This is a genomic window from Kineococcus deserti (assembly GCF_050871945.1).
Classification (GTDB): domain Bacteria; phylum Actinomycetota; class Actinomycetes; order Actinomycetales; family Kineococcaceae; genus Kineococcus.
Genome location: NZ_JBJLSI010000001.1, coordinates 168,058 through 225,728, shown reverse-complemented (window position 1 = coordinate 225,728; position 57,671 = coordinate 168,058). Strand labels below are relative to the sequence as shown.

General features: G+C 73.5%; 58 protein-coding genes and 1 pseudogene (2 of these 59 only partly in view). 27 read left to right on the top strand and 32 right to left on the bottom strand.

What is annotated here, in order from left to right; genetic code table 11:
• From ACRYR2_RS01185 to ACRYR2_RS01140, 10 genes are all read left to right on the top strand, one after another.
• Positions 1–149 carry the final stretch of a LacI family DNA-binding transcriptional regulator gene (locus ACRYR2_RS01185; protein ID WP_432560979.1) on the top strand. The gene continues 904 nt to the left of window position 1, outside the view, so 149 of the gene's 1,053 nt are visible here — the last part of the coding sequence; its start codon lies off the left edge, out of view; its stop codon occupies positions 147–149.
• Between the two features lie 23 nt (positions 150–172).
• Positions 173–1,096 carry a nucleoside hydrolase gene (locus ACRYR2_RS01180; protein WP_432560978.1) on the top strand — a complete coding sequence of 308 codons (924 nt, stop codon included), beginning with the start codon at positions 173–175 and terminating at the stop codon, positions 1,094–1,096.
• 91 nt (positions 1,097–1,187) lie between these two features.
• Positions 1,188–1,751 (top strand): dihydrofolate reductase family protein, encoded by a 564-nt coding sequence (locus tag ACRYR2_RS01175; RefSeq protein WP_432560977.1) that lies wholly within the window; start codon positions 1,188–1,190, stop codon positions 1,749–1,751.
• A gap of 354 nt (positions 1,752–2,105) precedes the next feature.
• Positions 2,106–2,747, top strand: a complete 642-nt coding sequence (locus ACRYR2_RS01170; RefSeq protein WP_432560976.1) for a PIG-L deacetylase family protein — start codon at positions 2,106–2,108, stop codon at positions 2,745–2,747.
• Between the two features lie 104 nt (positions 2,748–2,851).
• Positions 2,852–3,562, top strand: coding sequence for a WbqC family protein (locus ACRYR2_RS01165; protein WP_432560975.1), 711 nt, complete (start codon positions 2,852–2,854; stop codon positions 3,560–3,562).
• Positions 3,559–4,803, top strand: a complete 1,245-nt coding sequence (locus tag ACRYR2_RS01160; RefSeq protein WP_432560974.1) for a nucleotide sugar dehydrogenase — start codon at positions 3,559–3,561, stop codon at positions 4,801–4,803. Before ACRYR2_RS01165 ends, ACRYR2_RS01160 begins: the two co-directional genes overlap by 4 nt.
• Positions 4,800–5,852 (top strand): polysaccharide deacetylase family protein, encoded by a 1,053-nt coding sequence (locus ACRYR2_RS01155; RefSeq protein WP_432560973.1) that lies wholly within the window; start codon positions 4,800–4,802, stop codon positions 5,850–5,852. The genes ACRYR2_RS01160 and ACRYR2_RS01155 overlap by 4 nt, the downstream gene beginning before the upstream one ends.
• Positions 5,833–7,248, top strand: coding sequence for a glycosyltransferase family 2 protein (locus ACRYR2_RS01150; RefSeq protein ID WP_432560972.1), 1,416 nt, complete (start codon positions 5,833–5,835; stop codon positions 7,246–7,248). The genes ACRYR2_RS01155 and ACRYR2_RS01150 overlap by 20 nt, the downstream gene beginning before the upstream one ends.
• Before the next feature lie 205 nt (positions 7,249–7,453).
• Positions 7,454–8,545 (top strand): LamG-like jellyroll fold domain-containing protein, encoded by a 1,092-nt coding sequence (locus ACRYR2_RS01145; protein ID WP_432560971.1) that lies wholly within the window; start codon positions 7,454–7,456, stop codon positions 8,543–8,545.
• Positions 8,546–8,591: 46 nt separating this feature from the next.
• Positions 8,592–9,497 (top strand): hypothetical protein, encoded by a 906-nt coding sequence (locus tag ACRYR2_RS01140; RefSeq protein WP_432560970.1) that lies wholly within the window; start codon positions 8,592–8,594, stop codon positions 9,495–9,497.
• Here ACRYR2_RS01140 and ACRYR2_RS01135 read toward each other — a convergent pair.
• The 4 genes from ACRYR2_RS01135 to ACRYR2_RS01120 are packed head-to-tail and all read right to left on the bottom strand — an operon-like array spanning position 9,475 to position 13,749.
• Entirely contained in the window at positions 9,475–9,831 is a 357-nt protein-coding gene (locus ACRYR2_RS01135) for a hypothetical protein (RefSeq protein ID WP_432560969.1), read from the bottom strand. The two genes, ACRYR2_RS01140 and ACRYR2_RS01135, sit on opposite strands and share 23 nt — an antisense overlap.
• Positions 9,828–10,886 carry a DUF4037 domain-containing protein gene (locus tag ACRYR2_RS01130; RefSeq protein WP_432560968.1) on the bottom strand — a complete coding sequence of 353 codons (1,059 nt, stop codon included), beginning with the start codon at positions 10,884–10,886 and terminating at the stop codon, positions 9,828–9,830. Before ACRYR2_RS01130 ends, ACRYR2_RS01135 begins: the two co-directional genes overlap by 4 nt.
• On the bottom strand, positions 10,883–13,135 hold the full coding sequence (locus ACRYR2_RS01125; RefSeq protein ID WP_432560967.1) for a SpoIIE family protein phosphatase: 2,253 nt from the start codon (positions 13,133–13,135) through the stop codon (positions 10,883–10,885). Before ACRYR2_RS01125 ends, ACRYR2_RS01130 begins: the two co-directional genes overlap by 4 nt.
• The gene (locus tag ACRYR2_RS01120) at positions 13,132–13,749 is read right to left on the bottom strand and encodes a biliverdin-producing heme oxygenase (protein ID WP_432560966.1); all 618 of its coding nucleotides are present in this window, start codon (positions 13,747–13,749) and stop codon (positions 13,132–13,134) included. Before ACRYR2_RS01120 ends, ACRYR2_RS01125 begins: the two co-directional genes overlap by 4 nt.
• A gap of 219 nt (positions 13,750–13,968) precedes the next feature.
• On the opposite strand from ACRYR2_RS01120, the gene ACRYR2_RS01115 reads away from it, so the two are divergent.
• Positions 13,969–14,226, top strand: a complete 258-nt coding sequence (locus ACRYR2_RS01115; RefSeq protein WP_432560965.1) for a hypothetical protein — start codon at positions 13,969–13,971, stop codon at positions 14,224–14,226.
• A gap of 63 nt (positions 14,227–14,289) precedes the next feature.
• Positions 14,290–15,045 (top strand): GAF and ANTAR domain-containing protein, encoded by a 756-nt coding sequence (locus ACRYR2_RS01110; protein ID WP_432560964.1) that lies wholly within the window; start codon positions 14,290–14,292, stop codon positions 15,043–15,045.
• Here the strand turns inward: ACRYR2_RS01110 and ACRYR2_RS01105 are convergent.
• Complete coding sequence (locus ACRYR2_RS01105; RefSeq protein ID WP_432560963.1) at positions 15,036–15,617, bottom strand: nucleotidyltransferase family protein; 582 nt, start codon at positions 15,615–15,617, stop codon at positions 15,036–15,038. The genes ACRYR2_RS01110 and ACRYR2_RS01105 overlap by 10 nt on opposite strands.
• A 36-nt stretch (positions 15,618–15,653) precedes the next feature.
• Between ACRYR2_RS01105 and ACRYR2_RS01100 the strand changes: the two genes are divergently transcribed.
• Positions 15,654–16,436, top strand: coding sequence for an endonuclease/exonuclease/phosphatase family protein (locus ACRYR2_RS01100; RefSeq protein ID WP_432560962.1), 783 nt, complete (start codon positions 15,654–15,656; stop codon positions 16,434–16,436).
• Between the two features lie 22 nt (positions 16,437–16,458).
• Here the strand turns inward: ACRYR2_RS01100 and ACRYR2_RS01095 are convergent, their stop codons facing one another.
• From ACRYR2_RS01095 to ACRYR2_RS01070, 6 genes are all read right to left on the bottom strand, one after another.
• Positions 16,459–16,782 (bottom strand): ANTAR domain-containing protein, encoded by a 324-nt coding sequence (locus tag ACRYR2_RS01095; protein ID WP_432560961.1) that lies wholly within the window; start codon positions 16,780–16,782, stop codon positions 16,459–16,461.
• A gap of 95 nt (positions 16,783–16,877) precedes the next feature.
• Positions 16,878–17,933 (bottom strand): aldo/keto reductase, encoded by a 1,056-nt coding sequence (locus tag ACRYR2_RS01090; protein ID WP_432560960.1) that lies wholly within the window; start codon positions 17,931–17,933, stop codon positions 16,878–16,880.
• Positions 17,934–18,042: 109 nt separating this feature from the next.
• Positions 18,043–19,452, bottom strand: a complete 1,410-nt coding sequence (locus ACRYR2_RS01085) for a CAP domain-containing protein (RefSeq protein WP_432560959.1) — start codon at positions 19,450–19,452, stop codon at positions 18,043–18,045.
• Positions 19,453–19,567: 115 nt separating this feature from the next.
• A complete protein-coding gene (locus tag ACRYR2_RS01080) occupies positions 19,568–20,491 on the bottom strand; it encodes a PfkB family carbohydrate kinase (protein ID WP_432560958.1) in 924 nt (307 codons plus the stop codon).
• Between the two features lie 21 nt (positions 20,492–20,512).
• Entirely contained in the window at positions 20,513–21,253 is a 741-nt protein-coding gene (locus tag ACRYR2_RS01075; RefSeq protein ID WP_432560957.1) for a protein kinase family protein, read from the bottom strand.
• A gap of 5 nt (positions 21,254–21,258) precedes the next feature.
• Complete coding sequence (locus ACRYR2_RS01070) at positions 21,259–23,052, bottom strand: glycoside hydrolase family 2 protein (RefSeq protein WP_432561135.1); 1,794 nt, start codon at positions 23,050–23,052, stop codon at positions 21,259–21,261.
• A gap of 262 nt (positions 23,053–23,314) precedes the next feature.
• On the opposite strand from ACRYR2_RS01070, the gene ACRYR2_RS01065 reads away from it, so the two are divergent.
• The 4 genes from ACRYR2_RS01065 to ACRYR2_RS01050 are packed head-to-tail and all read left to right on the top strand — an operon-like array spanning position 23,315 to position 28,117.
• Entirely contained in the window at positions 23,315–24,682 is a 1,368-nt protein-coding gene (locus ACRYR2_RS01065; RefSeq protein ID WP_432560956.1) for an extracellular solute-binding protein, read from the top strand.
• Positions 24,683–24,725: 43 nt separating this feature from the next.
• Positions 24,726–25,667 carry a carbohydrate ABC transporter permease gene (locus ACRYR2_RS01060; protein WP_432560955.1) on the top strand — a complete coding sequence of 314 codons (942 nt, stop codon included), beginning with the start codon at positions 24,726–24,728 and terminating at the stop codon, positions 25,665–25,667.
• A gap of 1 nt (position 25,668) precedes the next feature.
• A complete protein-coding gene (locus tag ACRYR2_RS01055) occupies positions 25,669–26,586 on the top strand; it encodes a carbohydrate ABC transporter permease (RefSeq protein ID WP_432560954.1) in 918 nt (305 codons plus the stop codon).
• Between the two features lie 4 nt (positions 26,587–26,590).
• Positions 26,591–28,117, top strand: a complete 1,527-nt coding sequence (locus ACRYR2_RS01050; RefSeq protein WP_432560953.1) for an alpha-N-arabinofuranosidase — start codon at positions 26,591–26,593, stop codon at positions 28,115–28,117.
• Here the strand turns inward: ACRYR2_RS01050 and ACRYR2_RS01045 are convergent.
• The 9 genes from ACRYR2_RS01045 to ACRYR2_RS01005 all read right to left on the bottom strand — a co-directional run bounded on the left by ACRYR2_RS01045 (position 28,104) and on the right by ACRYR2_RS01005 (position 33,600).
• Complete coding sequence (locus ACRYR2_RS01045; RefSeq protein ID WP_432560952.1) at positions 28,104–28,943, bottom strand: LLM class flavin-dependent oxidoreductase; 840 nt, start codon at positions 28,941–28,943, stop codon at positions 28,104–28,106. The two genes, ACRYR2_RS01050 and ACRYR2_RS01045, sit on opposite strands and share 14 nt — an antisense overlap.
• A gap of 10 nt (positions 28,944–28,953) precedes the next feature.
• Positions 28,954–29,328: a hypothetical protein gene (locus ACRYR2_RS01040; protein ID WP_432560951.1), complete on the bottom strand. Its 375-nt coding sequence runs from the start codon at positions 29,326–29,328 to the stop codon at positions 28,954–28,956.
• A 140-nt stretch (positions 29,329–29,468) separates the two neighbouring features.
• Positions 29,469–29,939 (bottom strand): DnaJ family domain-containing protein, encoded by a 471-nt coding sequence (locus tag ACRYR2_RS01035; protein ID WP_432560950.1) that lies wholly within the window; start codon positions 29,937–29,939, stop codon positions 29,469–29,471.
• Between the two features lie 9 nt (positions 29,940–29,948).
• Positions 29,949–30,203, bottom strand: a complete 255-nt coding sequence (locus ACRYR2_RS01030) for a ferredoxin (RefSeq protein ID WP_432560949.1) — start codon at positions 30,201–30,203, stop codon at positions 29,949–29,951.
• The gene (locus tag ACRYR2_RS01025; RefSeq protein ID WP_432560948.1) at positions 30,200–31,339 is read right to left on the bottom strand and encodes an NADH-ubiquinone oxidoreductase-F iron-sulfur binding region domain-containing protein; all 1,140 of its coding nucleotides are present in this window, start codon (positions 31,337–31,339) and stop codon (positions 30,200–30,202) included. Before ACRYR2_RS01025 ends, ACRYR2_RS01030 begins: the two co-directional genes overlap by 4 nt.
• Positions 31,336–31,923: a ferric reductase-like transmembrane domain-containing protein gene (locus tag ACRYR2_RS01020; RefSeq protein WP_432560947.1), complete on the bottom strand. Its 588-nt coding sequence runs from the start codon at positions 31,921–31,923 to the stop codon at positions 31,336–31,338. The genes ACRYR2_RS01025 and ACRYR2_RS01020 overlap by 4 nt, the downstream gene beginning before the upstream one ends.
• A complete protein-coding gene (locus ACRYR2_RS01015; RefSeq protein ID WP_432560946.1) occupies positions 31,911–32,822 on the bottom strand; it encodes an FAD:protein FMN transferase in 912 nt (303 codons plus the stop codon). The genes ACRYR2_RS01020 and ACRYR2_RS01015 overlap by 13 nt, the downstream gene beginning before the upstream one ends.
• Positions 32,822–33,064, bottom strand: a complete 243-nt coding sequence (locus ACRYR2_RS01010) for a hypothetical protein (RefSeq protein ID WP_432560945.1) — start codon at positions 33,062–33,064, stop codon at positions 32,822–32,824. Before ACRYR2_RS01010 ends, ACRYR2_RS01015 begins: the two co-directional genes overlap by 1 nt.
• Positions 33,065–33,117: 53 nt before the next feature.
• Positions 33,118–33,600 (bottom strand): VOC family protein, encoded by a 483-nt coding sequence (locus ACRYR2_RS01005; protein ID WP_432560944.1) that lies wholly within the window; start codon positions 33,598–33,600, stop codon positions 33,118–33,120.
• Positions 33,601–33,661: 61 nt separating this feature from the next.
• Between ACRYR2_RS01005 and ACRYR2_RS01000 the strand changes: the two genes are divergently transcribed.
• Positions 33,662–34,462 (top strand): helix-turn-helix domain-containing protein, encoded by an 801-nt coding sequence (locus ACRYR2_RS01000; protein WP_432560943.1) that lies wholly within the window; start codon positions 33,662–33,664, stop codon positions 34,460–34,462.
• On the opposite strand, the gene ACRYR2_RS00995 is transcribed toward ACRYR2_RS01000, so the two are convergent.
• The 4 genes from ACRYR2_RS00995 to ACRYR2_RS00980 all read right to left on the bottom strand — a co-directional run bounded on the left by ACRYR2_RS00995 (position 34,459) and on the right by ACRYR2_RS00980 (position 37,686).
• Complete coding sequence (locus tag ACRYR2_RS00995) at positions 34,459–35,553, bottom strand: hypothetical protein (RefSeq protein WP_432560942.1); 1,095 nt, start codon at positions 35,551–35,553, stop codon at positions 34,459–34,461. The genes ACRYR2_RS01000 and ACRYR2_RS00995 overlap by 4 nt on opposite strands.
• 9 nt (positions 35,554–35,562) lie before the next feature.
• Positions 35,563–36,285, bottom strand: coding sequence for a GNAT family N-acetyltransferase (locus ACRYR2_RS00990; protein ID WP_432560941.1), 723 nt, complete (start codon positions 36,283–36,285; stop codon positions 35,563–35,565).
• Between the two features lie 69 nt (positions 36,286–36,354).
• Positions 36,355–37,290 carry a universal stress protein gene (locus ACRYR2_RS00985; RefSeq protein ID WP_432560940.1) on the bottom strand — a complete coding sequence of 312 codons (936 nt, stop codon included), beginning with the start codon at positions 37,288–37,290 and terminating at the stop codon, positions 36,355–36,357.
• A gap of 63 nt (positions 37,291–37,353) precedes the next feature.
• Entirely contained in the window at positions 37,354–37,686 is a 333-nt protein-coding gene (locus tag ACRYR2_RS00980) for a hypothetical protein (RefSeq protein ID WP_432560939.1), read from the bottom strand.
• A gap of 16 nt (positions 37,687–37,702) precedes the next feature.
• Between ACRYR2_RS00980 and ACRYR2_RS00975 the strand changes: the two are divergent.
• Positions 37,703–39,862, top strand: a pseudogene (locus ACRYR2_RS00975) (putative bifunctional diguanylate cyclase/phosphodiesterase); the annotation flags it as partial.
• A 31-nt stretch (positions 39,863–39,893) separates the two neighbouring features.
• On the opposite strand, the gene murQ reads toward ACRYR2_RS00975, so the two are convergent.
• The 8 genes from murQ to ACRYR2_RS00935 all read right to left on the bottom strand — a co-directional run bounded on the left by murQ (position 39,894) and on the right by ACRYR2_RS00935 (position 48,944).
• Positions 39,894–40,793: an N-acetylmuramic acid 6-phosphate etherase gene (gene murQ, locus ACRYR2_RS00970; protein WP_432560938.1), complete on the bottom strand. Its 900-nt coding sequence runs from the start codon at positions 40,791–40,793 to the stop codon at positions 39,894–39,896.
• Between the two features lie 222 nt (positions 40,794–41,015).
• Complete coding sequence (locus ACRYR2_RS00965; protein ID WP_432560937.1) at positions 41,016–41,456, bottom strand: DUF421 domain-containing protein; 441 nt, start codon at positions 41,454–41,456, stop codon at positions 41,016–41,018.
• Between the two features lie 11 nt (positions 41,457–41,467).
• A complete protein-coding gene (locus tag ACRYR2_RS00960; RefSeq protein WP_432560936.1) occupies positions 41,468–41,977 on the bottom strand; it encodes a hypothetical protein in 510 nt (169 codons plus the stop codon).
• 4 nt (positions 41,978–41,981) lie between these two features.
• Entirely contained in the window at positions 41,982–42,893 is a 912-nt protein-coding gene (locus ACRYR2_RS00955) for a polysaccharide pyruvyl transferase family protein (protein WP_432560935.1), read from the bottom strand.
• Positions 42,890–44,038: an acetate/propionate family kinase gene (locus tag ACRYR2_RS00950; protein WP_432560934.1), complete on the bottom strand. Its 1,149-nt coding sequence runs from the start codon at positions 44,036–44,038 to the stop codon at positions 42,890–42,892. The genes ACRYR2_RS00955 and ACRYR2_RS00950 overlap by 4 nt, the downstream gene beginning before the upstream one ends.
• Entirely contained in the window at positions 44,035–46,395 is a 2,361-nt protein-coding gene (locus ACRYR2_RS00945; RefSeq protein ID WP_432560933.1) for a phosphoketolase family protein, read from the bottom strand. Before ACRYR2_RS00945 ends, ACRYR2_RS00950 begins: the two co-directional genes overlap by 4 nt.
• Before the next feature lie 9 nt (positions 46,396–46,404).
• On the bottom strand, positions 46,405–48,054 hold the full coding sequence (locus tag ACRYR2_RS00940; protein ID WP_432560932.1) for a RecQ family ATP-dependent DNA helicase: 1,650 nt from the start codon (positions 48,052–48,054) through the stop codon (positions 46,405–46,407).
• Positions 48,051–48,944, bottom strand: coding sequence for an SDR family oxidoreductase (locus ACRYR2_RS00935; RefSeq protein ID WP_432560931.1), 894 nt, complete (start codon positions 48,942–48,944; stop codon positions 48,051–48,053). The genes ACRYR2_RS00940 and ACRYR2_RS00935 overlap by 4 nt, the downstream gene beginning before the upstream one ends.
• A 49-nt stretch (positions 48,945–48,993) precedes the next feature.
• Between ACRYR2_RS00935 and ACRYR2_RS00930 the strand changes: the two genes are divergently transcribed.
• From ACRYR2_RS00930 to ACRYR2_RS00895, 8 genes are all read left to right on the top strand, one after another.
• Positions 48,994–50,061 (top strand): spore photoproduct lyase family protein, encoded by a 1,068-nt coding sequence (locus ACRYR2_RS00930; RefSeq protein ID WP_432560930.1) that lies wholly within the window; start codon positions 48,994–48,996, stop codon positions 50,059–50,061.
• A 17-nt stretch (positions 50,062–50,078) separates the two neighbouring features.
• Entirely contained in the window at positions 50,079–50,408 is a 330-nt protein-coding gene (locus tag ACRYR2_RS00925; protein ID WP_432560929.1) for a DUF3140 domain-containing protein, read from the top strand.
• Between the two features lie 37 nt (positions 50,409–50,445).
• Entirely contained in the window at positions 50,446–50,904 is a 459-nt protein-coding gene (locus ACRYR2_RS00920; RefSeq protein ID WP_432560928.1) for an SRPBCC family protein, read from the top strand.
• Between the two features lie 138 nt (positions 50,905–51,042).
• Entirely contained in the window at positions 51,043–52,710 is a 1,668-nt protein-coding gene (locus ACRYR2_RS00915) for a carbamoyltransferase family protein (RefSeq protein WP_432560927.1), read from the top strand.
• A complete protein-coding gene (locus ACRYR2_RS00910) occupies positions 52,710–54,206 on the top strand; it encodes an HAD-IIIA family hydrolase (RefSeq protein WP_432560926.1) in 1,497 nt (498 codons plus the stop codon). Before ACRYR2_RS00915 ends, ACRYR2_RS00910 begins: the two co-directional genes overlap by 1 nt.
• Positions 54,203–55,234: a glycosyltransferase family 9 protein gene (locus ACRYR2_RS00905; protein WP_432560925.1), complete on the top strand. Its 1,032-nt coding sequence runs from the start codon at positions 54,203–54,205 to the stop codon at positions 55,232–55,234. Before ACRYR2_RS00910 ends, ACRYR2_RS00905 begins: the two co-directional genes overlap by 4 nt.
• On the top strand, positions 55,231–56,202 hold the full coding sequence (locus tag ACRYR2_RS00900; protein WP_432560924.1) for a glycosyltransferase: 972 nt from the start codon (positions 55,231–55,233) through the stop codon (positions 56,200–56,202). The genes ACRYR2_RS00905 and ACRYR2_RS00900 overlap by 4 nt, the downstream gene beginning before the upstream one ends.
• Positions 56,202–57,671 carry the 5' portion of a glycosyltransferase gene (locus ACRYR2_RS00895; protein ID WP_432560923.1) on the top strand. It continues 390 nt past the right edge of the window, so the window shows 1,470 of its 1,860 coding nt (coding positions 1–1,470); it begins with the start codon at positions 56,202–56,204; the stop codon falls past the right edge of the window. Before ACRYR2_RS00900 ends, ACRYR2_RS00895 begins: the two co-directional genes overlap by 1 nt.

The window sequence follows — 57,671 nt, the reverse complement described above, 5'->3', positions numbered from 1 at the left end:
TGACGACCGTGCGCCAGCCGCTGCGCGAGATGGGCCGCGTGGCGCTGCGCACGGTCCTGCGGATGGCCGGCGGGGAGCAGCTCGACTCCCACCACGTCGAGCTCGCGACCGAACTGGTGGTCCGGGGGTCCACCGCCCCGCCCCGCTGAGCCGGCGGTGGCACGCTGGTCGCGTGGAACGCATCGTGCTGGACACCGACCTGGCGATGGGCGCGCCCGGCAGCGACATCGACGACGGCTTCGCCCTCGCGCTGGCCCTGGGCGATCCCGGCATCACCCTGGACCTGGTGACGACGGTGGCCGGGAACACCGACGTCGCCACCGCCACGACCCTGACCCTCGAACTGCTGCACCGCTGCGGCCACCCCGGCGTCCCCGTGCACCGCGGCGCCGCCCGGGCCCTGCTGCGCCCCCACGAACGACCCGGCACCGTGCCCGGCGACGTCCCGCACCGGGAGCCGGCCGGGACCCTGGCCGCGGCCGCGCTGGTCGAGCACGTCCGGGCGCACCCCGGGCAGGTGACGCTCGTGGCGATCGGGCCGCTCACCAACGTCGCCCTGGCGGTCCGGCTGGACCCCGGCTTCGCGCGTTCGCTGCGCCGGCTCGTCGTGATGGGCGGGGAGTTCCTCGGTGGCAGCCACGACGTGACGATGCCGGGTGAGTTCAACCTGTGGTCGGACCCGGAGGCGGCGCAGATCGTGCTCGCCTCCGGCGCGCTGGTCGAGCTCGTCGGTCTCGACGTCACCCGGCTGGTCCGGACCTCCCGCGCCGAGGCCGAGGAGATGGCCCGCAGCGAGCGTCCGTTCACCGCCTTCGCCGGCCGGTGCACCGCCGCCTGGATCGACCAGCTGGACCCGCGCCACGCCGTCCCGGCGGGAACCTGCGCGCTGCACGACCCGCTCGCCGTGGCTGCCGTCACCCGCCCCGACCTGCTGACCTGGCGCGAGGCGCGCGTGGAGGTCGAGACGGGTGACCGTCTGCGCGGTGTGGTGGTCACCGACTTCGAGGCGGTCCCACCCAACGCCCGCGTGGCGGTCGCCGTCGACGCCGAGGGTTTCCGTGACCACCTCCGGAAGGGTCTGGCCGCCCTCGGCTGAACGGGCGGCGATGATTCCGGCGCCCGGAACCGGTCCACCAGAACGACACGTCCTCCGACCACACGTCCGCACCCGGGAAGGAACCCCCACCATGCGCCAGCTCATCGTCACCGCCTTCGTCTCCCTCGACGGGGTCGTGGAGGCCCCGGGTGGCGAACCCGGGTACCGGAACTCCGGCTGGACGTTCAAGGACGTCGAGTTCGACGAGGCCGCCTACGAGATCAAGGACCGCGAACAGCACGAGACGACGGCCCTGCTGCTCGGCCGCACCAGCTACGAGGCCTTCGCCCCCGTCTGGCCCACGATGGAGGAGTTCGCCGAGTACAACGCGATGCCCCGCTACGTCGTGTCGACCACGCTGCAGCGGGCCGACGACCGGTGGCCGGCGACCATCCTGCGCTCGCTCGACGAGGTCGCCGCGCTCAAGGAGACCGACGGCGGCCCGATCGCGGTGCACGGCAGCGCAACGCTGGGCCGTTCGCTGGCCGACGCCGGTCTCGTCGACCGCTACCACCTGCTGGTGTTCCCGGTGCTGCTCGGCGCCGGGAAACGTTTGTGGAGCCAGACCGACAAGGACAGGCAGCCGCTGACGGTGGTGGAGTCCCAGACGTTCCCGAACGGCATCACGAAACTCGTCTACGACGTCCGGAAGTGATCGCGGGAACCTCCGCACCGCCGTCCGCGTCGGAGGGGTCGGTCGTCCACGGCCCCTCCGCCGGACGGCGGAGTCATGACGCCTTGGACCGGATCTGCCCGCGCAACAGGACGGGAACCTGACGCCTGCCCGTTTCCCGGCCGCCCCCGCCTGCCAGCAACCCCCCCGGGGGAGTGCTGCGGCGCTCCCCCAGTGGTAGCAAGTTCCCCGACGGGTCGACGTCGACCCGTCGCGAAGGACCGACGCGGGGGCGTTCATGAGCAACTTCCACCACGCAGCTGACACAGCTGACACACCCGACGAACCGGCGCACACCGGCAGTCCTGCCGGACCGGCGAACAGCGGGGGCGGGTCATGACGAAGGACCGGACGGGCCCAGTCCGCCGGCTCGTGGTCGCTCCCCACTGCGACGACGAGGTGCTGGGGTGCGGAGGCCTGCTGGCCAAGTACACCGGGGAGTGCGGGGTCGTGGTCCTCGCCGCACCCGACCGGGTGCGCAGCAAGGAGTTCGACGAGGCGCGCGAGGTCCTCGGCTACTCCGCGTCCTGGCTGCTGGACCTGCCCGACGGTTCGGTGGGCACCGACATGACGGCCCTGGTCGGGATGATCGACCACGTCGTCGACGAGTGCCGCCCGCAGGAGGTCTACCTGCCCTTCCCCTCGCTGCACCAGGACCACGTCGCCGCCTACGAGGCGGGGATGCGGGCGTCCAGGATGGCGATGGGAACACGTCACTGGTTCACACCCACGGTGCTCATCTACGACGTGGCGGCCTACGACCTCGTGCTGTACCCCAGCGACCTGCGCTGGAACCACTTCGAGTCGCTGACCGAGGCGCAGGTCGACCTGAAGGCCGAGGCGTTCAGCTGCTACCAGTCGCAGCTGGCCGCCGGACCGCACGCCGCCAACGAGATGAAGACCACCGCGCGGTCCCTCGGCAGCCAGCGGCAGATCGCCTTCGCCGAGCAGTACGCCCTCGTGCGGACGATCCGCTGACCGCACGAGAACCCGATCGTCGCACCACCCGCCGGGGTCCGAACCGGCCCGGTGCGACCTCGACAGGTTCCGAACAGCACCGAGGAAACGTTCCAGGGGGAACAGTGATCGTCGCGAGCCACCAAGCGGATCTCCTGCCCTACTCCGGCTTCTGGTACAAGATGGCCAAGGCCGACCTCTTCGACCTGAAGATCTTCGACCAGTTCGTCGACCGCGGGTACCAGCGCCGGGTGAAGATGCGCGGGACCTGGGCCTCGATCCCCGTGGTCGGCAACCCCAAGTACATCCCGATCTGCGACGTGCGGATCGATCCGGTCGAATCGCCCCGGGCCCTCGCCCGGCTCATCCGCGGTCGCTACCGAGGGTCCAGGCACTGGGACGAGTACGGCCCCATGCTCGAGGACGCCGTCCTGTCGATCCACACCGACCGGCTGTGGCACTTCAACGTGGAACTCATCCTGCTCGTGCGAGACGTCCTGTCCATCCGCACTCCCCTGTCGGTCAGCGTGCCGACGGAGGGGCGCGGCAGCGTCGGGCTGGTGAGCGTCCTGCGGACGTACGGCCGTCCGACGTACCTGTCGGGCAACGGGGCGCGTGCGTACATGGGTGACTGCCGCGAGTTCGACGAGGCGGGGATCCCGGTGGTCTGGTCCGCGCACGCACCGGCGACGGAGGACTCGATCCTGTCGGTGCTCATGGACCACGACGACCCGATGCAGGTCGTCCTGGCCGAACACCAGACCGAGCACCAGACCGGGCACCACGTCGAGCACCACGTCGAGCACCACGTCGAGCGCGAGGCGGTCACGGCATGAGCCGCGTGGTGGTGGTGGGGCTGGGTTACGTCGGGCTGCCCCTGGCCGTGCGGGCAGCGCAGGTCGGGCACCAGGTGCACGGCCTGGACCTGGACCGCACGAAGGTCGAGGCGCTGGTGGCCGGGCGCTCGTACGTGGAGGACGTCACCGGCGAAGAACTGCAGGAGGTCCTGGCGAGCGGGCACTTCCACGCCCGCTCCGCCCCCTCGCCGGAGGTGCTGCACTTCGACGTGGGCGTCATCGTGGTGCCCACGCCCCTGCGCGACGGCAGACCGGACCTCTCCCACGTCGAGGGGGCGGGGCGGACGCTGGGCCGTCTGCTGCGCCGGGGCGCCACCGTCGTCCTGGAGAGCACGACCTACCCGGGCACGACCGAGGGACTGCTGGCCCGGGCGCTGGAGGAGGAGAGCGGCCTGGTCGCCGGCCGCGACTTCCACCTGGGTTTCTCCCCCGAGCGCATCGACCCCGGGAACCGGGAGCACACGCTCGTCAACACGCCGAAGCTGGTCTCGGCGACGACCGCCGCCGGGCTCGTCACGGTGAAGGAGTTCTACGACTCCCTGGTCGAGCGCACCGTCCCGGTGAGCAACCCGCGGACGGCGGAGATCACCAAGCTCTACGAGAACATCCAGGCCAACACGAACATCGCCCTCGTCAACGAGGTGGCCGAACTGTGCCGGCTGCTGGACATCGACGTGTGGGAGGTCGTGGACGCCGCGATGACGAAGGGCCACTCGATGGGCCACTGGACCCCCGGCCCCGGGGTGGGCGGCCACTGCCTGCCCATCGACCCGATGTACCTGGCGTGGCTGGCGCGCGAGGAACTCGGCAGACCGTTCCGGTTCGCCGAGCTGGCGCAGCAGGTCAACGGGGAACGTCCCGTCCTCGTCGCCGAACGGGCCCGCGCCCTGCTGGGGGGGACCGGCGGCCGTGTCCTGGTGCTGGGCACCGCCTACAAGCCGAACGTCGGCGACGTCCGCGAGAGCCCGGCGGTCGACGTGGTCCGCGAGCTCCAGGGCCGGGGGCTCGACGTGACGGTGGTGGACCCGCACGTGGAGAGGTGGTCCATGACGCCGGTGCTGACCCTGGAGGAGATGCTCCCCTCGTTGCCCTCGTTCGACCTCGTGGTGCTGGTGACCGACCACGACGACTTCGACTACGACAAGATCGCCTCGGAGGCGCGGCTGGTGCTGGACTGCCGCCACGCCGTCCGGGGCTCGAGCAACGTCGTGCGGCTGTGAGGCGGCGCCCCGCCCCTCTCGCCGCCCCTCTCGCCGTTCTGCTCGCCGCTCTGTTCGCCGTCGTCGCCGTCGCCGGGCTGCCCGCGGCGGCGGCGGACCCGGGGGCGCCGAAGCCCCCGGTGCCGGACGCCGTGGTCGGGCCGGCCGCCCCCCGGCCTGGGGAGACCGTGGTGTCCCTGACCTTCGACGACGGTTTCAAGACCCAGGAGGCCGCGGCCGAGGTGCTCGCCGGCAGGGGCATGCCGGGGACCTTCTACGTCAACGCGGGCTCGCTGGGGTACCCGGCGTACCTCACGGTGGACCAGGTGCGCGGCATCGCCGCCATGGGGCACGAGATCGGCGGCCACGGCCTCGACCACGACCGGCTCACCGAGATGCCTCCCGCGGCCGTCCGGGCGCAGGTGTGCGTCGACCGGGCGACGCTCGCCGCGCTCGGTCTCGACGTGCGCAGCTTCGCCTACCCGTACGGCGCCGTCAGCGAGCAGGTGCGGCAGGTGGTGCAGGACTGCGGGTACAGCAGCGCCCGGGCGGCCTCGGGGCTGTGGGACTCCCCGACCGAGTGCGACTCCTGCCCACGCGCCGAGGACCCGGCGACCATGGACACCTGGAAGATCCGCACCAGCGGCACCGCGACGACGCCGGACCTGCTCCGGCAGCGCGTCGAGCAGGCGGAGCAGGCGGGCGGCGGCTGGGTGCCCCTGGTGTTCCACCACGTCTGCACGTGCCCGGAGAAGGCGGAGGCCGGGATCAGCCCCGGGGACTTCACGGCCTTCGTCGAGTGGCTGGCGGCGCGGCCGGCCGGCACCCGCGTCGCCACGGTGGCCCAGGTCGCCGGTGGCGATCCGCGGCCCGTGGTGGGCGCACCGCTCCAACGGATCGTCGCGGGGCCGGCCGCCCCGGCGTCCTCACGCCGGGTGGCCTTCTCGGTCGCCGGCGTCCAGATCAGCCAGTCGAACGTGATCGTCGCGGGGCTCGTGGTGGCCACCGGTGCACTGGTCGCGTACCGCTTCGGGACGAGGGGCAAGCGCTATGCAGGGCGCAAGGGGTAGGCACATCGACATCGCGCGGCCACTGCGCTTGCGGGTGCGGCCGGGCGGCGGGTACGCCCCCGAGCACGTCGCGCGGGCCCGCCCGGTGCGGGCCTCGCGCACCACTCGCCGGAGCAGACCGCTGCAGGGCCGCCGCCGGGCGCTGGCGCTGCTGGCTCCCGTGCTGTTCGTGGTGTACGTGGTGAGCAGCTACGTCCAGTGGGCCTCGGCGGACGTCGCCTTCCTCGTCACCTTCTTCGCCTGCAACGCGGTGCTGGTGACCTGCTTCCTCATGGCGGGGATCTTCTGGCGCAGCTTCACCCACCTGCCGCCCGCGCACGGCAGGGTGCTGTGCGTCGTGCCGGTCTACAACGAGGAGGACCACCTCGTGCACGCGGCGGTGCGGGCGCTGCTGCGGCAGACGATCCTGCCGGACGAGATCCACGTCGTCGACGACGGGTCGGTGACCCCGGTGGGGACCTTCGACGACCCGCTCGTGCACTGGCACCGGACCGCGAACGCGGGCAAGCGCCACGCGCAGGCCCACGTCCTGCGCATGTTCCCCGCCCACGAGTTCGACTTCGTGCTGACGGTCGACTCCGACTCGGTGCTCGACGAGGACGCCCTCGAGCGCATGCTCGAGGCGATGAGCGACGAACGGGTCCAGGCGTGCACCGGCATGATCCTGATGCGCAACTGGAACGTGAACTTCCTGACCCGCCTGACGGACATCAACGTGGTCACCAGCTGCCTGCTGTTCCGGACCGTCCGCTCCTGGCTCGGCATCGTCTCCCCGACGAGCGGGGCCATCGCCCTGTACCGGGCGGCCGTGGTCTACGACAACCTGGAGGACTACGTCACCTCGGGGACCGCCGGCGACGACCGGCGCCTGTCGTTCTACGCGCTGATGCGGGGTCAGGTCGTGGGCGTCAACGAGGCGGTCGTGGAGACCCAGCTGCCCACCACCTGGGACGGGGCCTTCCGCCAGCGCATGCGGTGGTCGAAGTCGGCCTGGCTGGGAACCGGGTTCGTGTGGACCAACCTGCGCTGGCTGGTGGTGCTCTTCTACACGTTCCCGCTGGTCTTCGCCCTCCTGTGGCCCCTGACGGTCACGGTGCTGACGACGCTGTCCGTGCGCTACGGCAGCCCGGCCCTGCTGTACGGGATCCTGTTCTGGGTGGTCTGCGCGGTGACGCAGACGGCGGTCTACGCCGTCTACCGGCCCGACCTGCCCCTGCGCCAGCGCCTGCTGCAGTGGGCCCTGTCGCCCGTGTACCCGGTCTTCGGGCTGGTGGTCCTGCGGCCGGCCGCCTACGCCGCGCTGACCAAGCTGCGCTCGACGAGCTGGCACACCCGCGACGTGCCACCACCGCCCGCGAAGGGCGCCGGGGTGATCGCCGCACGCTCCTCGTCGTGAGGCGCGAACCGGGTCCAGGGCCCGTTCCGGGGAGTGACGCAGGTCACGAAGAAATCTCTAAAGAATCACGAACGACCGCTCAGAACCCGGCGCTGACCCCCGATAGGGGGTCATGGCAACTTTCAGCACGCCTTCGCACGCTTCGCAGCTCTCCCGTCGCAGCCTCCTCGCCTTCCTCGGCTCGGGGGCCGCGGTGGCGGCGTCCGTGACGTGCCTCCCTCGCGCACAGGCTGCAGCAGCGGGCTTCCGCGAGGTCCTCACCAGCATCCCCGGACTGACCCACTACTACCCCCTCGACAGCGCGAACCAGGCCGAGGACGTGGTCGGCGGTGTCAACGGCACCGTGCACGGCAACGTCTCCTTCGACACCAACGCCCGCTTCGACGGCAAGAGCTACATCGAGCTCCCCGACCACGACGACTTCTCGGTGGCCAGCAAGGGCGCCCTGACGATTATCGCCTTCAACACCATCGACGACTGGAAGGGCGCCGGCGCGTCCGAGTACGTGCACTGGATGGGCAAGGGCGTCGGCGGTGCCCACGAGTGGGTGTTCCGGCACTACGTCCAGGGTGGTTCCGGCGAAGCCGGCAGCCGCCAGTACCGGACCAGCTTCTACCACTTCAACGCCTCCGGCGGCCTGGGCGCCGGGTCCTACTTCCAGGACCCCGACGCGGCCGGGACCGAGCGCATGGTGACCGGCATGGTCGACGGCAGCACGATCTCCATGTGGAAGAACGGCGAGCAGCGCGACTCCGACCCGCTGTCGGGCTACAGCATCAAGCCCAGCAACACCTCGACCCCGGTCCGCCTGGGCACCCGCGACATGTCCACCGGTTTCCTGGTGGGCCGGCTGCGCCGGGTGGCGTTCTTCAACCGCAAGCTGACCCAGGCCGAGCTGAAGAAGATCTACGACGCGCGGAACCTGCCCGAGGGCGGCGGATCCGGCGCGGCGGCGCCGGCCCCGGTGGCGACGGCGGCTCCCGTAGATCCGGCGCCGGCGAACTCCCAGGACTCCGCCGTCCACATCGGGGACGCCTCGTACCCCCTGACGGGTTCCGACGTCCGCCGCACCACGGACGCGCTCGTGGCCTACACGAAGGCGGGTTCGTCGACCGGGACGAACGAGTGGGGCACCGAGGTCGTCGTCAAGGACGGGCGCGTGGTCAGCGTCTCGACGCGCAAGCCGGGCATCCGCGTCCCCTCGGGCGCCGTCGTCCTCAGCGGTCACGGCAAGGCCCGCACCTGGCTGGACGCGCACGCCAAGGTCGGCGCATCCGTGACGGTTCCCCGGCAGTAGTCCGTCCCCACCCCGGGGCCACGCACGCGCGCAGTACCGTCGCCGCGTGCGTGGCTCCAGGGCAACGACCGTCGCTGCGTTCACCGCGCTCGTGCTGGCGGTCGCCGGGTGTTCCTCCGACGACGACAGGAACACCGACGACGAGAACACCGACGACCGGACCACCGAGGAAGTCGTCGAGGAGCTGTACCCGGACCGTCCCGGGGGCATGGGCTGGTCCGCCGCGTGGAACGATCCGCGGGGTTTCACCGAGGCCGACCCCAGCGATCCGTGGTTCGTCACCGAGGGGTCGGGAACCTACGAGGCCGCCGAGGGCCGGCTCGCCGTCAGCGGCGCCGCGCCCCGCATGTACGTCCGGGACCCGGCCCTGCGACGGCAGTGGCGGAACGTGGAGATCACCACGTACTTCATGCGCCGCGCGGACGCCGGGGTTCCCTACGCCGGGATGACCGCGGTCGCCCGCACGAACCACGGGATGACGGGAAGCGTGGAGGAGGACCTCTGCGACAGCCGGGGTTACGGCGCGCGCATGCGGTACGACGGGATGGTGGACTTCGAGAAGGAGACCGCCCACCCCGAGAACGAGGCGGCGGCCGGAACCGTCCTGTGGCCCGACGGGATGCCCGCGGACGTCTGGCTCGGCTACAAGTTCGTCGTCTACGACCTGCCCGACGGCGCCGTCAAGCTCGAGCTGTACCTGGACGACTCCCCCGGGGGCGGCGACTGGCGGCTGGTGAACGAACTGGTGGACGACGGCGACGTCTTCGGTGACGTGCCCTGCGCGGAGGGGATCGATCCGATGATGCCGCTGACCGGGTCCCCGGACCGGCCCGGTTCGGAGTCCGGCCTGCCCAACCTGAGCGTGTACTTCCGCAGCGACGGGGTGAGCGACCAGGGCCTGCTGTACCAGCGCGTCAGCGTCCGGGAGATCACGACTCCCGCCCAGGAGTGACCGCGGCCCGCAGGGTCCGCAGGAACTGCTCGACGTCGTCCGCGCCGGCCCGGGTCGAGAACTCCACGGTCCGCCCGGCCAGCTGCAGTTCCAGCACCGTCGCGCCGCGACGCCGCCGCGACGACCGCGACGACACCGCGCCGACGTCGGCCAACGGCACGCACGCCACGGCGGGCCCACCGATCAGCTGGGGCTGGGCCAGCCACAGGTTCCGCGATCCGACGGCCAGCGCCCCCGAACCCCCGAGGAACGCCGCGCTCAACGCGAGCGTGCCCAGCACCCGCTCCCCCGCCTGCGTCATCCGCCCCAGCAGGGTGGCCTCCACCTCGCTCACACGACCACATCCGTCCGCTCCGTCACGGCGCAGGTGGTTCCCCGCTGCGCAGCGCGGCGCAGTCCGGGTCGCACCAGCACGTCGACCGCGTCCACCCACTGCCCGACCGAGCCCACCCCCAGCGGCAGGTCGCGGACGGCGGGGTCACCCACCGCGGCCAGCACCCGGTCGGCGAGGTCCTCCACGACCCCGCGGAACTGCCGGTCGTGGAACCGCCAGGTCGCCGTCCCGCCGACCCCGAGGCCCACCTCGTGCTGGCGTTGCAGCAGACCCTCCAGGGCCGCGCACAGGCCGCTCTCGCGCTCGCGCCAGTCCGCCGCCGCCAGGGCGCGCGCCAGGTCGGGCAGGACGCGGCCGCTGGGTGCGGCGGCGAACACCGACCCCACCCACTTCGAGTACGGCGCCCAGGTCCGGTCCAGCAGCAGCCCCAGCTGGACGGCCACCCCGGCCAGCCGCGCGGCCACGATCCGCGACCCGAGCTCGTCCCCGACCGAACCGGTCCGGCCGACGAACGGCAGTTCCTGCTCCAGCTGCTTCCACGCGCAGGCGACGAGGTAGCGCCAGACGTCGTCGGGGTACCAGGCCAGCCGGTCGCGCAGCCGCTGCCAGCGGCCCTCGTCGTCGGCGAACACCGGCCCGGCCACCAGTTCGAGCACCGCCTGCCCCGTGAAGGACGACCAGTCGCGGACCGTCCAGCCCTGCTCCGCCCCGACCCCGAGCCGGGCGCGGACGAAGTCGTCCAGGACGGCGACCTCCACGCGGTGCCGCGGTGCGGGGTCGGAGGTCAGCGGGAACCGGACGGGGTACCCGGCGAACGACTCGGGCAGTTCCCGTTCCAGGACCTGCGACACCTCCACCGCCCGCGAGGGGACGAGCACGGTGACCCGCAGACCCCAGTCGTGGTCGGCCGAGACGTCGTCGTCGAACCCCAGGACGTCCGATCCCGTCCCGAACCGGCCCGCGACCAGCGGCAGGCCCGCGAACTCCCGGCGCAGCAGCGGGTCGACGACCTCGACGTGGAAACCGCGCGCCAGCGCCGCACCGGACACCGTCACGGCCGACGCCGCAGCAGGACCAGCGTCGTGTCGTCCCCTTCGGCGCCGGGCACGACGGTCATCAGCCGGTCCACGAAGGCCGCCGGGGCCGCCTCGTCCTCCCCGAGCGGGCCGTCGCAGGCGGCGGCCCGCAACTGCTCGATGGTCTCGTCGAGCGGCACCCCGCGCCGCTCGACCAGGCCGTCGCTGTACAGCAGCACGAACGCCCCGTCGGGGACCTCCACGTCGACGTCGGTGGCCTGCCCGGCGCCGATGCCCAGCAACGGACGCGGCGGCACGCGCAGCACCTCGCAGGTGTCCGCGGTGACCATCAGCGGCGGCGGGTGACCCGCGCTGGCGACCCGCACGGTGCGCCGGTCGGGGGAGGACACGACGATGACGGCCGTGGCCATGTGGTCGCTGAACAACGTCCCGACGAGGTGGTCGAGGCGGTCCAGGCAGGACGCGGGACTGTGACCCTCCAGCAGGTAGGCGCGCAGCGCCGTGCGCAGCTGGGCCATCGCCGCCGCGGCGTGCACCCCGTGCCCGGCGACGTCGCCCACGACGACGGCGACCCGGCCGTCGGGCAGTTCCAGCGCGTCCCACCAGTCCCCGCCGAGCTGGCTGCCCTCGGCGGGCCGGTAGCGCGCCAGCACCTGCAGGCCGCCGAACTCCGGCGCCTCGTCCAGGACGACGGCGCGCTGCAGCGACTCCGCGATGGCGATCTGGTCGCGGGCCCGGCCCAGCACGATCGACGTCAGCTGGTTGCGCAGCCGTTCGGCGGTCTCGGCGTGCCAGCGCTGCCACGGCATGCTGCGCCCGCGGACGACCTCGCGCCACTTCTCGAAGCTCTTGCGCGGGCTCAGCCGCACGTCGGGCCCCTCGGCCGCGGCGAGTTCCTTGTTGTGCGGGTCGCCGCCCCAGTCGACGACCTCCTCCTGCTCGGGACGCACCCACAGCAGCCAGCGGTCCGTCCCCAGCCCGACCCGCAGCGCACCGGCGGCCTCGCGTTCGAACTCGGCCAGCTGCGGCAGCAACGAGGCCAGGTGGTCGGTGAACGTGGGAGCTCCGTCGTCGCGCGCGAGCGTCGTGGCGATCCGTTGCAGCGCAACGCGTCCGGGAACCCGGCCGATGGTCTCCATCCGGGTGCCGTCCCACAGCGCGGCCCCACCGGCCCCCATCAGCTCCAGCAGGCGCGGATCGGTGACGAGACTGCTCAGCGGGTCGCGGCCCGAACTGGAGACGTCGGCGACCACGGCGGCGAGCAGTTCCTGCGCGCGCAGGGCGTCGTCGCGTTCGTCCGAGCGCTGGCGGCCGGCGATGAGCTGGGAGGCGGTCTGGCCGAGGAACTCCGCCGCCGACCGGGCGTCGTAGGAGGGCCGGTGCGCTCCGGAGTAGTGGTGGCAGGCGATGAGCCCCCACAGTTCCCCGTCCTGCACCAGCGAGACCGACATGGAGGCGGTGACGCCCATGTTCCGCAGGTACTCGACGTGGATCGGGGACACGCTGCGCAGCACCGAGAACGACAGGTCCAGCGGAGCCGACGTCACCGGGTCGACGAGGGGGTGCAACCGGGACGGGACGTAGGAGATGTCGGCGATGAGCCGGGTCCAGTTCACGGTGTACAGCCGGCGGGCCTGCGCCGGGATGTCACTGGCCGGGTAGTGCAGGCCGAGGAACGCGTTGAGGTCCTCGCGCCGGTCCTCGGCGACGACCTCGCCGTTCCACTGCGCGTCGAAGCGGTAGACCATGACGCGGTCGAAACCCGTCAGCTGCCGGATCTCCCGCGCCAGCTGCCGGCACAGTTCGTCGAGCGTCGACGTCTCGGACAGCCGGGACACGGCTGCGCGCGCGGAGCGGTAGGACACGGGCGAGACGCCGGTGGACGTCCCCGCGGGTTCCACCTCGACCACCAGCCGCTCCCCCGACAGGTGCAGCACCACGTCGACGTCGGTGCCCGCCCCCGACGGGAGGTCCAGCCGGGCGCGCAACGGCTCGGACAGCGCGTCGGAGACCTCGACGGCCAGCACCTCGGCCGCCAGCTGCTCCCCCAGCACCTCCCGCAGCGGCCGGCCCAGGACCTCCTGCACCGGCCGGCCCAGGTGGGTGGCCGTGGTCTCGGAGGCGATGACCACCTCGGAGGTGACGCGGTCGAGCGCCAGCAGGAAACCGTGCGGCTGGATCGCGCCGGGGATGTGGATGGGCTCACGGTCGCAGTTGGTGAGGTCGACCTCCCCGTACACCGGGACGTACGGGCTGACCTCGCTCACGAGGCCACCTCCACCACGAGGGGGGACAGCCACGAGCGGTAGGCCGCGAACGTCGCGACGGCCGCCGCCGTCATCCCCGGCACCGCCGCCTCGCCGGCCGCCTCGATCGCCGCCATCGTCTCGCGCCAGCGGCGGCCGGCGCCCTCGGCCCCCGTCAGCGACGTGGTCGCCTCGACGGGGACCCCGGCCGAGACGACGGCGCCGGCGATGAGCCCGCCGCCCAGGGTCGAGCCGTCCAGGACGTAGCTGATGCCGAGGGCCGCGGCCCGGTCGGTGGCCACCGGCACCGTCGGGCACTCGCGCAACGCGCCGATCTCGGCGTCGTCGGCGCCCAGCACGCGCAGGTCCGCCAGCGCGAGGTCGGCCCGGGCCCGCGAGACGAGGTCCAGCACGCCGGGTTCCCGCAGCGCGAACGCCGACAGGGTCCGTTCCAGCGGGGCGAGCAGCCCCCACGTCAGGCCCAGCCACCGACGGTGCCGGTCGGGGCCCCAGGGCCGGTCCAGGACGCCGAGGGAGGAGTCGAGGTCGTGGTGGGCCTGCGCCGTCGCCACCCGCAGCCGGGCGAGCGGGCCGTCTGGGTCGCGCCGGCGTGCCGGGACCCGCATCTGGGACAACTCTCTCCTCCACCTCGGTGCCGGCCGTCTCCGTGCGAGCGCTGTGCCGGGCGTCGTTCGACGCTAACGGTTGCGCCGCCCCTGCCACAGCCCCGGCCCCGCGACACGCGCGGTTTGCCGGGACCCGGCCCCGGTGCTGTGCTTGTCCGACAGGTGGTCCAGAGGCGAGCCACGCGGGTTCCGACGACTCCCCGACGACTCCCAGACGACGAGGTCACCGTGTTGCGCACGACCGCTCCCCCGACGCAGACCGTCCCTCCGACCGTGCTGGACCTGCGCGAACGGCCCCTGGAGGACCTGCGCGCCGCCTACGAGGAGCGCTGGCAGCTCATCGCCGACGCGACCGGCGCGCACCCCGCGGACGAGGCCCTGGCCCGCAACGCCGCCCGGATCACGGCGCTCGAGCAGCGCTGCCGCCCCGCGGCGCGCAGGTTGCCACGGCGCGCCGGTCCCGACCCCGCCACGTTCCTGGGCTGACCCGCGGGCGCCCGGTCCGGCTACGGCCTGGCAGGCTGCACGGGTCGACCGGAAGGGGTTGTCGTGGAGGTACGAGCTGATGCGGTGGCCGCCGCCGTGGCGGACGTCGCGCGGGTGCTGGCCGAGCGCGGGGAACCCCTGGACCTGGCCCACCGCCTGGTGCGCCACTGCGCCCGGGTGCTGACCGCGAGCGCCGTGGGGCTGCTGGTGGAGGACTCCCGCGGCGCCCTGCAGCTGCTGGCCGCGACCTCGGACGAGGTGCGCACCGTGGAGCTGTTCCAGCTGCAGGAGGAGGAGGGTCCCTGCCTGGACTGCTACCGCACCGGTGCGCCGACGGCCTCCCCCGACGCCGAGGACCTGCGCCGGCGGTGGCCGCGGTTCGCCGAGCTGGCGGCCGCTGCGGGCATCGTCGCGGTGCACACCGTGCCGGTGCACCTGGCGGGGCGGACCATCGGGGCGCTGAACCTGTTCCGCGACCGCGAGGGCGCCTTCTCCACCGCCGAGGCCGACGTCGCGCACGCCATGGCGGGTTTCGGCGCCGTCGGCATCAGCCAGCTGCTGCAGAGCGCCGAGGGGGACCGGGTCCGCGAGCAGCTGCAGGAGGCGCTGGACAGCCGCGTCGTCCTCGAGCAGGCCAAGGGGGTCCTGGCCGAACGGCACCGCATCCACCCCGACGACGCCTTCGACCGGCTGCGCGCGCAGGCCCGGGCCGAGCGCCGCCGGTTGCGCGACGTCGCCCTCGAGGTCGTGGGGACGCTGCACGAGGAACCCGGGAAGCACGGGGAACCGGCACGCCAGGAGCCCGCGGGTCAGCGCTGAGGAACGACGTCCAGCTGCTCCAGCAGGTAGACGAAGGCCCGTGCGAAGGGCCGATCGGCCGTCTGCTCGCGCACGGCGTCCCAGTCCACGGCCTCCCGGATGCTGCGGCAGACCCGCAGGGGCGGGGCGAAGTTGCAGGTGTGCTCGTCGAACGCGCACAGCTTGGCGACGACGACGTCGGTGGCCGACAGGACCGGCATCTCGACCGAGAGCACCTCGTGCCCCTCCGCGCGCGAGAGCAGGGTCCGGTCGACCGCCGCGCCGGCGCTGCGGTGCAGCAGGTCCACCAGGCAGCCGTCGGTGTCGACCTTGACCAGCCAGTCCTCGGGCGGCTGCTCGATCCGGAAGCCTGCGGTGCGCAGGTGGTCCAGGACCTGCTCGACGTCGTCGCGGGCCACCACGAAGTCCACGTCGTGCACGGGTTCGGGGGCACCGTGCACCCACGCGGCGTACCCGCCCGCCAGGGCGAACGGGGCGCCGGACTCCTTGAGGGCGACGGCGACGCGTTTGAGGGCGGTCCGTTGCTGCTCGGGGGTCGATGCGGTCACGTTGACGCCCGCGTCGACGCTCACCGCGCCTCCTTCGAGCCGAACGGGCAATCTTGATCTGTGCGGTTCGCCACGTTCAACATCCTGCACGGTCGGTCGCTGGACGACGACTCCGTGGACATCGGCCGGTTCGCCTCGGCCATCGCCTCCCTCGACGCCGACGTCATCGCCCTGCAGGAGGTGGACCGGGGCCAGGAGCGTTCGGCGCGGGCCGACCTGACCGCGGTGGCCGCCGCGGCACTGGGTGCGCCCGAGCACCGCTTCGTGGCGGCGCTGGCCGGGACCCCGGGGGCGACGTGGATGGCCGCCACCGGCACCGAGCACCCGGAGTCGGCCGCGTACGGCGTCTCCCTGCTCTCACGCGTGCCGGTCAGCGGCTGGGAGGTCGTGCGGCTGCCGACGGTGCCGTGGACGGTGCCGGTGGTCTTCCCCGGTCAGCGCCGCCCCAAGCTGGTGCGCGACGAACCGCGGGTGGCGGTCGTGGCCCGGCTGACCGATCCCGACAGCGGCGTGTGCGTCACGGTGGCCGGCACCCACCTGTCGTTCCTGCCGGGCTGGAACAGCTGGCAGCTGCGCCGGCTGTGCCGGTCCCTGGGCGAGGCACCCGGCCCGGTGGTGCTCATGGGCGACCTGAACCTGGAGACGGCCGCGGTGGCCCGCACCAGCCGGATGCGTCCGCTGGTGCAGGCCCCCACGTTCCCGATCGACGCACCGGACCGCCAGCTCGACCACGTCCTGGTCGGTGGCCACGGCGCGGACGCCGTCCGGGTGACGTCGGCGCAGGCCCGGCGGATGCCGCTGTCGGACCACCGGGCCCTGACCGTCGACGTGCGGTTCGCCTAGGGCGTGTCCGACGGGCCCTGGCTCACCGGCGCGTCCAGTTGCGCTGCACCAGGCGGTCGGCCGTGGAGGTGCCCGGTTCGTCGCGCTGCAGGTCGGCCAGCAGCGCGGTCGCCAGGTCGTAGAGCTTGACGTTGTGCGTCTGCGAGACCTCCGAGAGCTGGCGGAAGGCCGTGTCCTCGTCGCAGCGCGTCAACGCCATGATCGCCCCCTTGGCCATGTCGATGACGGGGCGGCGCGTCAGGGCCGTGCGCAGCTGGGCCAGCTCGGCACGCATGCCCTCGGTGTCCTCGTGCGCGCCGTCGACGGCGTCGATCCCGTCGACGTGCTGGCGGGTACCGTCCTGCATCCTCGTTGCGTCCTCCGGTGGGGGCCGATCTCCTACCGGTCGGCAGGTGACGGTTCGCGCAGCGAGGTCTGGGCGGAGCGAAACCGACGAAGATTCTACGACGGGAGGTGCGGAGCCAGCAGCGTGAGGTCGGCCGCCGACAGCCGGTCCTTCGCGGTGGCCGCCTGGTGCCAGTGCGGGTACCGCAACGGCACGGCGCTGACGGCGTCCAGCCGGGCACGTTCGTCGCCGGACAGGACGAGGTCGGCCGCGGCGAGGTTGTCGGCGAGCTGCTCCTCGGTGCGGGCGCCGACGACCAGCGACGTCACCCCGGGCCGCCCCAGCAGCCAGGCGAGGGCGACCTGGGCGGCGGAGACCCCGTGCGCCGCGCCGACCTCCACCAGGACGTCGACGACGTCGTAGAGCTTGCCCTCGTCGTGCACGGGCGGCTCGCTCCAGTCCCCCAGGTGCCGCGAACCCTCCGGCGCCGAGGCGTCGCGGCGGTACTTGCCGGACAGCAGGCCGCCGGCGAGCGGGCTCCAGACGAGGATGCCCAGGTCCTGGTCCAGGCTGAGCGGAACGAGTTCGTCCTCGGCGTCGCGGGCCTGCAGGGTGTAGTGGATCTGCTGGGACACGTACCGCTGGTAGCCGTGGGCGTCGGAGGTCGCCAGCGCCTTCATGAGCTGCCAGCCGGTGTAGTTGGAGACCCCGACGTAGCGGACCTTGCCGGAGCGGACGAGGGTGTCCAGGGCCTCGAGGGTCTCCTCCAACGGGGTCTGCCCGTCCCACTCGTGGATCTGGTAGAGGTCGATGTGGTCGGTGCGCAGGCGCTTCAGGCTGCGTTCGGCCGAGCGCACGAGGTGGTAGCGCGAGGCGCCGCCGTCGTTGGGCCCCGGGCCCACGACCATGCGGGCCTTCGTGGCGATGAGGACGTCGTCGTAGCGGCCCTGCAGGACCTCGCCGGTGATCTCCTCGCTCAGACCGTCCGAGTACATGTCGGCGGTGTCGATCAGGTTCACGCCGGCGTCCAGGGCCAGGTCGACCTGCCGTCGCGCCTGCGCGACGTCGGTGTTGCCGACGGCGGAGAAACCCCCCTTGCCGCCGAACGTCATCGTTCCCATGGTGATCGTCGAGACGCGCAGCCCCGACCGTCCGAGTCGTCGGTACTCCATGGTCCCGCAAGCTACCGCCTGTGCTGCTGCCGGTGCTCGACGAGTTCCGGCATCTCCCCGGGCGGCGGGCGGAGGAGCCGCTCACCTCGTCCTGGCCGGCACCGTGCGACTACCGGGACCGGGTGACCCGCACCACCTGGCGCAGCTCCACGTTCGCCTTCCCCTCGCGCACGGTGACGGTTCCGCCCTGGAAGTCCTGGACACCGTCGCGCAGGTCGGAGACGGGGTACCCCAGCGCCCCGTTCTCCCAGCCCTGCGCGGCCCAGGCGTCGCGGACGACGGTGGGCACGACGTGCGTGCCCGACGCGGGCGAGGAGTACACCGAACCGCCCGTGAAGTGCTGGCCCGACCCGCCCCCCGCGAGCCCGCCGAACTGCCGCGAACCGGGGTAGCCCAGAACCCCGTTCTCCCAGCCCTGCGCGGCCCAGGCCGTGCGGACCGCGCCGGCGACGACGTGCGTCCCGGCCGCGCTGGAGTAGACCGAACCGTTCTGGAAGTGCGCGTAGGACCCCGTGGCCAGACCGGTGACGCTGGTCGTCGGCAGGCCCAGGAGGCCGTTCTCCCAGCCGTTCTGACCGTAGACGTCGAGGACGGGACCGGTGACCGCCTGCGCGCCGGTCGCGGTGGACCAGTACACCGCCCCGCCCTGGAAGCGCTGCACCAGACCGCCGCGGATCCCGAACTCGGCGCCCGTGGGGTAACCCAGCGAGGAGTTCTCCCAGCCGGCGGCGGCCCAGCGGTCGCGGATCGCCCCGCGCACCACCTGCGCGCCGCTGGCCGCGCTCCAGTAGATCGAACCGCCGGCGAAGTGCTGGCCGTACCCCCCGCCGCGCAACGGCCCGAATTCCCGGCCCATCGGCAGGCCGAGGAACCCGGTGTTCGCACCGGCCGCACCGTAGGCCTGGCCGATCGCGCCCTTGACGGGGATCCCGGCGTAGCTCCTGGAGCCGTCGGCGTTCTGCGCGACCAGCGGGGTGCGGCGCGCGGTGCCGAAGTCGGCGACCCAGTACGAACGCCACACCGTGCGGTTCCCCGACCACAGCGTCGTGTAGACCAGCCCGATCCCGACGCTGGTGTACTTGCCGTCCTGCAGCACGGCGCGGTGCGGGTCGGAGTTCATCCAGGTCTGCACGGCGAGGTCGCCGTTCTCCAGGCCCTTGGTGTCGGGGTTGCCCATGTCGGCCGTGGCGACGATCTCGCCCCACTGCGGGAAGTCCGACAGCAGCGTCCCCAGGTTCGGGTTGTGCTTCATGCCGTCGCCCTGCCCCAGCACGTCGGCCCAGTCCTGGGCGACGACCTCGAGCGTGGGGTCGAGGGTGACCGGCGCGGCACCCACCTTCGCGCGCTCGCGGTTGAGCCCGTCGAGGATCTGCTGCTGCTGGACCGCGGCGGGCACCACCGGCTGCAGGACCTGGACCGCGGCCGCCGCCGGGGCGGCGGTCGCGAGCTGCGCGACCCCGGCGCAGGGCAGCACGACGGCGGCGGCCAGCAGGGGCGCGAGGAGACGGGTCCTGTTCACCCTGAGGGGATCGTCGCGGCAGCCGGGTGACGACAGAGCCCGGTCGGGTAACCCCCGACCGGGTGCTTCTAGATGACGCTGCGTGACGTCCGGCCGGCGGCGGTCCCGCCTGCGCTCAGGCCCGCCGGACCAGCTCCTCGACGGCTGCGTGGTCCAGAGCCGGCCGCCCGCCGAGGCGCTGCACGGTCAGCGCCGCCGCGGCCGAGGCCCACCGCACCGCCCGCTCCGGCTCGTCACCCCGCAACAGGGCCACCGTCAGAGCAGCCGTGAGGGTGTCGCCCCCACCGGTCGGGTCGGCCACCGGCACCGGCACCAGCGGCAGCACCGCCGATCCGCCCGGCCAGGCCACCACCTCCCCCTGCGCACCGGCGGCCAGCACGACCAGGCGCGGCCCGGCGGTCACCAGCTCGCGTGCCGCCCGCTCCACGGCCTGCACGCCGTCCAGCTCCCGGCCGACGAGCAGTTCGGCCTCGTGGGCGTCGGCGCGCACCACGGTGGCTCTCGCCAGGACCTCCTCGCGCACCGCCGGATCGTCGGGGGCGCCGTCCACGACCACGATCGCGGGCGCCTCCCGGCACAGCCGCAGGGCAGCACGCACGGCCGCGGCCGGCTGCTGCAGCTGCACGAGCACCGCGCGCGCCGAGGCGATCAGCCGCGCAGCACCGTCGAGGTCGGCCGGCCGCAGCAGGACGTCCTCGGCCACGTCCTCCAGGAGGCGCCGGGAACCCCCGTCGGTCACGAGGTCGACGAGCAGTGCGGTCACCGCACCCGGTCGCCGCACGACGCCACCGGTGTCCAGGCCGTCGGCCGCGGCCTGCTGCAGCACCGCGCGACCGGGCTCGTCGTCGCCGACCACGCCCACCAGCGCCACCCGGGCCCCCAGCTGGGCGGCGGCCACCGCCTGGTTGGCCCCCTTGCCGCCCAGTCCCTCCCACCGGTGCCGGACGGCGGTCGCACCGCCGGCGGCGGGCACCTCGTCGACGCCGACCACCAGGTCACGGGCCACCTGCCCCACGACGACGACGTCCACCGCAGCCACGCCTCCACCTTCCCAGGCGCCTCAGCCCGACGCGGCGCGCCAGGCCGCGACGAACTCCGCCACACCCGCGTACCGCGCTACCTGCTCCGGCCGTGTCGCCCGTTCCACGACTCCGTGCTGCGCCGCGGTACCGCGCCACCCGCCCGGGCCGTCCAGCAGGTGGAACGCCGCCCGCCCCAGGGCGAAGACACTGGTCCGCTGGTCGATGCGCGCCCCCGGGCGGAACTCCTCGGGCGCCATGTAGCGTTCCGAGCCCGGCAACCGTCCCGAGTTCAGCACGAACGGTCCCGGCCGGTACTCGTCGAGATCGACCAGGTGCATGCGCCCGGCGTCCGCGTCGTACAGGAAGCACCCGTCGTACAGGTCGCACGTGACCCAGCCGGCTGCGGCGACCGCGAGGTGGGCGTCGAGCACCTGGTCCAGCGCGGCCCGGACCTGCCCCACCGGCAACCGCTGGAAATCCGCCAGGGCCGCCCGGTCCGATCCCGAGGTGGTGGCGCGGTTCAGCACCTGCCCTTCGCACCACGGGTACACCAGCGTCGGGCCGTCCGTCCCGTCGAGCACGTGCGCCAGCGGCACGATCGCCGTGTGCCGCACGACGGCGTGGAGGGCTGCGACCCGCGCCAGCCCGGCCCGCGCCTCGGGCCGCACCGCGGTCTTGACGAACCACCGCTGCCCGGCGTGCTCCACACCCCAGGACGGACAGCCGGAGTCCTGGGCGCCGAACACGGTGAACGCGCGTTCGACGCCCAGGACGCCCACCCCGGTCAGCCCTTCTCGATCGCCGCCGGCCGTTGCTGCGCCGCCCGCACGCGCGCGACGTCGAGCTTGTCGGAGCGGTCGAAGGAGTAGACCCCGTTCTGCTCCTGGAACACGTCGGTCAGCTGCGTGTAGCAGTAGCCGAACATCAGCGGGTCGTTCAGCAGCACACCGGTCAGGCCCTCGAAGCGGTGGTGGAACTCCTCCTCGGTGCGCGGCGGTTCGCCGTAACCCCACGACGACGTGGCGCCCCGGTCGACCTCGGGGTTGCTGGCCGCGGTGTCCGGCCGCCACCAGATCCCGCCGAACTCGGAGCAGAACCACGGCTGCCCCTGGTACGGCAGCGACCAGGTCTCACCACGGGCGCCGTAGTTCGTGTCCGGACGCCCCTCGGCCAGGCCCGACATCTCCTGGGCGAACTGCGCCGGGTCCTGGGTGTAGTTGTGCGAGTCCCACACGTCCGTCTCCAGGACGCGGTGGGAGTACCCCGAGGCGTCCAGCACCGGCCGGGAGGTGTCCATGGCCTTGGCGGCCAGGAACATCGCGCGGGTCACGTCGTCGAGGACCTGCCCGCGGTCGGTGAGGTCCTGGCGGGTCTCGTTCAGCCCGCACCAGCCGACGATCGAGGGGTGGGAGTAGTCGCGTTCGAGTTCCTCGAGCCACTGCGAGACGAAGTTCGACGTCGGCTGCTGGTGCTCCCCGCGGTGCGCCGATCCCTCCTCGATCGCACCCCAGTCGCCGAACTCGCCCCACACGAGGTAGCCGAGCCGGTCGGCGTGGTGGAGGAACCGCTCCTCGAAGACCTTCTGGTGCAGCCGTGCGCCGTTGAAGCCGGCCGCCAGGGACAGCTCGATGTCGCGCCGCAGGGCCTCGTCGGTCGGCGCCGTCATCAGGCCGTCGGGGTAGTACCCCTGGTCCAGCACGAGCCGCTGGAACACCGGCCGGCCGTTGAGCAGGACGGCCTTGCCGTCGATGCTCACCGAGCGCAGCCCGGCGTACGTCTCCACGGTGTCGACGACGTTCCCCGCCGCGTCGGTCAGGGTGATCGTCACGTCGTACAGGTGCGGGTCCTGCGGCCCCCACAGCCGCACCCGGTCCTCCGGGACGGGCAGGGTCAGCCGCGGCGACAGGTCGAGGTCGGCGCGCACGGTGGCCGAGGCGACCTCACCGGCGGCGTCGCGCACCGAGGCGCTGAGGGTCCAGCCCGCCCGGTCGCCGACGGCTCCGGTGTGGCTGCGCCGCAGCGGCTGTTCGAGGTGGAACGTCGAGCCCGCCACGTCCGGGGTGATCCGCGGACGGCCCAGGCTGACGTCGGCCACGGGCTCGGCCCACACCGTCTGCCAGATCCCGGTGGTGCGCGTGTAGAGGCACTCGTAGTTGTCGTAGCGCGTGGACTGCTTGCCGCGGGCCTGCGGGCCGTAGCGGTCGTCGCGCGCGCGCACGACGACGGTGACGGTGCCCGTGCGGTGGCCGAGGTCGGCGGTGAAGGGGGTGAACCCGCCGCGGTGGCGGACGACCTCCTGCCCGTCGACCCAGACGGTGGCGTCGTGGTCGACGGCGCCGAAGTGCAGCAGCGTGCGGCGGCCGGCCCAGCCGGCGGGGATCTCGACCTCACGCCGGTACCAGACGGCGGGCATGAAGTCGGTGTTCGCGACGCCGGACAGCTCGGACTCCGGGGCGAACGGGACGGTGATGGTCCCGCCGAGGGCGCGGTCGCGCACCCCGCGCTCGAGGCCGGAGTCACCGGCGTCCACCTCGAACTCCCAGGTGCCGTTGAGGTTGACCCAGTCGGTGCGGACCATGGAAGGCCGCGGGTACTCCGGGCGGGGGGTGTCGGGCACGTGCTCCTCCTCGTCGACGGCGTGCGTGCGCGTCCACTCTGCCTGTCCCGGGCTCCCCGGGCAACAGCTGTGCATCGTTGCAAAGCGGCGCGGGCCGCGAGTCTATGCAGCGTTGCAAACGCGTGCTACTTTCCACCCCACTGACCGGGACAGAGCCGTTCCTGGTCAGCCGTGGCCACGACCAGTGGACATCGACCGCCAACGACGGCAGGGACGGACACGCGTGAAAAGTCATCCCCCGACACCCCGAGGGCCGGGTGCGTTCAGCCGGCGCAACCTCCTGCGCGGTGGCCTGGCCACCGGTGGTCTGGGCCTGGTGGCCGGCGCCGCCGGCTGCGGATCCCCCGTGGCCGCCGGGCTGGCGGGAACCCAGCTGAACCCCGGGACGGTCACCTTCTGGAACCTCTTCGGCGGCGGCGACGGGGCCCGCCTGCTGCTCATGCTCGACGAGTACCGCCGCCAGCAGGGCAGCGCCGACTCCCTGGTCGCGGCGACCTTCGCCTGGGGGAACCCCTACTACACCAAGGTGTCGCTGGCCACCCTCGGGAACAAGCCGCCGGACGTCGCCGTCGCCCACCTCACGCGGGCGACCAACCTGGCCGCGGCGGGCCTGCTCGAACCCATCACCGAGGAGATGCTGGGACTCGTCGGCCTGTCCTCGGCCGACTTCACCCAGACCGCCTGGGAGGCCGGGCAGTTCGAGGGACAGTCCTACGCCATCCCGATGGACACCCACCCGTGGGTGCTCTTCTACAACACCGACGTCTGCCAGCAGGCCGGCCTGCTCGGCCCCGACGGCAAGCTGCTGCCCATCGAGGGCCTGGAGGCCTGGGAGGCCGCGCTGACGGCCGCCAAGGAGACGACGGGTCGCTACGGCGCCGCCACGGCGTCGGTGGCCGACGACTCGAACAGCTGGCGGTTCGTCAACACCGTCTACAGCCAGCGCGAAGGCGCCACGCCGCTCATGAGCGACGAGGGCCAGGAGATCACCATGAACGACGAGCTCATGATCGACACGCTCGCGGCGATCCAGCGCTGGACCGAGACCGAGCTCATGCCCCGCGTCGTCGACACCCCCGGGGCCGAGACCCTGCTGTCGCAGGGCGAGTCCGCGTTCTTCATGAACGGCGAGTGGGAGATCACGACGCTGCAGAGCATCGAGGGCCTCAACTTCAGCATGGCGGCCTTCCCCCAGCTGTACGAGAACCCCGCGGCGCACGCCGACTCGCACGCGTTCATCCTGCCCCGCATGGAGCGCGACGCCGACCAGCTCGAACGGGCCATGGGCTTCATCCACTCCCTGCTCGAACAGGGCATGACGTGGGCCGAGGGTGGTCACGTCCCGACCTACCTGCCGATCTTCGAGAGCGAGGAGTACGCCAACCTCGAACCGCAGGCGGACTACGCCGAGACCGCCACGTACGCCTCCTACGACCCGGCGGCGTGGTACTCCGGCTCGGGATCGAACTTCGAGACCGTCACCGGCTCGCAGATCGGCCTCGTCCAGCAGGGGCTCTCGACGCCGGAGGCGGCCGTGGCCAGCATCCGCTCCCAACTGGAGACCTACGCACGGACGGCGAACCCGCTGTGAGCGCGCGACCGACCCCCGCCCCGAGGACCGCTGGAGACCCACGATGAGCACCCAGATCGTCGGCGCGCCCACCACGACCCGCGCCGCCCTGGACCGCACCGACCCGGACCGCCTGCGCCGATCCAACAAGGCCTGGCTCTTCATCCTGCCCTTCGGGTTCTTCTACCTGTGCTTCCTGATCGGCCCCTCGATCTACATGTTCGTGGCGAGCTTCTTCGACACGAGCATCGTCAAGACCGGTCTGGGCAACTTCATCGGGCTGGAGAACTACACGACGCTGCTGTCCTCGTCGGACTTCTGGTCGGCGATGTGGCACACGCTGCAGTTCACGCTCTACACCGTGCCGCCCCTGGTCGTCCTGTCGTTCGTGTTCGCCGTGCTGGCCAACCGGATGCGGCGGGGCCAGACGTTCTGGCGACTGGCCTTCTTCACGCCCTACATCCTGCCGTCGGCGGCCATCTCGCTGATCTGGGTGTTCATCTTCACCGCCGACACCGGCCTGTGGGCCACGGTGCAGAAGTGGCTGGGCAGCGACGCCCCGACCCCGATCCTGGCCACGCCGAACCTGGCCATGGTCGGCATCGCGATCGCCACCGTCTGGTGGACCATCGGCTTCAACTTCATCCTCTACCTGGCCGGCCTGCAGGACATCCCGCGCGAGCTCTACGAGGCGGCCGCCATCGACGGCGCCACGCCGTGGCAGCAGATCCGGCACCTGACGATCCCGCTGCTGAACCGCACCACGACCCTGGTGGTCCTGCTGCAGATCATCGCCAGCCTGAAGATCTTCGACCAGGTCTACCTCATGACCAGCGGCGGGCCGGGCCGCAGCACCGAGACCGCGCTGGTGTTCATCACCAACACCGGTTTCACCGACTACCGGATCGGCGCCGCGGCCGCCGCCTCGTTCATCCTCTTCGTCGTCATCGTCGTGATCGCCCTCGTCCGCCAGCTCGTCGAGCGCGCACAGCAGAAGGGAGCCTGACATGGCTGAGATGGCCACCACCGGTGCAGGCACCTCCCGCCGGTCCGGGATCTCCGCGGCCGCCCCGCCGGCCCGCACCGCGCGCGTCGCGACGAACGGCGGCAGGACCTTCAACCGCATCGCAGCGGTCGTCCTGGTCGTCTTCGCGGTCATCTGGCTCATCCCGAGCCTGTGGGCGATCAAGACCTCGTTCACCGACAACTCGGTGTCGGCGCTGGGCACGCAGGCCATCCTGCGCGACGTCAACCCGACGCTGGCCTCCTACTCCTCGCTGCTGGGCGGCGGGGACCTGTGGAACTGGTACCTGGCGAGCTTCATCACCTCGACGCTCTCGGCGGCCCTGGTGGTGCTGTTCGCCTCGATGGCGGCGTTCGCCCTCTCGCGGATGCGCTTCCGCGGGCGCAACGTCGTGTTCCTGCTCGTCATCGCGGGCATCATGGTGCCGGCCGACGTCCTGATCATCCCGATCTTCCAGATGCTCAACACCGTCGGCCTGCTCAACACCTACTGGGCCGTCATCTTCCCCCAGGTCTCCAGCGTCATCGCGCTGTTCGTCTTCAAGCAGTTCTTCGACGGCCTGCCCAACGAGCTCGAGGAGGCGGCCCGCATCGACGGCGCCGGCAACTGGCGCATCTACTGGTCGATCATCATGCCGCTGTCGCGCCCGGTCCTGGCGGCCATGGCGATCGTCACGTTCGTCGGCGTCTGGAACAACCTGATCCTGCCGCTGTTCGTCCTGTCCAACCCCGACCTCATGACCATCCCGGTGGGCCTGGCCACCGTCCAGGGCTCCTACGGTCAGCGGTTCTCCGACATCCAGGCCTCGACGATCCTCGGCGCCCTGCCGTTGGTCATCCTGTTCGTCATCTTCCAGCGCCGCATCGTCGAAGGTGTGGCCGGAACCGGTCTGAAGGGCTGAACACTTGAGCAACACCCTCAACGGCGTCGTCGACCTCGACGTCGCCGGCGCGACGATCAGCCGCCACCTGTACGGCCACTTCGCCGAGCACCTGGGCCGCTGCATCTACGAAGGCTTCTGGGTCGGGGAGGACTCCGAGATCCCGAACACCGCCGGCATCCGCGAGGACGTCGTGCAGGCGCTGAAGGACGTCAGCATCCCCAACCTGCGCTGGCCCGGCGGCTGCTTCGCCGACGAGTACCACTGGATGAACGGCGTCGGTCCCCGCGAGGAGCGGCCCTCGATGGTCAACACCCACTGGGGCGACGTCGTCGAGGACAACTCCTTCGGCACGCACGAGTTCATGCAGCTGTGCGAGATGCTCGGCGCCGAGCCGTACGTGTCCGGCAACGTCGGCTCGGGCACCGTCGCCGAGATGAGCGACTGGGTCGAGTACCTGACGCGCTCGGGGGACGCACCGATGTCCCGCCTGCGCCGGGAGAACGGCCGCGCCGAACCGTGGAAGGTCCCGTTCTGGGGCATCGGCAACGAGTCGTGGGGCTGCGGCGGCAACATGACCGCCGAGCAGTACACCCAGCTCGCGGCCCAGTTCGCCACCTACTGCCGCAACCACGACGGCAACGAGCTGTACCGGATCGCCGCGGGCCCCAACCGCGACGACTACCACTGGACCGAGACGTTGATGAAGTCGATCAGCACCCTCGGCGGACCGGTCCGCTCGCCCAAGCACAACGGCTGGCAGGCGCTGTCCTTCCACTACTACACGCACGCCAGCGACGACTGGCAGCACAAGGGCTCGGCGACGGAGTTCTCCGCCGAGGAGTACCACGAGACGATGGTGCGGGCCTGGCGCATCGACGAGATCGTCCGCGGGCACTCCCGGGTCATGGACGCCTACGACCCCGAGGCCGCCATCGGCCTGGTGTGCGACGAGTGGGGCACCTGGTGGGACGTCGAACCCGGCACCAACCCGGGCTTCCTGTTCCAGCAGAACACCATGCGCGACGCGCTCGTGGCCGGGCTGCACTTCGACGTCTTCCACGCCAACGCCCGCCGGCTGGTCATGGCCAACATCGCCCAGACCGTGAACGTCCTGCAGGCCATGGTGCTGACCGACGGCGCGCGCATGGTGCTCACCCCGACGTACCACGTGTTCGCCATGAACGCCGGTCACCAGGACGCGACCAGCCACCCCGTGCAGCTCACCGCGCAGTCGCAGTACGCGGGTGAGCAGGGCGCCTACCCGACGCTGACCACCTCGGTCAGCTCCCGGGGAGCCACCGCCCTGGTGTCGCTGACGAACCTCGACGTCGACGACGCCGGCACCGTCCGCCTCGACCTGCGCGGCAAGGACTGGCAGGTCGCGAAGGCGACCCTGCTGGCCGCCCCGTCGGTGCAGGCCCACAACACGGTGGACGAGCCCACCGCCGTGGCCCCGACCGCGTTCGACGGTGCCCGCCGCGAGGGCGACACCCTCGTGGTGGAACTGCCGGCGCACTCGTTCGCGACGGTGGAACTCACCCTCGGCTGAGGACCTGGTCCCAGACGGCGGCCGGGGCACCCCGGCCGTCCGTCCGGGGCCAGTGCACGCAGACCTCGTCGTACCCGGCGTCGGCCAGGGCGGCGGAGAACACCGGCCAGTCGGTGAAGGCGCCGGTCTCGTCCAGGCCCAGCAGGGCCATCCGGCGCACCCCGGCCGAACCCTCGATCCGGGCGAACCGCTCGGCCGGCTCGCTGAAGCGGGCGATCGCGTCGGCCACGGTGTCCCCGCGGCGGGGTTCGCCGGACCCGTAGGTCACCCACGTCTGCCCCACCCGCGCCGCGAACCGCATGCCGCGCGGGCCCGCGGCGGCCACGGTCAGCGGTACCCGGGTCACCGGGCCGGGGATGGTGCGGGCGTCGACCGCGCGGTAGTGCGTTCCGTCGGCATCGGTCGCGCGCTGGGTCAGCAGCGTGCGCAGCAGCAGCGTCCACTCCTCGAACCGGTCCTGGCGTGAGCGGGGGGACAGCGGTGCGAGCCCGAGGACGGAGGCGTCGTGGGCGGCGGTCCCCGCGCCGACGCCGAGTTCGAACCGCCCCCCGGACAGCTGGTCGACGGTCATGACCTCGGAGGCGAAGGTGACGGGGTGCCGGTAGTTGGGGCTCGCGACGAGGGTTCCGAGGCGGATGCGGTCGGTCGCGGTGGCCGCGGCGGCCAGCAGCGGCACGGCGTTGTACCAGGGACCGTCCCGCAGGTCCCGCCAGGACAGGTGGTCGTAGCAGAACACCGTCCGCAGCCCCGCCTCCTGCGCGGTGCGCGCGGTGGCCAGGAAGTCGCCGGGGTGCAGGTCGTTGAGGATCACGCAGGACAGGTCCACGCGGGCGACCCTATTCGGCGGGCAGGTCCCCCACCCGGCGTGCGGCGACGACGGCCGCCGCGGTGCTGTCGACCCCGTAGCGGCGGCGCAGGGCCTGCAACTCCTCGGCGACCTCGGTGAGGGGCAACTGGTAGGTGTCGGCGATCACGGTGGCCGGCAGGCCCCGGGCGATCTCGCGCAGGACCTGTTCCCGACGCACGGGCAGCGGGGGCAACGTCCCCGCCGCGTCCGCGGGGGCCTCGTCCTGGACCTGCGGTGACCAGCGCACGTGCAGCAGACCGGCGGAGCCGAGGTCGAGGGTCACCTCGTCGTCGTCGCGCAGGGCCGTCAGCACCGTGCGCAACGACACGGGCCACGACGCTCCCGGCGGCGTGCGATCGTCCATGGGCTCCCCTCAGGCGGCGTCGCGAACCGCGACAGCGCCCAGGAAACACCAACGGCACCGGATGGATGAACTTTCCAGCACTTCCGGGGCCCGATCTCGCCGGTCCGGGCGCACCAGCGGACGGGCGCGCGACGGACCACTCACCGCGCGTGTCTGCGCCACCAGCGGCGCCGCGGTGCGGGCGTCGGCGCGGCCGGCGCCGGCGTGGGCCGTCGCGCCCGCCACTGCTCGACGAGGACGTCCGCGTCGAGCAACGGCACCACGATGAGCGGCCCGTCGGCCGGGCGGCGGTACAGCTCGTGCACGCGGTCGTTGAAGTCGCCGGCGACGGCCCGGACGGCGGCCTCGGACACCAGCTCGTGGACGTCGCGGGCCAGCACCTCCCGCTCCCGGCGCAGCGCCAGGGCCGGCGGCAGCATGGCGGTCACGTCGAAGCCCTCGCGCCGGGCCTTGTCGGCCGCCCACTGCTCGGCGGAGAAGTCGCGGTCCAGTCCCCGCAACGGCGCACCGGCACCCGGCAGGTCGTCGAAGTCCCCCCGCTCGGTGGCCTCACGGACCTGCCGCTCGATCCAGTCCTCGAAGGACGTCCCGATCGGCTTGCGGCCAGTCACGGCCCGAAGCTAACCGCCGGCTCCCCGCGGGGCAACGCGGAGGGCCAGCACCGGGCAGCAGCGCTGCGCCTCACGGGCCGCCCGCGCCAGCTCCGGCGGGACGAGGGCACGCCGCCCACCGGAACGCACGCGGGGGAAACCCCAGTCGTCGGCGACGAGCAGCTCGGGCAGCAGCCCGGTGCACGCTCCGTGCCCGTCGCAGGCGGCGAAGTCGATCCGCAGCTCGGTCACCCCCTCGGCCACCCCCTCGGTCACGTCGGTCACGCCGCCACCACCTCCCGTGCCGCGCAGGCACCTCGTCCGTGCGCGGCCACCTCCGCCGGGAACGCCAGCAGGGCCGAGGCCACCGTCCGGGCCGAGGCGTCCGGGTGCCGGCAGGCCCCGCGGTCGCCCAGCAGCCCGAGCGTGCGGTGCAGCTCGGCGATCCCGGCCTGGTCCAGGGTGCAGCGGGCCAGCGCCTCGACGAGATCGGCCAGCCGCGGCATCCCGAAGGTGCACGGTCCGCACTGCCGCACCGACTCACGGGCGAGGTAGCGGGTGAGGGCGGCCGTCACGACGAGCGCGCACTCCCCCGTCGCGACCGGCCGCACGACCCCGGCCCCCGTCAGGGCCACCGGTTCGGCCAGGTCCTCCGGTCGCCTCCACGACCCGTGGAAACCCCCCAGCAGCACGCCACCGCCGGCGTCGGCCCCGGCGCGCGCCAGGACCTCGGTCAGCGGTGTGCCCAGGGGCACCTCCAGCACCCGCGGTCCGGTGGGCAGGGCGACCGTGAGCAGCACCGTCGCCGGCTGGTCGCCGTGAGCGGTCAGGAACCCCAGGCGCGCCAGCGTCTCGACGTTCTTCACCACGGTGGGGCGGCCACCGACCCCCCGCCGGGCCAGGGGGACGCCGTTCCCCCGCGGGCGGGCCGCGTACCCCTCCAGGTGCGCGACGACGGCGGACTCCTGGCCCGCGACGAAACCGCCGGCCGCGACGGCCGTGTGGACGGCGGGACCGGGCACGCCCGCGGCCCGCCGTTGCGCGAGAGCTCGCTGGACCGCCTCCAGGCCCGGCCCGGCAGCGGCGCAGACGACCACGTCGCCGGCCCCCACGACGGCGGCCGCGGCGGCCGCTCCGTCCAGGACCAGGTGCGGAACGGTCGTGAGGACGGTGACGTCCTTGCGGGACAGCGGTTCGCCCTCCACCCCGTTGGCGACGACCACCCCCGTCCGGCCCGAGCCGGCCACCTCGTGACGCACGCGCAGCAGTTCGGGGGCCACCTCGCGGGCCGCCCCGCCCCGGCCGCGCAGACCGGTGCGGTGCAGCGCGGTCAGCAGGTCGTGGGTCCTGCCGGCGCGGTGCCGGGCGAGGTGCTCGGCGAGGTCGACGGGTCGGCTGCGGTCGTCGGGCAGGATCCTCACCGGTCTGCTCCTTCCAGGACGGCGGGACGGCGGGCGGGTTCGGCCGCTCGCCAGCAGGGGCGGGAACGTCCCGCGACCAGCGCGGCGACGACGGCGCTCACGCAGCCGGCGGCCAGGGCCAGACCCCACCAGGTGCGGGTGTCGGTGCCGACCCCCAGGGCGTGGGCGAGGGCGACGGCGAAGAACGGCCACGCCAGCGCGTGCACCGGCCGCCAGATCCGCCGGCCCAGCCGGACCCGCGCCAGGCTGGTGGCGACCAGCACCACCAGCAGCAGCACGGCGACGGTGCCCAGCCCGGTCCAGAACCGGTGGTAGGAGGAGGCGAAGGGGACGACGACGTCGAGCAGGTCGACGTCGACGTAGCCGTCGGCCACGACGCTGGCCACGTGGACGAGCAGGAACCCCGGGGCGGCCAACGAGAGGCTGCGGTGCACCAGCGGGGTGGTGAACCGCGGTGAGCGGCCCAGCCTGCGGTTGCCGCGGGTGAGGACGCCGAGCACGACGACGGCCGTGAACATCGGCAGCAGCACCAGGCCGCTGGCCCGGGCCACGTACCAGAGGAGTTCGGAGGTCACGACGGCCACCGGCCCGTCGTCAGGACGTCCCCGGCCGCGGTGACCAGCCGCGCACTGACCCCACCACCGGCCAGCCACGGCAGGGCCGCGTGCCCGCGCACCAGGGCGGCGGTGCTGGCGGTGTTCGCCCCGGCGCAGCTGCCGGCGGCCACGGACACCGTGCGCCACACCGGTTCGGCCGGCACCAGCGTCCTCGGGTCGAGGACGTGGTGCAGTTCCCGGGTTCCGCACCGCCACCGCCGGGACCGGGTGCTGGAGGTGGCCAGCGCCCCGCCGGCCGGGAGCTGCACGACCTGGGCCGGTTCACCCGGGCCGTCCTGCACCCTCACCTCCCAGCCGTCCCCGGACCCGGCCGTGGCGACGTCCCCGCCCAGTGCGACGAGCACCCCCACCCCGAGACGTTCCGCGACCAGCGCGGCGCTGCGGTCGGCGGCGGCGGCCTTGGCGGTGGCGCCCAGGTCCAGCCGGACCGGGACCGGAACCCGCACCCGGTTCCCGGCCAGTTCCACCGCCCGCCAGTCGGGGCGCTCGCGGCGGACGACGCAGGCCCGGGCGCCCGCCACGTCCGGCAGCTCGGCGAACGGCCGGTCGTAGCCCAGGGCGGAGACGGCGTCCCCCAGGGTCGGGTCCACGTCACCGTCGGTGCGTTCGGCCGCCAGCAACGCCTGCGCCAGCAGGTCCGCGAGGTCGTCGGAGACCGTCGTCCAGCGCCCGCCGGGCAGCCGCGACAACTCCGAGTCGGGGCGGAACCGGTTGCAGGCGTCGTCGACGCGGCGCAGCTGCGAGACGACGAGGCCGTGCGCGGCGGGCAGCGCGGCGGGGTCCGCCACGACGACCCGCGCGGTGGTGCCCCACACCGCCCACTGCGCGACGGTGTCGGTCACCGGCAGCGTCTCGGTCAGCGGCATCACGAACCCCCCGACGTCGCCGACCCCGCACCGGCACCGGGAGAGACGCCGGAGGTCCCCGGCGACCACTGCCCCGACTCCTGCGAGTCCGTGCTGCTCGTCGACGAGGTCGACGAGGTCGTCGTCGAGGAACTCGTCCCGTCGTCCGTCACCGCCAACGCGGTGGTCGCCCCCGCGGTGGCGACCACCCCGCCGACCACCACTGCGGCGGTGGTCCACCGCGCCCGCTTCCGTCCGTCCACGGCTGAACTGTCGGCCGTGGACCTGCCGCCCGGTGGTGAGCCAGCTGTGAGCTCTATGAGCTGTACTGCGCCGCCCAGTCCGCGACCCGCCGCGCGCTCTCGGCCTCGGACAGGTCCTCGACCCGCGTCATGACCGACCAGCGGACCCCGAACGGGTCGCGGATGCTCGCGAACCGGTCCCCGGAGGCGAAGTTCGTGAGCGGTTCCCGGATCGTGGCCCCGGCGGCCTCGGCGCGGGCGACCACGGCGTCGGCGTCGGCGCAGTACAGGCCGAGGGAGTAGCAGTCGTCGTCCCCGGACGGAGCGGGCACGAGGTGGTACTCGGGGTTGGGTTCGCCCAGCTGCAGGTGCCCGTGGCCCAGGTCGAGGTCGGCGTGCACCAGGACGCCACCCACCTCGGTGACGTCGACGACCCGGGCGCCGAACACGTCGCGGTAGAACTCGACCGCCTCCCGCGCCCGGGGCACCGCGAGGAAGGGAGTCAGGCTGGTCAGGCCGTGCGGGACGCCGTCGGTGGTGTGCTGTCCAGAAGTCATGTGCCGATGCTGGGGCCGCACGGCCGCCGCCGGCTTGGAGATTCGCGTCTACCCTCGCTGCGTGACCGGTCAGACGCGCGGCGTCCTCTACCCCGCGCGGCTGCCCCGCTTCACCCGGCTCCCGGCACCCGCCGCGGCCGAGGAGCTCGTGCGCTGGTTCTGGATCCCGGAGTGGGACCTCGAACCGGGCCGGACCTCACGCCAGCACGTCGTGGCCCACCCCGGCTGCAACGTCGTCGTCGACTCCCGCGACGGCGGTTTCGTCGGGTTCGCCGGTCCCACGACGCGGCGCTCGCACCAGGACCTGAGCGGGCGCGGCTGGGCCGTGGGCGCGCACCTGCGGCCGGCCGCCGTCCCGGCCTTCACCGACGACCCCGCCGCCGCACGCGACAGCTACCGGCCGCTGCGGGAGCCGGAGCTGTTCGCCGCGGTCGCCGCGCAGATGGCCACGTCGGCGCCGGACCGGCTGGAGCGGGCCGTGGCGGTCCTGGCCGACCACCTGGTGCAGCGGTGCGGTCCGGTGACCGAGGAGGCGCGCGCCGCCAACGAGCTGGCGGCGCTCGTCGACGGCGACCCGACGGTCCTGCGGCTGGAGGACGCCGCCGACAGGCTCCGCCGGTCACCGCGGACGTTGCAGCGGCTCGCGCGCCGCTACGTCGGGCTGCCGCCGGCGGCGATGATCCGCCGGCGCCGGTTGCAGGAGGCCGCCGAGCGGGTGCGCACCGACCGCACGGCCGACCTGGCCGCGATCGCCGCCGACCTGGGTTACGCCGACCACGCCCACCTCACGAACGACTTCCGCACGGTGCTGGGCACGGCGCCCAGCGAGTACCGGCGCGAGCACCGGGACGGAGACGCCTAGTCCTGCTCGGAGCCGAAGAAGCCCTCGACGACGTCGTGCACGGCGCCGGCGAAACCCGGTCGCGCCGTCCAGGGTTCGACCGCGGACAGGACCCCGACGTCCACCAGCCGGGTCACCACGGCCAGGGCGGCCGGGAGTTCCTCCTCGTCGCCGGTCTCGGCGAGCAGTTCCCGCAGCCGGCCGGTGGTGATGGGGTCCAGCACCGCGGAGGCCACGACCGACAACGCACCCACGATGGCGCCCGGTGAGGGGCACGCCGCCAGGGTTCCGCTGACGAGGGCCGCCAGGAACGTGGTCGCCAGCTGGTACCGGCGTTCGGGGTCCCCGGCGTCGGGAACCGTCGTGCGGTCGTCGTCGACGACGACGAAACCCGACGACGTGAGGTCCAGCAGCAGCGTGACGGGGTCGATCTCGGCACCGAAGGGTTCCAGCCGGGAACGCAGCACCTCCACGGCGGGACCGTCGGCGAGCCCGGCGCCTCCGAGTTCGACACCGACGGCCAGTTCGTCGACGGCCGCGAGCGCGGCCGTCACGACGGGCAGGTCCAGCAGGTCCGCCAGCCGGCCGGCGACCGGCTGCGCGGCCTCGGCCGCGGCGAGGGCGTCCAGGACGCTGCCCTGTCCGGACACCGTCCCGCCGACTCCTCCGGAGGCGACGTCCAGGCAGTCGGCCAGCTCCCCCGGATCGCCCGCCCACTGGTCGGACTCGCCCAGGAACATCAGGTAGGAGGTCCAGGCCAGCCGGGTCTCGTCGACGAGTTCCTGGGGGTCGAGTTCGTTGTGCTCGGCCACGGCGGGCACGATCTCGGTGAACAGTTCCGCGAGGTCGTCCGGGGTGAACCGGCGCCCGGTGGCGGGCACCGGCTCGTAGCCGAAGGTCAGCACCAGCCAGCCCAGGGACTCCATGACCCGCGCCTCGAGGTCGGCCGCCTCCAGGACCGTCTCGTCCTCGGACAGTTCCTCCTCCAGGAAACGCCGGAACGGCACCTGCAGGTCCCCCAGCACCCGGCCCCCCGCGCGCAGCGGCGAGAGCTGCGAGGCCGCGTCGAGGTGGCGCGCCGGATGGCCGCGGGACTTCTTCTTCTTGGGCACCCGGCAAGGCTAGTCGGGGCGCTGGATCCGCACCCCCGGCCCCGTGGCGAACCCCAGCCGCGCGTAGACGCGGGCCGCGCGGTCGTCGTCGGGTTGCAGGTGGGCGAAGGCCGAGCCGGCGGCGAAGGCCCGTGCCAGCAGCCAGGACGACACCCCCGCGGCGACGCCCCGGCGCCGCGCCGACGGGACGACGCCCACCCCAGCCAGCATCACCGCCGGCCCGGCGTCGGCGTCCGAGCGCACCGCGTACGCCAGCGCCACCGGGCCGGCCGCCCCGGTGACCAGGGCGACCTCGACACCCGGTACCTCCAGGTGTCCGCCCAGCCACGTCCGGGCGACGTGCGCCGGCCCGCCGAACGCGGCCACGTCCACCGCCACGCACGCCTCCAGGTCGGCCGGAGCCGCCGGGCGCACGGCGAACCCGTCGGGCCACGGTGCGGGCCGGAAACCCGCGGCGGGCAGCCCCATGAGCGGCTGCTCCACGAGGAGTTGCCCGGCCCAGCCGAAACGTTCGGGCACCCGCCACGCCCACGGCTCACCGCGCCCGGCGAACCAGGCGGCGACGGCGGCCGGATCGGCCAGCAGCGGATCGACGAGGTCGGCGCCGTTGTACTGCCCGAAACCCGTTCCGCTGCTCGCCAGCCGCACCCCCGGCAGCCGGGCGACCGCACCACCGGGACGGCCCGCCAGCACTGCCCAGGCGTCGGCGTGCGCGGTTGCCAGATCGGTCACCGGCACAGGGTGCAGCCCGTCGCCGTCGCGGTCCAGCGAGTTTCCGGCCGCTGTCGTGGAACCAAGCCGTCAGCGCCGTGCGAGGGTGGCCTGGACCGCCCGGCGCCGGTGCGCGACCTGCGCGGCGTCCGGTACGACGACCACCGGGGTGAGCGCGTGGTGCAGCACGGCGTGGCTGGTGGACCCGATGAGCGCCGAGGTGAACGCCGCGTGCCCGCGTGAGCCCACGACGAGCAGCGCGCAGGTCCCGGCGGCCTCGAGCAGCACGTCCTCGGGGTGGTCGTGGCGCACGACCGTCCCGTCCACCTCGACCCGGGGGTCGCTGCGCTGCAACCGCTGCACGACGTCCTCGAGGCGGGCGTGCGCGGCCGCCTCGTCGTCACCGCGGCTGGCGACGGCCGCGGTGGGGTCCAGGCCGAGGGTGAGGTCGGCCACGGCCCGCCGGACGAGCACGACGTGGACCCGCGCACCGGTCACGGCGGCCTGGGCCAGCGCCCAGCACGCGGCCGCCGTCGACGACGGCGAACCGTCGAACCCCACGACGAGGTCGCGGGCGCCCCGGGTGGCGGCGCCGCGCACGACGACGACGGGGCAGAGCGCGTGCGCCGCGGCGAACAGGCTCGTCGAGCCCAGCTGGAATCCGCCGAAGACGCTGCAGCGCAGGCGGTTTCGATGCCGTGCCCCGGTGACCAGCAGGTCGGCGCGGGTGGCGGCGGCCAGCAGGGCGGGGCGGGCGTGGTCGTGCACGAGGGTGGTGCGGACGTTCCCGTGCACGCGGTGACGGACCAGGTCGCGGGCCCGGGCCAGCTCGTCCCAGCAGACCTGGTCGAGCTGTTCGAGGACCTCGGGGACGTAGCCCGCGTTCCAGGTGTCCACGGCGGGCGGGAACCGCACGCCGCGCACGATCTCCAGGTCGGCCTCGCTGCGGTCGGCGGCGTCCGCGGCCCACTCCACGGCCGCCCGGCAGTCGTCGAGGGTGTCGAGCCCCACCACGATGGTCCCCACCACGATCACCTCCGCGTGAACGTGTGGGCACTGTGCGCCCCGCCGGCGGCGGAGCGCAACCCGTCAGACCAGGCGGCGTTCGGAGTGGGTCAGCCGGACCTGCAGGACGGTGGCGATGACGTCGCGGGAGGCGATGCGGCGGCGGACGCGGCGGCCGTCCTCGACGACGACGACCTCGGGGCAGGACAGCCCGGTCGCGGCGATGGCGGTCGCCGCCTCGCGCGACAGGACGTCACCGGGGTGCAGACCGGCGAGGGTCGTCTTGGTGGTCTCGGGCAGGTGCAGCCACCACTTGGCCAGGCCGGGGTCGAGTTCACGACGGACGTATCCCGAGCCGCCCCAGGACCCGGAGTCGTCCCGCGGTCCGGTGGTCTGCTGATCTTCGAACGCGTGCACATGCGCACTGTGGTCCATGGCGCACGATCCCGCGCGCCGAAGCCGAACCCGTTCGGGTGATCAGGCCGGCGCGCCCCTGCGCCGAGGCACAGGACGGAAGGTCAGCGGCGGGAGGAGCAGGTGCGTGCTGGCGACTCTCATCGTGCTGCGCACGCTCGTCGTGGCGGCGGCTCTGGCGCTGATCTGCCGGCGCGCCCGCCGGGAGCGGGCCGCCGTGCGGACCTGGCGGTCCTACCGGGCCGGTTTCGCCCTGCTCCTGGTGAGCAGCGCCCTGGAGACGGTGCTGTACCTGGCCGGCTCTCCGATCGGGGCCGCTGGGCTGGTCGCCGTCCTGCCGTTGCGGCTGACGAGCACCGCGGCCTGCTTCTTCCTCTACCACGGCATCGCGACCTGGTACCGCTCGCACGAGAAGAGCCGGCCCGCCGGTCGGGTGGACTGGCTCGTGGGCGTCAGCTGCGTCCTCGGTGCGGCCGGCACCGTCAACCTGTGGGTCGACGTCCCCACGGGCCTCGACGGGTGCGCCGACCAGTTGCGGCTGGTGAACGTCAGCTCGATCGCCGTCCTGCTCTCGGCCGTCGTGGCGATCTCGCTGGTGCTGCCGCGGCCGGTGCGCGGACGCGCCCTGACGGTCGCGGCGAGCGTCCTCGGTGTGCTGCTCACCCAGGTCCTCTACCTGGTCACCGGGCCGACGACGATGTCCGTCCTCGTGGCGTGGGCGGCGTGGGTGTCGATGTGCGCGGCGTACGCCTGGCTGGCGCTGCTGCGCCCGGTGCCGGTCGGCCGGTGGCACCCGTCGGCGGCAGGGGTGCCCGTGGCCGCCTCGGCAGGTCTGCTGCTGGGGCTGACGGCTCTCGTGGGGGCCGGTCTGGACGACGGTTCCTCGCCCTGGGCGGTGGTGTACGGCGCCGCCGCGATCGCCGGCTCCGGGACGAAGCTGATCCGGCTCATCCGCGACCTCGCCGACCACGACCGGGCCCGCCGGCAGGCCAGCACCGACGACCTGACGGGCCTGGCCAACCGCCGCGCGTTCCTCGAGAGGCTGTCCGCCGAGACCGTCGCCGGCCGGGCCGTGGGGGTGCTGCTGCTGGACCTGGACCGGTTCAAGGAGGTCAACGACCAGCACGGGCACGCGGCCGGCGACGAACTGCTCGTGTCGATGTCGGTGGCGCTGGAGTCCGCGGTGCCCGGCGCCGCGCTGCTGGCCCGCCTGGGCGGGGACGAGTTCGCCGTCGTGCTGCCCGCGGCCGGTCCCGAGGACGCGCTGGCGGTGGGCCGGCGGATGCTCGCAGCGGCGGTCGTCCCGGCCAGCATCGGGGTCGCGACCTCGACGGGCGCGGACGGGCTGGCCGGTGCGGAACTGCTGCGCCGGGCCGACACCGCGATGTACGCGGCGAAGACCTCCGGGCGCGGGGTCGCGCTGCACGACGACGCCACCGACCGTGCGTGGCGGCAGCGGGCGGCCCTGTCCGACGAGCTGCACGCCGCCCTGGGACCGGGCGCACCGCAGGAGGCGGCCGCGGCCTTCGAGGTGCACTACCAGCCGCAGGTGTCCCTCGCCGACGGTTCCGTCGTCGGTGTGGAGGCGCTGGTCCGGTGGAACCACCCCCGCCTGGGACTGCTCGCGCCCGGCGGGTTCCTCGACGTGCTCGAGGAACGCGGGCTGATGCCCGCCCTGACCGTCCACGTGGCGCGCCGGGCCACGGCGGACCTGGCGGCCTGGCGGGCGGCCGGGCACCACCTGCGGTTGTCGATCAACACCTCGAGCACCTCCCTGTCGGATCCGCAGCTGCTCGAACTGCTCGACGAGGTGGCCCGCGACACCGACCCCGCCGACGTCGTGGTCGAGGTCACCGAGACCTCGCTGATGATCGACCCGGAACGGGCGCTGGCGACCTGCCAGGACATCACCGGGCGCGGGTTCGCCCTGAGCATCGACGACTTCGGCACGGGGTACTCCTCGCTGGCCTACCTGGCCAACCTGCCGGCGACGGAGGTGAAGATCGACCGGGCGTTCACGTCGCGGGCGCTGCACGACGAGCGGATCGCCGCCATCGTGGCGGGCACCGTCGAACTGGCCCACCACCTGGGGCTGCGGGTCGTGGCCGAGGGCGTGGAGGACGAGGCGACGCTGGACCTGCTGGCCGACCTCGGGGCCGAGGAGTCGCAGGGGTACCTGCACAGCCGGCCGCTGCCGGCGGCGCAACTGCTCAGCTGGCTGGAGCGGCGAGGTGCTCGACCGCAGCCCGCACCGACCCCCCGGCCCGCGCCAGCGCCTCCCGCGCCCGCTGCGGTTCCCGCCCCGACAGGTGGGACACCAGCGCCGTCGGCAGATCTCCGTCCGCGGCCGTGAGCAGGTCGCGGGCCTGCTCCTGCGGCAGACCCGTGACCTCGCCGAGGATGCGCAACGTCCGGCCGTGCAGCTTCCCGTTGCCGGCGACCAGGCAGACCATGAGGTTGGAGTACGTACGCCCCGACCTGACCATCACGGCGGTGGAGAAGGAGTTCAGCAGGAGCTTCGTGGCCGTCCCCGCCTTCAGCCGGGTGGACCCCGTGAGCACCTCGGGGCCGGTGACCGCCGCGACGACGTGGTCGGCGTGCTCGGCCAGCGCGGGGGCGGGGACGTTCGTCAGCAGGGCCGTGACCGCACCCCGTTCCCGCGCCGCCCGCAGCGCACCGGCCACGTACGGCGTGCGGCCGGACGCGGCGACCCCGATCACGACGTCCCCCGCCCCCAGGCCCGCGGCGTCCGCCGCTCCCGCCTCGACGTCGTCCTCGACGTCCTCGACGGCCTCGGTCAGCGCCGGCGGACCCCCGGCGACGTGCCCGACGACCCGGCCGGGTTCCAGGGAGAACGTCGGTCGCAGTTCCGCGGCGTCCAGCACCGCGAGCCGACCCGAGGTCCCGGCCCCGAAGTAGTGCACCGACCCCCCGTCCCGCAGGGCCGCGACGGCGGCGTCGACGAGTTCGGCGAGGGCGGGAAGCACCGCGGCGACCGCGTCGGCGACGGTGCGGTCGCCGTCGTTGAGCATCGTCAGGACGTCCAGGCTCGAACCCCGGTCGAGCTCGGTGGTGGCGGGGTTGCGCTGTTCGGTGGGCAGTTCGCTCACGGGGAGCTCCGTCCGTGGAAGGGCAGGCGAGCCTGCAGGCTGCCACCGACCGCGGGGATCGGGCCAGGGGCGCTCACCACCGCGAGGTGTCCCGGGGCACCACAGCCTCGTCGCGGGCCTGCGCTGCTCGTGGGTACGGGGTGGGCCCGGCCGTGGGTGCGGCGCGGACGTCGCTCCAGCAGCCGTTCCACCGCACCCGTGGCCGTTCCCGTGCCCGGTGGGTCACCCCGCCCGCAGGAACGAGACCCGCCCGTCCGTCTCCAGCACCGCGACGTCCACCTCGCTGAACCGGCGGATCCCCTGCTGCCGCGCCGTGGCCATGAGGTCGTCCAGCGACATCCGCTCGCGGCGCAGCACGTCGAGCAGGGGCTCGCCGTCGCGGACGACCAGGACGGGTTTTCCGTGCACGACCCCGCGCAGCTTCGGGAACCGGACGTTGATCCAGGACAGCAGCAGCGTCAGCAACGTGAAGACGCCGATCACCAGCACGCCGGCGGTCAGCGAGTAGTCCTGCTGCGTCACGGCCTGCTGCACGAGGTCGCCCATCGCGGTGTAGAGGATGAGCTGGAAGGAACTCAGCTCGCCCAGCGACGACCGCCCCGTGATGCGGGTGATCAGCCACAGGAAGACGAAGACGACGACGGCGCGGACGACGATCTCCACGGGTGTTCTCCTCAGGGTGCGAGCCAGGTCGAGAACGACACGGAGACCGCGCGCTGGTCCCCCACCAGCACGGCCACCTCGCCGTCCCCGCCGCGTTGACTGCTCGGTTGCACGTACGCGTCGAAGCTCAGGGAGAACTCCCGCCCCGGCGGTGGGTCGAACGTCAGGTAGTCCCACGTCGCGTCGCTGGTCTGTGCGGAGGGTTCGGGGCTGAAGCCCTGCTCCTCCCAGAAGTCGAAGTAGTCGCTGGTGACGGCGAGGACGACCTGGTCGCCGAAACCCTCGGGAGGCGCCGTCAGGTCCACGCCCCACTCGGCGTCCAGACCGGCACGGGCGGTCCGTGGGTAGGTCACGGTCAGCTCGTAGCCGCCTCCGGCAGCCGTGGCCTCGCTCGTCCGGACTCCGAGGAGCCCGGCGCCCCCGGCCACCACGACGAGCAGCAGCACGACGACGCCCGCGCGGCGCAGCGCCTGGACGACGGGCCCGCGGGAGCGGGTTCCCAGGTCCGAGACGGTCTCCACGCGATCACTCTCCCGCCGCGGCCCCCAGCGCGCGAACCAGCGCGTCGAGCTGCTCACCGCCCGCGGTCGCGGCGACCTCCTGCGCGGACCGGGCCGCGGCGCGGCCGCTGCCCGACCGGCACCAGGCCAGCTGCTCGTCCAGCGCGGCCGCGTCCAGGCCCTCGGCCGTCAGCACGCACGGCCACCCCCAGGCCCGCGCCTGCGCGGTGACCTTCCCGCCCCCGGCGACCGGGTCCACGGCCAGCGCCGGCACGCCGCTGCGCAGCGCGAGCACCATGCCGTGCAGCCGGGTCGTCACGACGACGTCGAGCCGGGCCACGATCGCGAGGACCTGCTCGGCCGTCGCGGGCATCCGCCAGTCGCGCGGGTCGAGCCGGGTCTCCAGCTCCAGGCGTGCCACGTCCAGGCCGCCGAGCCAGTCCCCCAGCACCTTCGTCACCTCCTCGTGCCGGCGCCGCGTCCCGTACTCCCCCTGCCCGTGGGTCAGGAACACCCCCAGCACGTCGAGGCCGTCGAGGACGGGCCGGGCGGCGAGGTCGCGCTGGGGGTCGCGTCCGGGAGCGTCCCGGGGCACCACGACGTCGAAACCCGTGACCGCGGGGTCGGCGGGGTCGAGCACCGAGACCCCCACCGCCAGGCGCCGCGCGTGCGCGAACCGCTCGTGGAACTCGACCACCCGTGGGCCCGCGACCGGCCCGCAGACCCAGACCACCGTGGAGTACGCCTGCGGGTCCAGCTCGTCGTACAGCAGGCCGCCCCGTGGCCCGTACGCCAGGTGCATCGCCGGGCTCCACGCCTCGTCCACCTCGTGCCCGTCGGCGCGCAACCGCTCCGCGACGGCCTGCGTCGCCAGCACGTCACCCGCCGTCGACTCCCCGTGCAGCGGGCTGGACCACCCCACGAGCAGGATCCTCACGCCAGGACCCCCGCCGCCTCCAGCGCCAGCCGGCACTGCTCGCGGGTCCGGACGGCCAGGACCGGCGTTCCCCCGCACGACAGGGAACCGTCGGCCGTGAGGTTCGGCATCGGCTCCGCGGCGATGTCCAGCTGCCCCAGCCGGGCGCACACGGCCTCGCGCACCTCGGGCTGGTCCCAGCCGATCTCCCCCGTCAGCACCAGCGCGTCGAGGCGGTCCAGGTTCGTCGCCTGCGCGGCGATCTCCTTGGCCACCCGGTGCGAGAACACCCTCAGCGCGAGGTCGGCGACCTCGTTCCCGGCCTGCGCTGCGGCCACCAGTTCGCGGGTGTCGGCGCTCAGCCCGTCCGACAGCGCCGTCAGCCCCGAGGCGTGCTGCAGACCGTCCTCCAGCTCGTCGAGGTCGACGCCGTGCCGCAGCAGCCACACCAGCGCCCCCGGGTCGATCGACCCCGACCGGGACCCCATGGGAACACCCTCCAGCGGTGTGAAACCCATCGAGGTGTCGACGCTCACCCCGTCCTTCACGGCGCAGACCGACGATCCACCACCGAGGTGGGCGAGGACGACCTGCAGCGAGCCGGCGTCCCGGGCCAGCAGTGCCGCAGCACGTTCCAGCGTCCACGCGTACGACAACCCGTGGAACCCGAACCGGCGGACACCCTGCGCCCGCCAGCTCGCCGGCAACGGGTAGGTGCGCGCCTCCTCCGGCAGGTCCCGGTGGAACGCGGTGTCGACGCAGACCACCTGCGGCACGTCCGGCAGCGCTTCGCGCACGGCGTCGAGCGCGTCCAGCGCCGGCGGCACGTGCAGGGGGGCGAGGTCGGCCACGGCGGACAGTTCCTGCCGCACGTCGTCGTCCAGCAGCGTCGGGCCCGTGAGTCCGCCGTCGTCCGGGTCACCACCGTGGACGAGGCGGTGCGCGACGGCGTCGATCCCGTCGATCCCGTCGAGGCCGGCGAGGAACTCGCGCAACGCGTCGCGGGACGCCTCGGAGGCGGGCGGGTCGTCGGTACCACCGGTCGCGAGGACGGGGTCGGGTTCGTCGGCGCCGGCGGGAGCGAGGACCAGCTTCCCGGCCACGTCCGGGTCGACCACCGCCAGTTCCAGGCTGTGCGACCCCGCGTTCACCGTCAGCACCCTCACGACCAGCTCCAGTCCGTGACCTCCGACGGGTCCACCCCGTCACGGCGCAGCTCCTCGCGGATCCGGTCGCGGTCGGCGAGGAACCCCGTGGCCAGTTCCTCCGCCGGCCCGTCCCACCCCGCCCGGGCCGCGGCCCGCACCGCCGCGGCGGCCAGGTCGTGCCGGGACACCCCGTTGCTGGCGAGCAGGTCGTACGGCGTCGTGGTCGTTCCTTCCTCCACGTACCCCTTGACGTGGAACCGGGCCGGGTCGGGCCGGCCGTGCAGCACCTCGTGCACGGCCGAGGGGTAGCCGTGGAAGTCGAACACGACGGGTGTGCCCTCGCGCCCGAACCACGCCTCGAAGGTGGCGTCGTCGACACCGTGCGGGTGCCGGTCCGCCGGGGGCAGGGCCAGCAGGTCGACCACGTTCGTGACCCGCACCTGCAGACTCGGGGCGGCGCGGCGCAGCAGCCACGCGGCCGCGAGGGTCTCCACGGCCGGGATGCCGCCCGCGCAGGCGAGCACCACGTGCGGGTCCCCCGGGGAACCGGCCCACTCCCACACGCCGCCGCCCGCGGCGCAGTGGGCACGGGCCTGCTCCAGCGACATCCACTGCGCGCTGGGCTGCTTGCCCGCCACCACGACGTTGATGCGGTCGGTGCTGCGCAGCACGTGCTCCACCGTGACCAGCAACGAGTTCGCGTCCGGCGGCAGGTACACCCGCGCGACCGTCTTCTTCTTCTGCAGCACCTGGTTGATGAAACCCGGCCCCTGGTGGGAGTAGCCGTTGTGCTCCTGCCGCCAGCCCTCCGACGTCAGCAGGTAGTTCAGGCTCGCGACGGGTTCGCGCCACGGAACCTCCTGCGACATCTTCAGGAACTTGGCGTACTGGTTGACCATGCCGTCCACGATCGAGACGAACGCCTCGTAGCAGGGGAACAGCCCGTGCCGCCCCGTCAGCAGGTACCCCTGCAGGAAACCCTGGCAGTTGTGCTCGCTGAGCGTCTCCACGACCCGCCCCGACGGGGCGAGGTGCTCGGCGTACTGGGCGTTGGCCGCCTGCAGCGGCCACACGTAGGCCCGGTCGGTCGCCTCCAGCACGGCCTCGAGCTTGTTCGACTCCAGCTCGTCGGGACAGACGATGCGGAAGTCGCGGGCGTCCTCGGTGTTGCGCACCAGCTGCGCCAGCCACGGCCCGAGCGTCGGCGTCGGGCCGGCCTGCACCGCACCCGGCGCCGGGACGTCGACGGCGAACTCCTCCAGCGGCGGCAGCGGCAGCTCGCGTCGCAACCGGCCACCGTTGGCCTGCGGCACCGAGCCCAGGCGCAGGGCTCCCGACGGGGGGATCCCCAGGATGTCGTCGTGCGGGCGGCCCTCGGCCGTGAACAGCTCCTCGGGGCGGTAGGACCGCAGCCAGCGTTCCAGTTCGGCCAGCGCCCGCGGGTCGTCGGACACCCCCTCCAGCGGCACCTGGTGGGCGTGGAACGTCGAGGCCAGCGGTGTCCCGTCCGGGTCGGTCTCGGGAACCCCCCAGCCCTTCGGCGAACGGACCACGAGCACCGGCCAGCGCGGCGGTCCCGCAGGAGTTCCACCGCGGTGTTCGGCCTGGATCGAGCGGATCGCCGCGTGCGCCTCGTCCAGGGCGTCGGCCAGCAGCGCGTCCGGGTCGACGGCGTCCACCACGTCGACGATCCGGGGTTCCCAGCCGGCACCGCCGAACCAGTTCCGCAGTTCGGCGTCGCTCATGGTCCCGTAGATCGTCGGGGAGGCGATCTTGTACCCGTTGAGGTGCAGCACGGGCAGCACCGCACCGCTGGTCGCCGGGTCGAGGTACTTCGAGGCGTGCCAGGCCCCGGCCGTCGGGCCGGTCTCGGCCTCCCCGTCGCCGACGATGCACGTCACCAGCAGGTCCGGGTCGTCGAACGCCGCCCCGAACGCCGTGGCCAGCGCGTACCCGAGTTCACCGCCCTCGTGGACCACCCCGGGAACCTCCGGTGACAGGTGGCTGGGGAAGCCGCCCGGCCAGGAGAACCGGCGGACGAGTTCGGCCATCCCCGCCGCGTCCAGCGACAGCGCCGGGTCGAGCTCGGCGTGCGTGCCCTCCAGCCACAGGTTCGCGTGGTTGGCCGGGGCGCCGTGGCCCGGGCCCGTCACCAGGAGGGTGCGCTGTCCCGTGTCACGGACGAGGCGGTTGAGCCCGGCGTACACGTAGGTGATGCCTGGGCAGGTTCCCCAGTGCCCCAGCAACCGGGGTTTGAGGTGCTCGGCCCGCAGCGGCTCGCGCAGCAGCACGTTGTCGCGCAGGTGGATCATCGCCACCGCGAGGTAGTCGGCGGCGCGGCGGTACCGGGCCAGGGCGGCGGTCTGATCGGGCATGCGGCCAGGCTAGGCAGCCGAGTCCCCGCTCGCCTCCGGGCGCAGCAAGTCGTTGCGGCGCACCAGGTCCAGCGCCAGCGTCTTGTACCCCACCGCTTCGAACAGCACGGTGACGCGGTCGTCCTCGTAGTGCATGACCTGTCCCGCTCCCCACTCCCCGTGGTCCACGGTGGAGCCGACCGGGAACGGCTGGTCGTCCGCGGACCGCTCGGCGGCCGTCCCGGCCCGGCAGGTGTCGCAGCGGCCGCAGGGTTCGGCGAGCTCCTCGCCGAAGTAGCCCAGCAGGAACTGCCGGCGGCAGGCCGTCGTCTCGCACAGCGAGCGCATCATCTCCAGTCGGGAGCGTTCCACCGTGCGCTGCTGCTCCGAGACGTGCACGGCGGCCTCCGCGGCCCGGGCCGGTGGCGGCGCGCCCTCGGGCACGACCAGCCGCCCCTCCTCGTCCTCGGCCAGGGCCCCCACCTCCTCGAGCAGGTTGATCGCGCCGGCCAGCCGGGTCGCCGACACCTCCAGCTCGCGGCGCAGCTCGGTGGGCTCGACCGGGCCCTGGTGCGCGCGCACGGCCGCGACGGTCTCGCGCAGCGGCTCGACCTTGGCCACCCCGGAGGAGAAGAACGTCCGCAGCCCCAGGTCCTCGGGGCGGTAGAACAACGTCGCGACGGCGGGTGACCCGTCCCGGGCCGCCCGGCCCACCTCCTGGTAGTAGCTGTCCGGGGAGTCGGGGACGGTGGCGTGCACGACGGCCCGCACGTCGGGCTTGTCGATGCCCATGCCGAACGCGGTGGTCGCCACGACGACCTCGAGGTCGCCGTCGACGAAGGCGCGCTGCACGCGGTCGCGGTCGGCCCGCCGGCGCCCGGCGTGGTAGTGGTCCGCGGACCGGCCCGCGGCCGCGACCTGCCCGGCGATCTCCTCGGCGTCGGCCTTGGTGGCGACGTAGACCAGCACGGCGCCGGCCGTCTCGGCCACGGCGTCCAGGACGCCCTGGCGCTGGGTCGCCGCGTCGGTGCAGTGCACGACGCGCAGGTCGATCTCGGGACGGTCGAAGCCCTCCACGAGGACGAGGGCGTCGTCCATCCGCAACTGCTGCAGGACCTCGGCGCGGACCTGGGGACTGGCCGTCGCGGTGAGGGCCGCCACGGGCGGGTTGCCGAGCTTGGCCCGGGCCGCGCCCAGCCGCAGGTACTGCGGCCGGAAGTCGTGCCCCCAGGAACTGACGCAGTGGGCCTCGTCGACGACGAGCAGCCGCGGCCGCAGCCGGGCCAGCTCCTCGACCACCTCCTCGCGCGCGAGCTGCTCGGGGGCCAGGAAGACGAACGTCACGTCCCCGGAGCGCAGCTCCTCCTGCGCCGTGCGCCACGCCGAGGCGGACAGGGCGGAGTTGAGCATGACCGCGCCACCGCGGCGGTGGTCCTCCCGCAGCCCGTCGACCTGGTCGCGCTGCAGGGCGATGAGCGGTGACACCACGACGACCGGCCCGTCCAGCAGCAGGGCCGGCACCTGGTACACGGCCGACTTGCCCGCCCCGGTCGGCATGACGGCCAGGACGTCGCGCCCGGCCAGGACGGCACGCATCGCCTCCTCCTGGCCGGGGCGCAGCTCGGTGTAGCCGAAGGCCTCGCGCGCGGTGCGGAGCAGGTCGTCGCTCGCCGGGGTCACGGCGTGGGCATGCCGCCGTTGACGTTGAGGACCGCGCCGACGACGTAGCTCGACTCCGGGGAGGCGAGGAACACGTAGGCGGGAGCCATCTCGGCCGGCTGGCCCGCGCGCCCCAGCGGGGTGGACTGCCCGAACTCCGGCATGGCGTCGTCCGGCTGACCGCCGGCGATCTGCAGCGGCGTCCAGACCGGGCCCGGGGCGACCACGTTGACGCGGATGCCCTTCGGTGCCAGCTGCTGGGCCAGGGCCTGCGACATGGCGATGATCCCCGACTTCGTCGTCGCGTAGTCGACGAGGTTCGGCGACGGCTGGTAGCCCTGGATCGAGGCCGTGTTGACGATCGTCGAGCCCGGCGGCAGGTGCGGGACGGCCTCCTGGGTGATCCAGAACAACGAGTTGAGGTTCGTCCGCACCGTCTCCTCGAACTGCGCCGAGGTCAGGTCGGCGATGTCCTCGACGTGCTGCTGCTTGCCGGCCACGTTGGCGACGAGGTCGATGCCGCCGAGCTCGCGCACGGTCGTGGTGACCAGGCTGCGGGCGAACTGCTCGTCGGTCAGGTCGCCGGGCGCGAGCACGGCCGTGCGGCCGGCCTCCTCGACCAGCGCCTTCACCTCCTGGGCGTCCTGCTCCTCCTCCGGGAGGTAGTTGAGGACGACGTCGGCTCCCTCGCGGGCGAACGCGATCGCGGCGGCGCGGCCGATGCCGGAGTCGGCGCCGGTCACCAGCGCCTTGCGCCCCGCGAGCCGGCCGGTGCCGCGGTAGGTCTCCTCACCGTGGTCGGGTTTCGGCGACTGCCGCGCGGCCAGGCCCGGGCCGTCCTGCGGCTGCGGCTCGAAACCGTCCTGGTGGTACCGGGTGACGGGGTTCGTGAAGGTGTACTGGTCGGTCACGGGTCAACGGTAGGCAGCGCATGTCGGAACCGCCCGTCAGGATGGGGACGTGCCCACGACCGACCAGCTCGTCGACGTCACGAGGATCTACTACGAGCCCGCCGCCGCCGAACTGCCCCGCGGCCGGCAGGTGCTGGAACGCTGGCCGCAGGCCACCCTCGTCCCGGTCGAGAGCCACTGGCGCATCCCCGAACTGCACGGCGACGAGACCAACGTCGACCGCTGGGTGCGCATCAAGCGCGAGGCCCTGGTGCTGGGGATCAAGAAGTCGCTGACGACGCGGGTCAACGGCCGCTCGGCCGACTTCATCGCCCCCTCCACCGCCAACGGCTGCGCCATGGCCTGCGCGTACTGCTACGTCCCGCGGCGCAAGGGCTACAGCAACCCCATCACGGTGTTCGCCAACATCGACGGGATCGTCGCGCACGTGCAGCGCCACGTCGCCCGGCAGGGCGTCAAACCCGAGCCGAACCAGTGCGATCCCACCAGCTGGGTCTACGACATCGGCGAGAACAGCGACTGCTCGGTCGACGCGGAGATCTCCGGCAACGTCGACGACCTCATCGCGGCCTTCCGCGAACTGCCCACCGCCAAGGCCTCCTTCGCCACCAAGCACGTCAACCGCCGGTTGCTGGCGCTGGACCCGCAGGGACGCACGCGCGTGCGCTTCTCGCTCATGCCGGCACGCGTCGCCAAGCTGCTGGACATCCGCACCTCCCCCGTGCCCGACCGGCTCGCCGCGCTCGACGACTTCGTGGCCGCCGGGTACGAGGTGCACGTCAACCTCTCCCCCGTCGTCGTGCACGAGAACTGGCTGCCCATGTGGGCCGAGCTGCTGGACGCCCTGGGCGACGCCACGAACGAGGCGACCAAGGCGCAGCTGGCCGCGGAGGTGATCTTCCTCACCCACGAGGAGAACCTGCACCGCGTCAACCTCGGCTGGCACCCCAAGGCCGAGGACCTGCTGTGGCGACCGGCGATGCAGGAGACCAAACGTTCCCAGGGTGGCGGGGTGAACGTCCGGTACCGCACCGGTGACAAGGGGCGGTACGTGCGGCAACTGCTGGAGCTGATCGAGCAGCGCGCCCCCTACCTCCGCGTGCGCTACGCGTTCTGAGCACCCACCCTGGACCCGTGGACGACGACGAGAAGAAGGACGCGCAGCAGCGGTTCTCCGAAGCCGTGAACATGACCCCGAAGGAACTCGAGGACTGGCTCGGGACCGAGGAGTCGAAGTCGGTGGGGGTCGGCGAGGGCGAGTCCGTCGGCCACCAGTCCGGCCGGCGCATCGTGCAGATCCTGCGGGCGAAGAAGGCCGACCTCGACGAGGACGACTACGCGCACATGAAGAAGGTCGCCGGCTACGTCGCGCGGCACAGGGAGCAGCGCCCCTCGGGCGACGTGACCGACACGAGGTGGCGGTACTCGCTCATGAACTGGGGCAACGACCCGCTCAAGAAGTGAAGGTTTCACCCCTCGGCAGGCTGGGAAGGAAGATCGCATGAGCACTGTGATGGAGAGCATCGACGTCTCGGTCCCCGTCCACACCGCCTACAACCAGTGGACGCAGTTCGAGTCGTTCCCCGAGTTCATGGGTGGCGTCGAGCAGATCACCCAGACCGACGCGACCCACACGCACTGGAAGACCAAGATCGCCGGGGTCGAGCGCGAGTTCGACGCCGAGATCACCGAGCAGCACCCCGACGAGCGGGTGGCCTGGAAGAGCGTCGACGGCAAGTCGCACGCCGGGGTGGTGACGTTCCACCGCCTCTCCGACGACGAGACCCGGGTGACGGTCCAGCTGGACTGGGACACCGAGAGCCTCGTCGAGAAGGCCGGCGCCGCGATCGGCGCCGACGACCGCCAGGTCAAGAAGGACCTCGAGCGCTTCAAGGCGTTCATCGAGTCCCGCGGCACCGAGACGGGCGCCTGGCGCGGGGACGTCACCCCGCCCAAGTGAGCGTGAACGCGTGAGCACGGCCCGGTCCCGGCAGGGACCGGGCCGTCGACGTCTCGGGAGGCGACTGTCAGCGCGCTCTGGCAGGGTGCGGGGGAGCCCGAAGATCACGGGTGCCCGTCACAGAGAGGTCGCCAGCGCATGCGCATCCTGGGGATCAACGCCGTCTTCCACGACACCGCCGCAGCGCTCGTCGTCGACGGGAAGATCGTCTTCGCCGCCGAGGAGGAGCGCTTCAGCCGTCGCAAGCACGGCAAGCGCCCGGTGCCCTACGCCACGTGGGAGCTGCCCGAGCTCGCCATCAAGCACGCCCTGCAGGCGGCGGGCCTGACCCCCGCCGACCTCGACCTCGTCGGGTACTCCTACGACCCGCGCCTGGTGCTGCCGAGCTCCGAACTCGACCTCGGCGACCCCGACGACGCGATCCGCACCCGCTACGCCGAGCGTGCCCCCGAGGCCATCGCCACCGCGCTGCCCGGTCTGGACCCGGCCAAGGTCCGCTTCGTCCCGCACCACGTCGCGCACGCCGCCTCGGCCGCGCTGGCCTCCCCGCAGGCCGCGCGGGAGGGCGGGTCCAGCGTCCTGACCGTCGACGGCCGCGGCGAGCGGATCTCCTCCCTGGCCGGCCGCTACCGCGGCGGCTCGCTGGAGGTGCTGCACGAGACCCGCCTGCCGCACTCCCTGGGCTTCGTCTACGAGGACCTGACCCGGCACCTGGGCTTCACGCACTCCTCCGACGAGTACAAGGTCATGGCGCTGGCCTCCTACGGCAAGCCCCGCTTCGCCGACGAGATCGCCGAGTTCGTGCACGCCACCGGCGACGGCGGCTTCGTCGCCAAGGTGCCGGACTTCTCCCGCTGGGCCCCGCCGCTGACCGACGGCGAGCAGTGGGACCCGCGCGAGGACACCGGCCAGGCCGACCTCGCCGCCAGCGTCCAGGAGGTCCTGGAGCGCACGCTCGTCGCCGTCGCGACCTGGCTGCACGGCCAGACCGGCGACAAGGTGCTCACGATGGCCGGTGGCACGGCCCTGAACTGCGTCGCCAACTCCCGCATCTTCCGCGAGACCCCGTTCGAGACGGTCTGGGTCCAGCCCGCCGCCGGCGACTCCGGCACCGCATTGGGGGCGGCGCTGCAGCTGTCCGCCGACGCCGGCGAGCTGGTGGCCCCGATGGAGTCCGCCGACCTCGGCCGCGGCTGGAGCGACGAGGAGCTCGCGCAGTGGCTGACCACCGCGCGACTGCCCTTCACCACTCCCGACGACCTCGCCGGCGAGGTCGCCGACGTCCTCGCGAACGACGGGGTCGTCGCCTGGTTCGACGGCCGCGCCGAGTTCGGGCCGCGGGCCCTGGGACACCGCTCGCTGATGGCGCACCCGGGCCGGAAGGAGAACCTCGAGCGGCTCAACGACGTCAAGGGCCGCGAGCAGTTCCGCCCGGTGGCGCCGATGGTCCTGGCCGAGCGCGCCGAGCAGATCTTCTCCGGCGGGCCGATCCCCAGCGAGTACATGCTCTTCGTCCACGACGTCGCCGAGGACTGGAAGGACCGCATCCCGGCCGTCGTGCACGTCGACGGCACGGCGCGCATCCAGACGATCCACGAGGAGCGCACCCCTCACGTCGCCGCGTTGCTGCGCGCGTTCGAGGAGCGCACGGGCCTGCCGGTCGTCGTGAACACCAGCCTCAACACGGCCGGCCGGCCCATGGTGGACGACCCGCGCGACGCCATGGAACTGTTCGGGTCCGCTCCCGTCGACGTCCTCGTCCTCGGCCCGCACCTGGTGCGCCGCAACCAGTTCGTGCAGTCCTGATGGGTTTCTCCGTCGTCGTCCCCTCGATCGGCCGGCCGAGCCTGGGTGTCCTGCTGGGCACCCTGGCCGCGCAGACCGGCCCGCGCCCGGACCTGGTCGTCGTGGTCGACGACCGGCCGGGGCGGGACAGCGGTGCGGACCCCTGCGAACAGGCCTGCGCGCGGGCCCGGGAGGCCGGGCTCACCGTGCGACTGGTCCGTTCCGGGGGCCGGGGGCCCGCCGCCGCGCGCAACGCGGGCTGGCGACGGGTGTCCTCGGAGTGGGTCGCGTTCGTCGACGACGACGTGGAACTGCCCGCGGGCTGGGCCGACGACCTCGTCCGCGACCTTGACGGTGCCGCCGCGGACGTCGGGGCGGTCCAGGGCCGCATCCACGTCCCGTTGCCGGCCGACCGCCGCCCCACCGACTGGGAACGGGGCACCGCGGGCCTGGCCGAGGCGCAGTGGATCACCGCCGACATGGCCTACCGCCGCGAGGCGCTCGAGCAGGTCGCCGGTTTCGACGAGCGGTTCCCGCGCGCCTTCCGCGAGGACGCCGACCTGGCCCTGCGCGTCGTCGGCGCCGGCTGGCGGATCGTGCGCGGCGAGCACCTCGCGGTCCACCCCGTCCGCCCGGCCGCCGACCTGGCCAGCCTGAAGCAGCAGCGCGGCAACGCCGACGACGTCCTCATGACCGCCCTGCACGGCCGGGACTGGTACGAGCGGTCGAACTCGACCGTGGGACGGATCGGCTCGCACGTGCTGACCACCGCCGCCGCACTGACCGCCGGCGGCGCCGCGCTCCTGGGCCGGCGGCGGATCGCCACCGTCGCCGCACTGGCCTGGGCGGGGCTGACCGGGGAGTTCGCCTGGCGGCGCATCGCCCCGGGCCCGCGCGACCGCGCCGAGGTGCAGCGCATGCTCCTCACGAGCGTCGCCATCCCGCCGGCGGCCGTGTACCACCGGCTGCGCGGGGAACTCGCGGTGCGGCGCGACCCGCCGGCCGCCTGGCCGCCGCCGGTGCGCGCGGTGCTGTTCGACCGCGACGGAACGCTCGTGCACGACGTGCCGTACAACGGCGATCCCGCCCTGGTGAAACCCGTCGACGGCGCCCGCGAACTCCTCGACGACCTGCGCGCGCGCGGGCTGCGGACCGGGCTGGTGACCAACCAGTCCGGGGTGGCCCGCGGGCTGATCACGCGGGCCGAGGTGGACGCCGTGAACGCGCGCGTCACCGAACTGCTCGGGCCGTTCGACACCGTGCAGGTCTCCGTCGACGGGCCGGACTCCCCCTCGCGCACCCGCAAACCCGAACCCGGCATGGTCCTCGACGCCGCCCGCGAACTCGGGCTGCTGCCGGCGGAGTGCCTCGTCGTGGGCGACATCGGCGCCGACGTCGAGGCCGCGCTGTCCGCCGGGGCGCGCACCGTCCTGGTCCCGACCGACGTCACGCGGTCGGAGGAGGTCGAGTCGGCTCCTGTCGTCGTGCAGTCCCTGGGCGAGGTGGTGCTCCCGTGAGGATCCTCGCCGCCCGCCTGGACAACGACGGCGACGTGCTGGTCACCGGCCCGGCGATCCGCGCGCTCGCGGCGTCGGGCACGGTCGACCTGCTGGCCTCCCCCGCCGGTGCGGCCGCGGCGCGGTTGCTGCCCGGGGTCGAGGACGTGCTGACGTTCGACCCGCCGTGGAGCGGTTTCCGTCCCGCCGCGGTCGATCCGTCCGCCGTCGGCCGGCTCGTCGCGCAGGTCCACGACGGCGCCTACGACGAGGCGGTCGTGTTCACCTCGTTCCACCAGAGCCCGTTGCCGCTGGCCCTGCTGCTGCGGCTGGCCGGGGTGCCGCGCATCAGCGCCGCGAGCGAGGACTACCCCGGGTCGCTGCTCGACGTCCGGTTCCGCCGCGAGGCCGGTCCCGAACTCCACGAGGTGGAGGCCGCGCTGGAACTCGTGGCCGCGGCCGGGCACCGGCTGCCCGCCGGCGACGAGGGCCGGATGGGGCTGCGCGACCTGCCCGCGCCGGGCGTCGACCTGCCCGAGCGCTTCGTGGTCGTGCACCCCGGCGCCTCGGTCCCCGCCCGTACCCCGCTGCCGCAGGACGCGGCGGCGATGGTGGAGGCGTTGCGGCGCAGCGGACGTGAGGTCGTCGTGACCGGCGGTCCCGGCGAACGGGACCTGACCGCCGCCGTGGCCGTGGCCGGTGCCCACGACCTCGGGGGCCGGACCGACCTGGCCGGGCTGGCGGGCGTCCTCGCCGCGGCCGACGTCGTCGTGGTCGGGAACACCGGCCCCGCGCACCTGGCCGCCGCCGTGGCGACCCCCGTCGTCTCGCTGTTCTCCCCCGTCGTCCCGATCGAGCGCTGGGCACCGTACGGTGTCCCGCGCATCGTGCTCGGCGACCAGCAGATCGTCTGCGCCGGTTCCCGGGCGCGGGAGTGCCCTGTGCCGGGACACCCGTGCCTCAGTTCGGTGACGTCGGACCAGGTGGTCGCGGCGGTCGACGCTCTGTCCCCTGAAACCGCCCCCGAACTCGTGGAGGAACTGCGGTGAGGATCCTCGTCTGGCACGTGCACGGATCGTGGATGACCGCGTTCGTGCAGGGCTCGCACACCTACCTGCTGCCCGTCGTGGACGACCGCGGGCCGGACGGCCGCGGCCGCGCCCGCACGTGGGACTGGCCGGCGGGCGCCGTCGAGGTCCCCGTCGCCGACCTGCGCGAGGCCGAGTTCGACGTCGTCGTCCTGCAGCGGCCCGGTGAACTCGGGCTGGTGGAGCAGTGGACGGGCCGGCGCCCCGGTCGCGACGTCCCGGCCCTCTACATCGAGCACGACGCCCCGCGCGCCGGGGCCAGCGACAGCGTCCACCCGCTGTCGGACCAGGACCGGATCCCGGTCGTGCACGTCACGCAGTTCAACCGGACCTACTGGGACAACGGCCGGGCCCGGACCCGCCTGCTGGACCACGGCGTCGTCGACCCCGGGTACCGGTACACGGGCGGTTCGGAATCGGTGGCCGTCGTCGTCAACGAACCCGTGCGGCGGCACCGCGTCGCCGGCACCGACCTCGTCCTGCACCTGGCCGGCGACCTGCCGGTGACCGTGCACGGCATGGGAGTCACCGAACTGGCCCGGCAGGTGGAGGGGACGCCCGCGGGCAAGAACCTCAGCGTGCTGGAGGACCTGCCGCAGGCGCGCATGCACGAGGTGCTGGGAACCCACCGGGCCTACCTGCACCCCTACCGGTGGACGAGCCTGGGGCTCTCGCTCATCGAGGCGATGATGCTGGGCCTGCCGGTGCTGGCCCTGCCGGCGACCGCCGCCCCGGAGGCGGTCCCGCCGACGGCGGGCGTGCTGTCCAGCGACCCCGACGTCCTGCTGGCCACGGCCCGCCGCTGGATGGCCGATCCGGACGAAGCCCGCACGATCGGGCGGGCGGCCCGCGAACACGCCCTGGCGAGGTTCGGCATCGAACGGTTCCTCGCCGACGCCGACGAACTCCTGAAGGAGGCGGTCTCCTGATGCGCATCGCCATGGTCAGCGAACACGCGAGCCCGCTCGCGGTGCTCGGCGGCGTCGACGCCGGCGGGCAGAACGTCCACGTCGCCGCCCTGGCCGGCGCCCTGGCCGACCGCGGTCACGAGGTCGTCGTGCACACCCGCCGCGACGACCCCGAACTGCCCGAGCGCGTGCAGCTGCGACCGGGGGTCGAGGTCGTCCACGTCGACGCCGGCCCGCCCGAACCCGTCGCCAAGGACGACCTGCCGCCGTTCATGCCGCGGTTCTCCGACGTGCTGCGCGAGAGCTGGGGCCGGGAACGCCCCGACGTCGTGCACGCCCACTTCTGGATGTCGGGAACGGCCGCGGTGCCCGCGGCGCGCGACCTGGGCATCCCCGTCGTGCAGACGTTCCACGCCCTCGGCAGCGTCAAGCGCCGCTACCAGGGCGTGCAGGACACCTCCCCGGCCGGCCGGGTGGAGGCCGAACGGGAACTGGCCCGCGACGCCGACCTCGTCATCGCCACCTGCCGCGACGAGGTCGCCGAACTGCGCGCGGCCGGTTCCCCGCCCCGACGCGTGCAGGTCGTCCCGTGCGGGGTGGACACCGCACGGTTCGACGACCCCAGCGGTCGCGACCTCGTGGGCCGGCGCCGGCCGGGCTGCCGCACGCGGCTGCTGACGGTGGGCCGCCTGGTGCCGCGCAAGGGCATCGAGGCGGCCGTGCGCGCCCTGGAGTTCCTGCCCGAGGCCGAACTCGTCGTCGCCGGCGGTCCCGCTGCGCACGACCTCGACGGCGACCACGAGGCCGTCCGCCTGCAGAAGGTCGCGGTCGAGCTGGGCATCGCCGATCGGGTCCGGTTCATCGGCCGGGTCTCCCCCGCCGACCTGCCCGACCTGCTGGCGAGCGCGGACGTGCTGCTGGCGACGCCCTGGTACGAACCGTTCGGCATCGCGGTGCTGGAGGCCATGGCCGCGGGGTTGCCCGTCGTGGCCACCGCGGTCGGCGGGATGCTCGACACCGTCAAGGACGGGGTGACCGGCCGGCTGGTTCCGGTCGACGCCCGCGGGCACGCCGATCCCGAGGACCTGGCCGCGGCCGTGCGTTCGGTCGTCGACGACCCCCGCACCCTGCACGCGATGGGGGCGGCGGGCCGCCGCGCCGCGCGGGACCGGTACGACTGGGCCCGCGTCGCGGCCGCCACCGAGTCCGCGTACGAACTGCTGCTGGACGCCCCGGCCAAGGTGCCGACGACGCGCGAGTACCTGCGCGGCCACGTCGGGGAACTGGCCGGGGTGGTGCGCGCCCTGGAGGACGAGGCCGACCGCATCGACCGCTGGGGCCGCGAACTCGTGGGCGTCGTGGACCACGGGGGCCGGCTGCTGGTGGCCGGCAACGGGGGCAGCGCCGCGGAGGCGCAGCACCTGACCGCCGAGCTGGTGGGGCGTTTCGTCGGCGAGCGCCGGCCGCTGTCGGCCATCGCCCTGCACGCC

Coding starts and splice junctions, on each gene's coding strand:
- ACRYR2_RS01175 (WP_432560977.1), top strand. CDS start 1,188: ATGCGCCAGCTCATCGTCACCGCCTTCGTCTCCCTCGACGGGGTCGTG.
- ACRYR2_RS01170 (WP_432560976.1), top strand. CDS start 2,106: ATGACGAAGGACCGGACGGGCCCAGTCCGCCGGCTCGTGGTCGCTCCC.
- ACRYR2_RS01160 (WP_432560974.1), top strand. CDS start 3,559: ATGAGCCGCGTGGTGGTGGTGGGGCTGGGTTACGTCGGGCTGCCCCTG.
- ACRYR2_RS01150 (WP_432560972.1), top strand. CDS start 5,833: ATGCAGGGCGCAAGGGGTAGGCACATCGACATCGCGCGGCCACTGCGC.
- ACRYR2_RS01095 (WP_432560961.1), bottom strand. CDS start 16,782: ATGCAGGACGGTACCCGCCAGCACGTCGACGGGATCGACGCCGTCGAC.
- ACRYR2_RS01090 (WP_432560960.1), bottom strand. CDS start 17,933: ATGGAGTACCGACGACTCGGACGGTCGGGGCTGCGCGTCTCGACGATC.
- ACRYR2_RS01070 (WP_432561135.1), bottom strand. CDS start 23,052: ATGGTCCGCACCGACTGGGTCAACCTCAACGGCACCTGGGAGTTCGAG.
- ACRYR2_RS01060 (WP_432560955.1), top strand. CDS start 24,726: ATGAGCACCCAGATCGTCGGCGCGCCCACCACGACCCGCGCCGCCCTG.
- ACRYR2_RS01055 (WP_432560954.1), top strand. CDS start 25,669: ATGGCTGAGATGGCCACCACCGGTGCAGGCACCTCCCGCCGGTCCGGG.
- ACRYR2_RS01040 (WP_432560951.1), bottom strand. CDS start 29,328: ATGGACGATCGCACGCCGCCGGGAGCGTCGTGGCCCGTGTCGTTGCGC.
- ACRYR2_RS01015 (WP_432560946.1), bottom strand. CDS start 32,822: ATGCCGCTGACCGAGACGCTGCCGGTGACCGACACCGTCGCGCAGTGG.
- ACRYR2_RS01005 (WP_432560944.1), bottom strand. CDS start 33,600: ATGACTTCTGGACAGCACACCACCGACGGCGTCCCGCACGGCCTGACC.
- ACRYR2_RS00945 (WP_432560933.1), bottom strand. CDS start 46,395: ATGCCCGATCAGACCGCCGCCCTGGCCCGGTACCGCCGCGCCGCCGAC.
- ACRYR2_RS00920 (WP_432560928.1), top strand. CDS start 50,446: ATGAGCACTGTGATGGAGAGCATCGACGTCTCGGTCCCCGTCCACACC.
- ACRYR2_RS00915 (WP_432560927.1), top strand. CDS start 51,043: ATGCGCATCCTGGGGATCAACGCCGTCTTCCACGACACCGCCGCAGCG.
- ACRYR2_RS00910 (WP_432560926.1), top strand. CDS start 52,710: ATGGGTTTCTCCGTCGTCGTCCCCTCGATCGGCCGGCCGAGCCTGGGT.